General features: G+C 60.3%; 57 protein-coding genes (1 of these 57 only partly in view). 11 read left to right on the forward strand and 46 right to left on the reverse strand.

Features of this window, described 5'->3' with window-relative positions:
* Window positions 1-36: 36 nt before the first annotated feature.
* The 7 genes from WA904_RS03610 to WA904_RS03640 all read right to left on the reverse strand — a co-directional run bounded on the left by WA904_RS03610 (window position 37) and on the right by WA904_RS03640 (window position 4,060).
* Entirely contained in the window at window positions 37-411 is a 375-nt protein-coding gene (locus WA904_RS03610) for a histidine triad nucleotide-binding protein (protein WP_425195755.1), read from the reverse strand.
* 25 nt (window positions 412-436) lie between these two features.
* Window positions 437-808 (reverse strand): DUF4870 family protein, encoded by a 372-nt coding sequence (locus tag WA904_RS03615; RefSeq protein WP_425195756.1) that lies wholly within the window; start codon window positions 806-808, stop codon window positions 437-439.
* A 22-nt stretch (window positions 809-830) separates the two neighbouring features.
* A complete protein-coding gene (locus WA904_RS03620; RefSeq protein ID WP_425195757.1) occupies window positions 831-1,199 on the reverse strand; it encodes a phosphoribosyl-ATP diphosphatase in 369 nt (122 codons plus the stop codon).
* Window positions 1,200-1,202: 3 nt separating this feature from the next.
* Window positions 1,203-1,592: a phosphoribosyl-AMP cyclohydrolase gene (hisI, locus tag WA904_RS03625; protein ID WP_425195758.1), complete on the reverse strand. Its 390-nt coding sequence runs from the start codon at window positions 1,590-1,592 to the stop codon at window positions 1,203-1,205.
* Window positions 1,593-1,792: 200 nt separating this feature from the next.
* Window positions 1,793-2,572, reverse strand: coding sequence for an imidazole glycerol phosphate synthase subunit HisF (gene hisF / locus WA904_RS03630; RefSeq protein ID WP_425195759.1), 780 nt, complete (start codon window positions 2,570-2,572; stop codon window positions 1,793-1,795).
* 236 nt (window positions 2,573-2,808) lie between these two features.
* Complete coding sequence (locus tag WA904_RS03635; protein ID WP_425195760.1) at window positions 2,809-3,396, reverse strand: NADPH-dependent F420 reductase; 588 nt, start codon at window positions 3,394-3,396, stop codon at window positions 2,809-2,811.
* A 55-nt stretch (window positions 3,397-3,451) separates the two neighbouring features.
* Complete coding sequence (locus WA904_RS03640) at window positions 3,452-4,060, reverse strand: FMN-dependent NADH-azoreductase (RefSeq protein WP_425195844.1); 609 nt, start codon at window positions 4,058-4,060, stop codon at window positions 3,452-3,454.
* Window positions 4,061-4,139: 79 nt separating this feature from the next.
* Between WA904_RS03640 and WA904_RS03645 the strand changes: the two genes are divergently transcribed.
* Window positions 4,140-5,102: a LysR family transcriptional regulator gene (locus tag WA904_RS03645; RefSeq protein WP_425195761.1), complete on the forward strand. Its 963-nt coding sequence runs from the start codon at window positions 4,140-4,142 to the stop codon at window positions 5,100-5,102.
* 141 nt (window positions 5,103-5,243) lie between these two features.
* Here WA904_RS03645 and hisA read toward each other — a convergent pair whose 3' ends face one another.
* The 29 genes from hisA to WA904_RS03790 form a co-directional block, all read right to left on the reverse strand.
* Window positions 5,244-5,984: a 1-(5-phosphoribosyl)-5-[(5-phosphoribosylamino)methylideneamino]imidazole-4-carboxamide isomerase gene (hisA, locus tag WA904_RS03650; protein ID WP_425195762.1), complete on the reverse strand. Its 741-nt coding sequence runs from the start codon at window positions 5,982-5,984 to the stop codon at window positions 5,244-5,246.
* A gap of 84 nt (window positions 5,985-6,068) precedes the next feature.
* A complete protein-coding gene (hisH, locus tag WA904_RS03655; RefSeq protein WP_425195763.1) occupies window positions 6,069-6,758 on the reverse strand; it encodes an imidazole glycerol phosphate synthase subunit HisH in 690 nt (229 codons plus the stop codon).
* An 83-nt stretch (window positions 6,759-6,841) separates the two neighbouring features.
* Window positions 6,842-7,453, reverse strand: a complete 612-nt coding sequence (gene hisB, locus WA904_RS03660) for an imidazoleglycerol-phosphate dehydratase HisB (protein ID WP_425195764.1) — start codon at window positions 7,451-7,453, stop codon at window positions 6,842-6,844.
* Window positions 7,450-8,526, reverse strand: coding sequence for a histidinol-phosphate transaminase (gene hisC, locus WA904_RS03665; protein WP_425195765.1), 1,077 nt, complete (start codon window positions 8,524-8,526; stop codon window positions 7,450-7,452). The genes hisB and hisC overlap by 4 nt, the downstream gene beginning before the upstream one ends.
* Window positions 8,523-9,893, reverse strand: a complete 1,371-nt coding sequence (gene hisD, locus WA904_RS03670) for a histidinol dehydrogenase (protein ID WP_425195766.1) — start codon at window positions 9,891-9,893, stop codon at window positions 8,523-8,525. The genes hisC and hisD overlap by 4 nt, the downstream gene beginning before the upstream one ends.
* A 7-nt stretch (window positions 9,894-9,900) precedes the next feature.
* Entirely contained in the window at window positions 9,901-10,548 is a 648-nt protein-coding gene (gene hisG / locus WA904_RS03675) for an ATP phosphoribosyltransferase (protein WP_425195767.1), read from the reverse strand.
* Window positions 10,545-11,819, reverse strand: a complete 1,275-nt coding sequence (murA, locus tag WA904_RS03680; protein WP_425195768.1) for a UDP-N-acetylglucosamine 1-carboxyvinyltransferase — start codon at window positions 11,817-11,819, stop codon at window positions 10,545-10,547. The genes hisG and murA overlap by 4 nt, the downstream gene beginning before the upstream one ends.
* A gap of 8 nt (window positions 11,820-11,827) precedes the next feature.
* Window positions 11,828-12,076: a BolA family protein gene (locus WA904_RS03685; RefSeq protein WP_425195769.1), complete on the reverse strand. Its 249-nt coding sequence runs from the start codon at window positions 12,074-12,076 to the stop codon at window positions 11,828-11,830.
* A gap of 148 nt (window positions 12,077-12,224) precedes the next feature.
* On the reverse strand, window positions 12,225-12,980 hold the full coding sequence (locus WA904_RS03690; protein WP_425195770.1) for an ABC transporter permease: 756 nt from the start codon (window positions 12,978-12,980) through the stop codon (window positions 12,225-12,227).
* A gap of 121 nt (window positions 12,981-13,101) precedes the next feature.
* The gene (locus WA904_RS03695) at window positions 13,102-14,031 is read right to left on the reverse strand and encodes an ABC transporter ATP-binding protein (protein WP_425195771.1); all 930 of its coding nucleotides are present in this window, start codon (window positions 14,029-14,031) and stop codon (window positions 13,102-13,104) included.
* A gap of 97 nt (window positions 14,032-14,128) precedes the next feature.
* Window positions 14,129-14,404, reverse strand: coding sequence for an STAS domain-containing protein (locus tag WA904_RS03700; RefSeq protein WP_425195845.1), 276 nt, complete (start codon window positions 14,402-14,404; stop codon window positions 14,129-14,131).
* A gap of 15 nt (window positions 14,405-14,419) precedes the next feature.
* Window positions 14,420-15,055, reverse strand: coding sequence for an MlaC/ttg2D family ABC transporter substrate-binding protein (locus WA904_RS03705; RefSeq protein WP_425195772.1), 636 nt, complete (start codon window positions 15,053-15,055; stop codon window positions 14,420-14,422).
* A gap of 149 nt (window positions 15,056-15,204) precedes the next feature.
* Window positions 15,205-15,948: an MlaA family lipoprotein gene (locus WA904_RS03710; protein WP_425195773.1), complete on the reverse strand. Its 744-nt coding sequence runs from the start codon at window positions 15,946-15,948 to the stop codon at window positions 15,205-15,207.
* Window positions 15,945-16,451: an outer membrane lipid asymmetry maintenance protein MlaD gene (gene mlaD, locus WA904_RS03715; RefSeq protein ID WP_425195774.1), complete on the reverse strand. Its 507-nt coding sequence runs from the start codon at window positions 16,449-16,451 to the stop codon at window positions 15,945-15,947. The genes WA904_RS03710 and mlaD overlap by 4 nt, the downstream gene beginning before the upstream one ends.
* 97 nt (window positions 16,452-16,548) lie before the next feature.
* Entirely contained in the window at window positions 16,549-17,343 is a 795-nt protein-coding gene (gene mlaE, locus WA904_RS03720) for a lipid asymmetry maintenance ABC transporter permease subunit MlaE (RefSeq protein WP_425195775.1), read from the reverse strand.
* The gene (locus WA904_RS03725) at window positions 17,340-18,185 is read right to left on the reverse strand and encodes an ABC transporter ATP-binding protein (protein ID WP_425195776.1); all 846 of its coding nucleotides are present in this window, start codon (window positions 18,183-18,185) and stop codon (window positions 17,340-17,342) included. The genes mlaE and WA904_RS03725 overlap by 4 nt, the downstream gene beginning before the upstream one ends.
* A 322-nt stretch (window positions 18,186-18,507) precedes the next feature.
* Window positions 18,508-19,986 (reverse strand): glutamate synthase subunit beta, encoded by a 1,479-nt coding sequence (locus WA904_RS03730; RefSeq protein ID WP_425195777.1) that lies wholly within the window; start codon window positions 19,984-19,986, stop codon window positions 18,508-18,510.
* A gap of 27 nt (window positions 19,987-20,013) precedes the next feature.
* The gene (locus WA904_RS03735) at window positions 20,014-24,810 is read right to left on the reverse strand and encodes a glutamate synthase-related protein (protein ID WP_425195778.1); all 4,797 of its coding nucleotides are present in this window, start codon (window positions 24,808-24,810) and stop codon (window positions 20,014-20,016) included.
* 232 nt (window positions 24,811-25,042) lie between these two features.
* Window positions 25,043-25,741, reverse strand: a complete 699-nt coding sequence (locus WA904_RS03740; protein WP_425195779.1) for an REP-associated tyrosine transposase — start codon at window positions 25,739-25,741, stop codon at window positions 25,043-25,045.
* Window positions 25,742-25,809: 68 nt separating this feature from the next.
* Entirely contained in the window at window positions 25,810-26,961 is a 1,152-nt protein-coding gene (locus WA904_RS03745) for an ABC transporter substrate-binding protein (protein ID WP_425195780.1), read from the reverse strand.
* A 246-nt stretch (window positions 26,962-27,207) separates the two neighbouring features.
* Window positions 27,208-28,374 (reverse strand): CynX/NimT family MFS transporter, encoded by a 1,167-nt coding sequence (locus WA904_RS03750; protein WP_425195846.1) that lies wholly within the window; start codon window positions 28,372-28,374, stop codon window positions 27,208-27,210.
* Window positions 28,375-28,424: 50 nt separating this feature from the next.
* Window positions 28,425-29,633, reverse strand: a complete 1,209-nt coding sequence (locus WA904_RS03755; RefSeq protein ID WP_425195781.1) for a deoxyguanosinetriphosphate triphosphohydrolase — start codon at window positions 29,631-29,633, stop codon at window positions 28,425-28,427.
* 89 nt (window positions 29,634-29,722) lie between these two features.
* Window positions 29,723-30,841 (reverse strand): 3-dehydroquinate synthase, encoded by a 1,119-nt coding sequence (gene aroB, locus WA904_RS03760; RefSeq protein WP_425195782.1) that lies wholly within the window; start codon window positions 30,839-30,841, stop codon window positions 29,723-29,725.
* A gap of 110 nt (window positions 30,842-30,951) precedes the next feature.
* Window positions 30,952-31,494, reverse strand: coding sequence for a shikimate kinase (locus tag WA904_RS03765; protein ID WP_425195783.1), 543 nt, complete (start codon window positions 31,492-31,494; stop codon window positions 30,952-30,954).
* A gap of 176 nt (window positions 31,495-31,670) precedes the next feature.
* Window positions 31,671-33,788: a type IV pilus secretin PilQ gene (pilQ, locus tag WA904_RS03770; protein ID WP_425195784.1), complete on the reverse strand. Its 2,118-nt coding sequence runs from the start codon at window positions 33,786-33,788 to the stop codon at window positions 31,671-31,673.
* The gene (locus WA904_RS03775) at window positions 33,785-34,345 is read right to left on the reverse strand and encodes a pilus assembly protein PilP (RefSeq protein ID WP_425195785.1); all 561 of its coding nucleotides are present in this window, start codon (window positions 34,343-34,345) and stop codon (window positions 33,785-33,787) included. Before WA904_RS03775 ends, pilQ begins: the two co-directional genes overlap by 4 nt.
* Window positions 34,342-35,013 (reverse strand): type 4a pilus biogenesis protein PilO, encoded by a 672-nt coding sequence (locus tag WA904_RS03780; protein WP_425195786.1) that lies wholly within the window; start codon window positions 35,011-35,013, stop codon window positions 34,342-34,344. Before WA904_RS03780 ends, WA904_RS03775 begins: the two co-directional genes overlap by 4 nt.
* A gap of 27 nt (window positions 35,014-35,040) precedes the next feature.
* A complete protein-coding gene (locus WA904_RS03785) occupies window positions 35,041-35,694 on the reverse strand; it encodes a PilN domain-containing protein (protein WP_425195787.1) in 654 nt (217 codons plus the stop codon).
* Window positions 35,691-36,770 (reverse strand): pilus assembly protein PilM, encoded by a 1,080-nt coding sequence (locus WA904_RS03790; protein WP_425195788.1) that lies wholly within the window; start codon window positions 36,768-36,770, stop codon window positions 35,691-35,693. The genes WA904_RS03785 and WA904_RS03790 overlap by 4 nt, the downstream gene beginning before the upstream one ends.
* A gap of 99 nt (window positions 36,771-36,869) precedes the next feature.
* Between WA904_RS03790 and WA904_RS03795 the strand changes: the two genes are divergently transcribed.
* Both WA904_RS03795 and WA904_RS03800 read left to right on the forward strand, forming a co-directional pair.
* Window positions 36,870-37,064, forward strand: a complete 195-nt coding sequence (locus tag WA904_RS03795; RefSeq protein ID WP_425195789.1) for a hypothetical protein — start codon at window positions 36,870-36,872, stop codon at window positions 37,062-37,064.
* The gene (locus WA904_RS03800; protein ID WP_425195790.1) at window positions 37,039-39,471 is read left to right on the forward strand and encodes a penicillin-binding protein 1A; all 2,433 of its coding nucleotides are present in this window, start codon (window positions 37,039-37,041) and stop codon (window positions 39,469-39,471) included. Before WA904_RS03795 ends, WA904_RS03800 begins: the two co-directional genes overlap by 26 nt.
* Here the strand turns inward: WA904_RS03800 and cyaY are convergent.
* Window positions 39,468-39,815, reverse strand: a complete 348-nt coding sequence (cyaY, locus tag WA904_RS03805; protein WP_425195791.1) for an iron donor protein CyaY — start codon at window positions 39,813-39,815, stop codon at window positions 39,468-39,470. The two genes, WA904_RS03800 and cyaY, sit on opposite strands and share 4 nt — an antisense overlap.
* Window positions 39,816-39,827: 12 nt before the next feature.
* On the opposite strand from cyaY, the gene lptM reads away from it, so the two are divergent.
* The 3 genes from lptM (at window position 39,828) to WA904_RS03820 (ending at window position 42,335) form a co-directional block, all read left to right on the forward strand.
* Window positions 39,828-40,118 (forward strand): LPS translocon maturation chaperone LptM, encoded by a 291-nt coding sequence (gene lptM, locus WA904_RS03810; RefSeq protein WP_425195792.1) that lies wholly within the window; start codon window positions 39,828-39,830, stop codon window positions 40,116-40,118.
* Window positions 40,115-41,419, forward strand: coding sequence for a diaminopimelate decarboxylase (gene lysA / locus WA904_RS03815; RefSeq protein WP_425195793.1), 1,305 nt, complete (start codon window positions 40,115-40,117; stop codon window positions 41,417-41,419). Before lptM ends, lysA begins: the two co-directional genes overlap by 4 nt.
* Before the next feature lie 88 nt (window positions 41,420-41,507).
* Complete coding sequence (locus tag WA904_RS03820; RefSeq protein ID WP_425195794.1) at window positions 41,508-42,335, forward strand: MBL fold metallo-hydrolase; 828 nt, start codon at window positions 41,508-41,510, stop codon at window positions 42,333-42,335.
* A 77-nt stretch (window positions 42,336-42,412) separates the two neighbouring features.
* Here WA904_RS03820 and WA904_RS03825 read toward each other — a convergent pair whose 3' ends face one another.
* From WA904_RS03825 to WA904_RS03845, 5 genes are all read right to left on the reverse strand, one after another.
* On the reverse strand, window positions 42,413-43,048 hold the full coding sequence (locus WA904_RS03825) for a sulfite oxidase heme-binding subunit YedZ (RefSeq protein ID WP_425195795.1): 636 nt from the start codon (window positions 43,046-43,048) through the stop codon (window positions 42,413-42,415).
* Between the two features lie 64 nt (window positions 43,049-43,112).
* Window positions 43,113-44,111 carry a protein-methionine-sulfoxide reductase catalytic subunit MsrP gene (gene msrP, locus WA904_RS03830; RefSeq protein WP_425195796.1) on the reverse strand — a complete coding sequence of 333 codons (999 nt, stop codon included), beginning with the start codon at window positions 44,109-44,111 and terminating at the stop codon, window positions 43,113-43,115.
* 77 nt (window positions 44,112-44,188) lie between these two features.
* Window positions 44,189-45,535, reverse strand: a complete 1,347-nt coding sequence (ccsB, locus tag WA904_RS03835) for a c-type cytochrome biogenesis protein CcsB (protein ID WP_425195797.1) — start codon at window positions 45,533-45,535, stop codon at window positions 44,189-44,191.
* Window positions 45,532-47,742 carry a cytochrome c biogenesis protein ResB gene (locus WA904_RS03840; protein WP_425195798.1) on the reverse strand — a complete coding sequence of 737 codons (2,211 nt, stop codon included), beginning with the start codon at window positions 47,740-47,742 and terminating at the stop codon, window positions 45,532-45,534. The genes ccsB and WA904_RS03840 overlap by 4 nt, the downstream gene beginning before the upstream one ends.
* 175 nt (window positions 47,743-47,917) lie before the next feature.
* Window positions 47,918-48,562 (reverse strand): c-type cytochrome, encoded by a 645-nt coding sequence (locus WA904_RS03845; RefSeq protein ID WP_425195799.1) that lies wholly within the window; start codon window positions 48,560-48,562, stop codon window positions 47,918-47,920.
* 222 nt (window positions 48,563-48,784) lie between these two features.
* Here WA904_RS03845 and yihA point away from each other — a divergent pair, with 222 nt between their 5' ends.
* Together yihA and WA904_RS03855 are read left to right on the forward strand one after the other, a co-directional pair.
* Complete coding sequence (yihA, locus tag WA904_RS03850) at window positions 48,785-49,510, forward strand: ribosome biogenesis GTP-binding protein YihA/YsxC (RefSeq protein WP_425195800.1); 726 nt, start codon at window positions 48,785-48,787, stop codon at window positions 49,508-49,510.
* A 108-nt stretch (window positions 49,511-49,618) separates the two neighbouring features.
* A complete protein-coding gene (locus WA904_RS03855) occupies window positions 49,619-50,650 on the forward strand; it encodes an alpha/beta fold hydrolase (protein ID WP_425195847.1) in 1,032 nt (343 codons plus the stop codon).
* 79 nt (window positions 50,651-50,729) lie between these two features.
* On the opposite strand, the gene WA904_RS03860 is transcribed toward WA904_RS03855, so the two are convergent.
* Window positions 50,730-51,626 (reverse strand): lysophospholipid acyltransferase family protein, encoded by an 897-nt coding sequence (locus WA904_RS03860; protein WP_425195801.1) that lies wholly within the window; start codon window positions 51,624-51,626, stop codon window positions 50,730-50,732.
* Window positions 51,623-52,498 (reverse strand): lysophospholipid acyltransferase family protein, encoded by an 876-nt coding sequence (locus tag WA904_RS03865; RefSeq protein ID WP_425195848.1) that lies wholly within the window; start codon window positions 52,496-52,498, stop codon window positions 51,623-51,625. Before WA904_RS03865 ends, WA904_RS03860 begins: the two co-directional genes overlap by 4 nt.
* 149 nt (window positions 52,499-52,647) lie before the next feature.
* Here WA904_RS03865 and metK point away from each other — a divergent pair, with 149 nt between their 5' ends.
* Window positions 52,648-53,832: a methionine adenosyltransferase gene (gene metK / locus WA904_RS03870; RefSeq protein WP_425195802.1), complete on the forward strand. Its 1,185-nt coding sequence runs from the start codon at window positions 52,648-52,650 to the stop codon at window positions 53,830-53,832.
* A 106-nt stretch (window positions 53,833-53,938) separates the two neighbouring features.
* Here the strand turns inward: metK and WA904_RS03875 are convergent, their stop codons facing one another.
* Window positions 53,939-54,136 (reverse strand): hypothetical protein, encoded by a 198-nt coding sequence (locus WA904_RS03875; RefSeq protein ID WP_425195803.1) that lies wholly within the window; start codon window positions 54,134-54,136, stop codon window positions 53,939-53,941.
* A gap of 27 nt (window positions 54,137-54,163) precedes the next feature.
* Window positions 54,164-54,364, reverse strand: coding sequence for a hypothetical protein (locus tag WA904_RS03880; RefSeq protein WP_425195804.1), 201 nt, complete (start codon window positions 54,362-54,364; stop codon window positions 54,164-54,166).
* A gap of 348 nt (window positions 54,365-54,712) precedes the next feature.
* On the opposite strand from WA904_RS03880, the gene groES reads away from it, so the two are divergent.
* Window positions 54,713-55,003, forward strand: a complete 291-nt coding sequence (gene groES, locus WA904_RS03885) for a co-chaperone GroES (RefSeq protein WP_114968917.1) — start codon at window positions 54,713-54,715, stop codon at window positions 55,001-55,003.
* A 51-nt stretch (window positions 55,004-55,054) separates the two neighbouring features.
* Window positions 55,055-56,178, forward strand: the 5' portion of a protein-coding gene (gene groL, locus WA904_RS03890) for a chaperonin GroEL (protein ID WP_077594067.1). Its footprint extends 529 nt past the window's final position; only the first 1,124 of its 1,653 coding nucleotides appear in the window; it begins with the start codon at window positions 55,055-55,057; the stop codon falls past the right edge of the window.

Genomic DNA, 56,178 nt, shown 5'->3' on the forward strand with positions numbered 1-56,178 from the left:
GGGGGCAGCGACCCGCGCAGCGGCGGAGCGTGGGGGCTAACCCTTCAGCCAGGGCCGGGGGCCGCCCATCACATGGATGTGCAGGTGGTGCACTTCCTGCCCGCCTTCGGCACCGCTGTTGACCACCATGCGGAAACCGCCTTCGGGGTAGGGGTTGCAGCCCTGTTCAGCGGCCAACCGGGGCGCCAGCACCATCATGCGGCCCAGCAACGCCGCGTGTTCAGGCCCCACCTGCGCCATCGACGGGATATGCACTTTGGGGATCATCAGAAAATGCACCGGCGCCCAGGGGTGGATGTCGTCGAACACAAAGATCTCTTCGTCTTCATACACCTTGCGGCTGGGAATCTGGCCGGCAGCGATCTTGCAGAAAATGCAGTTGCCGGGGGCATGAACAGGGGGCTGGCTCATGGGATGCTCTTGCAAAAAAAAGGGGTCAGACGAGTGGAACGCTGCGCGCAGGGCGGTTGCTGTTAAAACGTGTCCAGCCGCGCACGCAGCGGTACAGGTACCAGAGCCAGACGATGCAATAGGCAATGGCGCCCGGCACAAACAGCAGCAGCCAAAGCGGGGACAGCAGCACCAGCCACATCAGCGTCCACCAGAAGGTCTGGATCATGTAGTTGTGGTGGTCGATGTAGAGTGCGTCGGACTCTTCGGCGCGCCGCACATAGTTCACGATCAGCGCGACCACCGCGAACACACCGCCGCTGAACCAGGCCAGCGTGTGCAGGCCGTAAAGCACATGCATGACGATGCGGTCGTTGGGGTTTTTGGAGTCGAATTCAGCCAGGTCGGTCTCGCTCATGGGTTCCCTTTCTTGCTTCGTGTTATTTTTCACTCGCCTCGCGGTCCTGCGCCTTGCGCAGGGCCTTTTCCTCGATGCCGCTGGTGCCTTCACGGCGCTCCAGCTCGGCAATCACGTCGGCCGGTGACAGGCCATAGTGCGCCAATGCGATCAGGCTGTGAAACCACAGGTCGGCCACCTCGCCGACCAGTTTGGCGGGGTCACCGCCATGGTCCAGGTCCTTTGCCGCCATCACGGTTTCGGTGGCTTCCTCGCCGATTTTTTTCAGAAAAGCGTCGGGGCCCTTGTGCAGCAAGCGCGCCACATAGCTGGTGTCAGGGTCGCCGCCACGGGCCGGTTTGCGGCTTTCAATGATTTGCGCAAGGCGCTGGAGGGAGTCGTTGGAAGTCATGGTCTACTTGTAAATGCTTGTCGGGTCCTTGAGGACCGGATCGGTCACCACCCATTGCCCGTCCTTGTAAAGGCTGAAAAAGCAGCTGTGGCGCCCGGTGTGGCAGGCAATGCCCGGCTCGTGGCCCAACTGCGTCACTTTCAGCAAAATCACATCGTTGTCGCAGTCCAGCCGGATTTCGTGCACCGTCTGCAGGTGGCCGGACTCTTCGCCCTTGTGCCACAGGCGGCCGCGCGAACGGCTGTAATAGACCGCTTGGCCGAGCTCGGCGGTTTTTTGCAGCGCCTCGCGGTTCATCCAGGCGAACATCAGCACGTCGCCGCTGGTGGCTTCCTGCGCAATGACAGGGATCAGGCCCTTGTCGTCCCAGCTGACTTCATCTAACCAGTTCATGAAAGTATTATCGCCCCCACGTTCGCTCGCTGGGCGTAGCTCTTTGCCCCCCGAGGGGGCGCTGCGCCTGCGGGCCGGCGGAGCCGGACCCGCGGCCCCGGCTGGAATGGGAGACAGTCCCCTGCGCGCGCGTGTTCACTATTAAATTTATAGCTGCTTGCGCACGCCAGACATGGGCTGGAGGCCAATAAGGTTTGAGACTAGAGGCGAACCGGAATGCCGCGTGCGGCCATGTGCTGCTTGGCCTGCTGCACCGTGTATTCGCCGTAATGGAAGATGCTCGCGGCCAATACAGCGTCGGCGCCGCCGATCTGGATGCCGTCGGCCAGGTGGTCCAGGTTGCCGACGCCGCCGGAGGCGATGACCGGCACGCTGACCGCGTCGCTGACGGCGCGGGTCAGCGCAAGGTCAAAGCCGGACTTGGTACCATCGCGGTCCATGCTGGTCAGCAGGATCTCGCCGGCGCCGCGCCGTGTCATCTCGGTGGCCCAGGCAACGGCGTCCAGCCCGGTATTCTTGCGCCCGCCATGGCTATAGACATCCCAGCCCGGCCCGCGGGTGAGCACTTCCTCGTCCGAGCGGCGCTTGGCGTCGATGGCTACCACAATGCACTGCGCACCGTATTTGGCCGAGGCGTCTTCAATCACCTGCGGGTTGGCCAGCGCGGCGGAGTTGAAGCTGGTCTTGTCGGCCCCGGCGTTGAGCAGACGCCGCACATCCTCGACGGTACGCACCCCGCCGCCGACCGTCAGCGGAATGAAGACCTGTGAGGCCACCGCCTCGATGATGTGCAGGATCAGATCGCGGCCGTCGCTGGTGGCCGTGATGTCCAGGAAAGTCAGCTCGTCGGCGCCCTGTTCGTTGTAACGGGCAGCAATCTCGACCGGGTCCCCGGCGTCGCGCAGCTCGACAAAGTTGACACCCTTGACGACACGGCCGCCGGTCACATCAAGACAGGGAATGATTCGTTTGGCGAGCATTTAGAGTTCAGTGAAGCTGGCTATGGTTAAAAGGGCTCGAAAGGTCCCTGAAAATTCGACCATCGGGATGCAGGGCGACGCGCACGGCACAGAAACCGGACGCGACCAAGGGCATGAGGATTCCGGGCACCGCCGAACGCCGCCGGCTCCTTCACACTCGTGCCACCATGCGCCCAAAAATCGGATTTGAGGGAGCGTTTAGTGTAGTGCGCCGAGTTGCTCTGCGCTCGCGCGGTTCACCCCAGCTTGATGAGGTTCTGAAGAACCAGCGGCCCGCTCCGATCCAGCAAGGCTCCGCCTTCACTGATCTTTCCGAGTTCGATGGGCGCAAATCCGAGATCCCCTACCAGCGTGGTGATCAAAGTGGAGGCGGCTTTGTCATTGCTGGAGACGAACATGACACGGCGCCCACCGCCTTCGGCGGGGTTCATCGCCAGCAGCTTCGCAGGCAACTGGTTGAGTGTCTTGACCAGTTTCGCGCCGGGGAATGCAACTGCCACCAGGTCGCTGGACGCTTGGCCTTTCAGCTCCTCTGGCGCCACGCCATAGGTGTTCATGGCATCGACAATGATCTTGCCGGCCCAGTCACGCGCCGCGCCCGCCACCGCCGTGTGGGCGCGAAACGGCACCGCCAGAATTATGACGTCGGCCTTGAGCGCATCCTCCAAGGTCATAGCCGCCACTTTGCCGCCAAGCTCTTCGGCCAATGCTGTGATGGAGTCTCGGCCGCGGGAGTTGGCGACGCCCACTGAGATGCCGCTGCGGGCGAACTGGCGGGCCAGGGCGGTACCGACGTTGCCGGAGCCAATGATGGAATAGGTCATGGTGAACTCTTTCGATGGTTTGGTTGATGGGTGAAGATGGGATGGAATGCAACGCTCAGGCCGCAATCGCTGCGATATCCTCAAGCGCGCGTGCCACAGCGGCCTCTTTGGCCTCGGGGCCCAACGCCATGCCTTCAGCGCGTACAACGGTCACATCCGTCACGCCCAGGAAGGCCAGCAGGCCGATCAGGTAGCTTTCCTGGTGTTCCAGCGCCGCAGCAGGGCTGCCCGCCGAATACACGCCGCCGCGCGTCGAAGCGATGAATGCCTTTTTGTTTTTCAGCAGGCCTTCAGGGCCCCCAGCGGTGTAGCGGAAGGTCTGGCCGGCCACCGCAATGCGGTCGATCCACGCCTTGAGCGGCGTCGGTATCGACAGGTTGTACATCGGCGCGCCGATGACCAGAATGTCTGCGGCGAAAAGTTCGTACATGTAAGCGTTGCCTTTGACCAGGTCCGCGTTGATCAGCGCGTCCTCGCTGGCGCTGCCCTGGAAAGCAGCCAGATGTGCGCCGGACAGATGCAGGGCCGGGTCGGCGGCCAAGTCGCGGGAAATCACCTCGATGCCCGGATGCAAGGCCTGGTGGCGCAGGACGATTTCGGATGTCAGGCGGCGGCTAACCGAGGCGGCGCCGAGCACGCTGGAGTCAAGATGCAGGAGTTTCATGATGAGACCTTTCAAGTCGTTTTGGATGAAGACCTGATGGTGTTCTTTAACAATCAATCTGAATAGACGGTATATTGAGATGCGATCCATCGTTTTTTGGGATAGGATGGTCTTTATGCTCGACGGCGTTTCACTCGACCAACTCAGAACCTTCATTGCGGCGGTCGATGAAGGCAGTTTTTCGGCGGCGGCCCGCAAGCTCAACCGCGTGCAGTCAGCTGTGAGCGGCTGGGTGAGCAGCCTAGAGGGGCAAATTGGCGTGGTGCTGTTCGACCGCACCGGGAGATTCCCCAAGCTCACCCCCGAGGGAGTGCTGCTTCTGGCCGACGCCCGCACCATCGTGTCTGGCGTCAACACCCTGAAAGCACGTGCCAAACTCATGTCGTCCGGGCTGGAAGCCGAGCTGTCGGTCGTGGTCGATGTGTTTTTCCCGACGGCCGCTATCGCCGAAGCGGCGAAGGCGTTTGCAAACCGGTTCCCGCTGACGCCGCTGCGGCTTTTTGTCGAAGGACTGGGCGCGAGCTACCAGCCAGTGCTGGATGGCCGTTGCAGCCTCGGCATTCTGGCGGCACTGCCGGTCGCGTTTCCCTCATTGGTCAGCGAACGGCTGGGCGAGATTCCCCTGGTGTCGGTCGCCGCCGCAGACCACCCGCTGGCGGCTTTCAAACACCGCATCCCGAGACGTGAACTGGCCAAACATGTGCAGCTTGTGCTCACCGACCGTTCAGCGCTGATGAAAGGCCAGGACTATGGTGTGTTGTCGCCACTCACATGGCGGCTGGCGGACCTGTCGACCAAGCACGCATTTTTGAAAGACAGCGTCGGCTGGGGCAGCATGCCGCTGCACATGGTGGCGCAAGACCTTGCATCGGGCACGCTGGTCATTCTGGACGTGGATGACATGCCCCGCAGCGGTTTCATGCTCACGATCTCCGCATTTCATCCGGCGTCAGCGCCGCCGGGGCCTGCGGGCCGGTGGTTCGTTGATCACTTGATGACGGCTTGGGCTGGAAACAGTTTTGAACGCGGCGCGCAGGACTAGCTCATGCTGCGTTTTTAATTGAAACCCCCGCAGCTATGCAAGTGAGCCCGGGCGAACTCAGGCGATTCACTGTATTGCTTTCTGGCGCTTTGCGGCCCAAACCACACCCACCAGAATCTCGCCAGAGTTTACAGTGGTTCTCTAGCCGTTAAGCTCGTCGGCCCTGGCCTGCGCCGCGGCAAAGTCCAGGTCGCCGCTGTAAATCGAGCGGCCGCAGATCACACCCTCCACACCCTCGTCTTCCACCGCACACAGCGCGTCGATGTCGGCCATATTTGACAGTCCGCCCGAGGCAATCACCGGGATGGTCAGCGCCTTGGCGAGCTTGACCGTGGCTTCGATGTTGATGCCGCTGAGCATGCCGTCGCGGCCGATGTCGGTGTAGATGATGGACTCGACGCCGTAATCCTGGAACTTCTTGCCCAAGTCGACCACCTCGTGCCCGGTCATCTTGCTCCAGCCATCGGTAGCGACCTTGCCGTCCTTGGCGTCCAGGCCGACGATGATGTGGCCGCCGAAAGCGGTGCAGGCGTCCTGCAAGAAGCCAGGATTCTTCACCGCCGCCGTGCCGATGATGACGTAGCGCAGGCCGGAGTCCAGGTAACGCTCGATGGTGTCCAGGTCGCGGATACCGCCGCCCAGTTGCACGTCGATTTCGCTGCCCACTTCGGCCAGGATCTTGCGGATGGCCGCCTCGTTTTTAGGCTTGCCGGCAAACGCGCCGTTCAGGTCCACCAGGTGCAGGCGGCGCGCGCCTTTGTCGACCCAGCTGCGCGCCATGGCGGCCGGGTCTTCGCTGAAGATGGTGGACTGGTCCATGTCGCCCTGTTTGAGGCGCACGCAATGGCCGTCTTTCAAGTCAATCGCAGGGATGAGTAGCATGGGCAATGAGGCAAGGGTGGTTGGGAAGTGAGGAGAGCAGGGGCGCAGGCGTGGGCAGGAACAGGTGACTCATGTCCTTGGGAATCAGGGGTTCCAGTGCAGGAAGTTGCGGTACAGGGCCAGTCCGTGGTCTGCGCTTTTTTCGGGGTGAAACTGCGTGGCAAAAATATTATCGCGTGCCAGCGCCGCCGTAAAGCGCGCACCATAGTCGGCAAAACCCGCGGTGTGGCGCGCATCCGACGGGCATGCATAGAAGCTGTGCACAAAATAAAAGTAGGCGCCGTCCGGCACACCGGCCCACACGGGGTGGTTTTTTCCGCTGTCGGCGCCTGCCTGGTACACCTGGTTCCAGCCCATCTGCGGCACCTTGTAGCGGCTGCCGTCGGGCTGGATCTGGCCGGCCAGGTCGAACTTGTGCACCTCGCCGGGGATCAGGTTCAGGCCAGCAGTGCCGGCACCGCCATCGCCGGGCTGGCCTTCGTCGCTGTGGGTCAGCAGCATCTGCATGCCGACGCAGACGCCGAACAGCGGCTTGTGCGCAGCAGCGTGCAACACAGCCTCCTGCATGCCGGACTCGGCCAGTTCACGCACGCAGTCGGCAATCGCGCCCTGCCCCGGCAAAACCACACGTTCCGCGGCCATCACGTCTTCGGCGCGGGATGTCACCACCACCTCGAAGCCGCTTCCCAGCGCCACATGCTGGACCGCTTGCGATACCGAACGCAGGTTGCCCATGCCGTAGTCAACCACCGCGATTTTCTTGAGCTTCGCCATCAGATTTGAGAAATGCTACGGTTTTTATAGCTGCTTGCGCCCGAACAGCAAGGGCTGGAGGGCAAAAACATGTAAAAGTCTGCCTACAGCGAGCCTTTGGTCGAGGGAATCACGCCCGCCGCCCGCGGGTCGATCTCCAGCGCCATGCGCAAAGCGCGGGCAAAGGCCTTGAACACGGTTTCGGCCTGGTGGTGCGCGTTGTCACCCTTGAGGTTGTCGATGTGCAGGGTCACAAAGGCATGATTCACAAAGCCCTGGAAGAATTCGTAGGCCAGCTGGCTGTCGAAGGTGCCGATCATGCCGCTCTTGAAAGGCACGTGCATGTCGAGGCCGGGCCGGCCCGAGAAGTCGACCACCACGCGCGACAGCGCTTCGTCCAGCGGCACGTAGGCGTGGCCGTAGCGGCGCAGGCCTTTCTTGTCGCCGACGGCCTGGGCCACCGCCTGCCCGAAGGTGATGCCGACGTCTTCCACCGTGTGGTGGCCGTCAATGTGCAGGTCGCCCTTGGCCTGGATGTCCAGATCAATCAGGCCGTGCCGGGCAATCTGGTCCAACATGTGGTCAAAAAAACCGATGCCCGTGGACAGGCTGGCCTTGCCCGTGCCGTCGAGGTTGAGCTTGACGGTGATCTGGGTCTCGGCAGTGTTGCGCGAAACTTCGGCGGTGCGTGGGGCCTGCGTGGTGGGGGTGGTCATAGTGATTCTTTGAGGGCAGCCAGCATCTGTGCATTCTCGTCAGCGGTGCCGACAGTCAGGCGCAGGCAGCTGGCCAGCAATGCATGCATTTTAGAAACGTTTTTGACCAGCACCTTGCGCGCCCGCATGCCTTCGAAGGTTTTGGCCGCGTCGGGCACCCGCACAAGGATCATGTTGGCCTCGCTTTTCCAGGTTTTTATTCCCGGAATGCCCTGCAGTGCTTCAAAAAGTATAGCGCGCTGCTCCCGTATCTCCTGGGCTTGCGCCGCAAACACCTCGGCATGTTCGAGCGCAAACAGCGCACACTCGTAATTCAGCACGCTGATGTTGTAAGGCGGGCGCACCTTGTCGATCTCGGCAATCAACGCTTTTGGACCCACCATGTAGCCCAGACGGACGCCGGCCAGGCCGAACTTGCTCATCGTGCGCATCAGCAGCACATGGCTGTGGCCGGCGATGCGGCCCATGTAGCTTTTGCTGGCAAAGGGCTGGTAAGCCTCGTCGAACACCACCAGGCCGGGCGCCGCCGCAATGATTTTGTCGATCACTGCGTCGTCCCACAGGTTGGCGGTCGGGTTGTTCGGGTAGGCGATGTAGATGATGGACGGCTGGTGTTCCTTGATCGCAGCCAGCATGGTGGCCTCGTCCAGCTCGAAGTCGGGCGTCAGGGGCACACCGATGAACTTCAGGCCCTGCAGCTGCGCGCTCATGCCGTACATCACAAAACCGGGCAGCGGAGCGAGGATGGAGGCACCCGGCACATCGCAAGCCATGGCGAGCAGCGAAATCAGCTCGTCCGAGCCATTGCCCAGCGTGATGTCGAAGCCTTCGGGCATCTGCGCGTAGTCGGCCAGCGCCTTGCGCAGATCGTTGACACGGGCATCCGGATAGCGGTTCAGCGCCAGTGCCCCCAGACGCTGGCCCAGGTGCGCCTGCAACGCCGGCGGCAGGCGATGCGGGTTTTCCATCGCATCGAGCTTGACCATGCCGGCCGAATCCTGGATGGCATAAGCGTGCATGGACTGCACGTCTTGTCTGATCAGTTTTTTCAGTCCGGGCGCGACATCGTTCATTTTTTCAATCTCATTTCGGCGGCACGCGCATGTGCCTGCAGCCCCTCGCCATAGGCCAGTTCGGCGGCAATTTTCCCCAGGGTCTGCGCACCGGCTTCGCTGACCTCGATGATGCTGGAGCGTTTCTGGAAGTCGTACACGCCCAGCGGGCTTGAAAACCGCGCGGTTCCGCTGGTCGGCAGCACGTGATTCGGGCCGGCACAGTAGTCACCCAGCGATTCGCTGGTGTACGCACCCAGGAAGATGGCACCGGCATGCTTGAGCAGCGGTTCCCACTTGTGCGGGTCGCGGCTGGAGACTTCCAGGTGTTCGGGCGCAATGCGGTTGCTGATGGCGCAGGCCTCTTCCATGCTGCGGGTGTGAATCAAGGCGCCGCGGCCGGTGAGGGACTTGGCGATGATTTCGGCGCGCGGCATGCCGGGCAGGAGGCGGTTGATGGCCTCCTGAACGGCATCGATATAGGCCGCATCCGGGCACAGCAGAATGCTTTGCGCAAGCTCGTCATGCTCGGCCTGGCTGAACAGGTCCATGGCCACCCAGTCGGCCGGTGTGCTGCCGTCGGCCAACACCAGGATTTCACTGGGGCCGGCGATCATGTCGATGCCCACCGAGCCAAAAACGCGTTTCTTGGCGCTGGCCACATAGGCGTTGCCGGGGCCGGTGATCTTGTCGACCTTGGGCACGGTTTGTGTGCCGTAGGCAAGGGCGGCCACGGCTTGTGCGCCACCGATGGTGAAGGCACGCGTGACACCGGCCACATAAGCAGCGGCCAGCACCAGTTCATTGCGCTCGCCTTTGCTGGAAGCGGCCTGGTTGCCGGAGCCGCCCGTGGCCACGCTGCCGCGCACGGGCGTGGGCACCACCATGATGATCTCCTGCACCCCTGCCACGTGGGCTGGGATGGCGTTCATCAGCAAGCTGGACGGGTAGGCCGCCTTGCCGCCGGGAACGTAAATGCCCACGCGGTCCAGCGGCGTGACCTTCTGGCCCAGCAGCGTACCGTCCTCGTCACGGTAGCTCCAGCTCTCGCCCGATGCCTTCTTCTGTGCCTCGTGGTAGCTGCGCACCCGGGCAGCGGCGGCCTGCAGGGCCTCGCGCTGGGCAGCGGGAATGGCATCAAACGCGGCTTTGAAATCCGCCTGCGTCAGTTCCAACCCGGCCACTGACCCGGCCGACAGGCCATCAAACCGCGCGGTGTATTCCAGCACAGCAGCATCGCCGCGTTTTTGCACGTCGGCCAGAATGTCGGCCACGCGCTGCTCGATCGCCGCGTCGGTGTCGGCCGCCCAATGCAGGCGTGCCTGAAATTGAGCCTCAAAAGTGCTGTTGGCCGTTGAAATACGGGCGGGAGTAGCTATAAAACTCATAGCGCTTTCAGGCGGAAGGTTTGCCGATGGCCGAGGCGAAAGCATCGATGATGCTACGCAGGGGCGCCTGCTTGAGCTTGAGCGCCACCTGATTGACCACCAGGTGCGAACTGATGTCCATGATGCGCTCGACCTCGACCAGGTGGTTCGCCTTGAGCGTGTTGCCGCTGCTGACCAGGTCGACAATCGCATCGGCCAGGCCGGTCAGGGGCGCCAGCTCCATGCTGCCATAAAGCTTGATCAGGTCCACGTGCACACCCTTGGTCGCGAAAAAATCGCGTGCAATGCTGACGAACTTGGTTGCCACCTTCAGGCGCGAGCCCTGCTTCACGGCGGCTTCATAGTCAAAACCGGCGCGCACGGCCACGCTCATGCGGCATTTGGCAATCTGCAGGTCCAGCGGCTGGTACAGGCCCTGGCCGCCGTGTTCGATCAAGGTGTCCTTGCCGGTCACGCCGATGTCGGCGCCGCCATATTGCACGTAGGTCGGCACGTCGGTGGCACGCACCAGCACCACACGCACGTCAGGCCGGTTGGTCGCCAGGATCAGCTTGCGCGATTTTTCCGGATCTTCCAGAACCTTGATGCCGGCCGCTTCAAGCAGCGGCAGGGTTTCATCGAAGATGCGGCCTTTGGACAGAGCGAGCGTGATCATGATTTGATTCTCTCGATGTCCGCACCAATCCCGCGCAGCTTGGCTTCCATCTGGTCGTAGCCGCGGTCCAGGTGATAGATGCGGTCCACCAGGGTTTCGCCCTCGGCCACCAGGCCGGCAATCACCAGGCTGGCAGAGGCACGCAAGTCGGTGGCCATCACAGTGGCGCCGGAGAGTTTTTCGACCCCGTCGATGACCGCGAACTTGCCGTCGATCTCGATCTTGGCGCCCAGGCGCACCATCTCGTTGACGTGCATGAAGCGGTTTTCAAAAATCGTTTCCGTCACCTTGCTCGAGCCTTCGGCGATGGCATTGAGCGCCATGAACTGCGCCTGCATATCGGTCGGGAAACCCGGGTATTCGGTGGTGCGGAAGGACTGCGCCTGCATCCGCCCCGAAGCCTGGACCCGGATGAAACCATCGCCAGCAGTGATGACCGCACCGGCTTCGCGCAACTTGTCGATCACGGCTTCGAGATGGTCGGCCCGGCCATGACGCAGCACCACATCGCCGCCCGCCGCCGCAACCGCACACAGGAAAGTGCCTGTTTCGATGCGGTCGGCCACGACCTGGTGCGTACAGCCATGCAGGCGCTCGACGCCTTGAATGCGGATGCGGCTGGTTCCATGGCCCTCGATCTTTGCGCCCATCTTGATCAGCATCTCGGCCAAGTCGCCAATCTCGGGCTCTTGCGCCGCGTTTTCAAGAATGGTTTCGCCCTCGGCCAGGCTGGCAGCCATCAGGAAGTTTTCAGTCCCGGTCACGGTCACCATGTCGGTCGTAATGTTGCTGCCCTTGAGCCGCTTTTGTCCGGCTGGCAGCTTGGCAATCATGTAGCCGTGTTCGACCACGATGTCGGCACCCATGGCCTGCATGCCCTTGATGTGCTGGTCCACCGGCCGCGAGCCGATGGCGCAGCCGCCGGGGAGCGAGACGGTGGCTTCGCCGAAACGGGCCAGCAAGGGGCCCAGTGCGAGCACCGAGGCTCGCATGGTTTTCACCAGTTCGTAAGGCGCTTCGGGAGAACTCAACCCACCTGCATTGATGACGACGGTGCCGGGTGTGCTGTCGTTTCGCTCGGCGCTCACGCCCATGTTGCGGATCAACTTGAGCATGGTGGCCACGTCCTGCAGGCAAGGCACGTTCTCAAGTGTGACGGTGTCTGCAGTCAGCAGCGCCGCGCACAGCTCGGGCAGCGCGGCATTCTTGGCACCGGAAATGTCGACAGTCCCGGCGAGCGATTTACCGCCCCTGATGAGTAATTTGTCCATGTGTTTGTCTATTCTTGTGCGTTGCTGGCGGCCCACTCGGCCGGGGTGTAGGTTTTCATGGACAGGGCATGCACTTCATCGCTCTGCATGCGCCCGCCCAGCGTCTTGTAGACGCGCTGGTGGCGCTGGATCAGGCGCTGGCCTTCAAAAGCAGCGGACACGATGGTGGCATACCAGTGCCTGCCATCGCCGGACAGTTCGATGTGCTCGCATGGCAGGCCTGCGGCAATGATGGTTTGGAGTTCTTCGCTGGTCATGTTGTGTTTGTCAGGCTGGTAATTACTGTTGTTCCGCTGAAACGGCATTTTTCAGCCAGGGCCGCGGATCCGGCTTGGCCGGTCCGCAGGCGCAGCGCCCCCTCGGGGGGCAGAGAGCGACACGCAGTGCGCGAACGTGGGGCCATATCTAGTGCCGTATTTTGTAGCCAATACGCAGCAAATTCACCGCGACGCCGCTGATGACCAGCAAGGCAGCGCCGACTATGGCCAGACTCAGCAAGGGCGACACATCGCTGACGCCGAAAAAGCCGTAGCGGAAACCGTCGATCATGTAGAAAAACGGGTTCAGGTGGCTGACGGTCTGCCAGAACGGGGGCAGCGAGTGGATGGAGTAAAAAACCCCGCTCAGGAAAGTCATGGGCATGATGACGAAATTCTGGAAAGCCGCCATCTGGTCGAACTTCTCCGACCACAAACCGGCAATCAGGCCCAACGCGCCCAGCAGCGCCGCACCGAGCACTGCGAACACCACGATCCACAAGGGTGCGACAAAGCTGGGCTGGCCAAAATAAACCGTGACCACAAACACACCCAGGCCGACCGCCAGCCCCCGCACAATCGACGAGCCGACATAAGCAAAAAACCAGTGCCAGTGCGACAACGGCGTCAGCAGCACAAACACCAGGCTGCCCATGATCTTGCTCTGGATCAGCGAGGAAGAGCTGTTGGCAAACGAGTTCTGCAACACGCTCATCATGACCAGCCCGGGCACCAGGAAGGCCGTGTAGCTGACGGTGCCGTAGACCTTGACCTGGTCCTGCAGTACATGGCCAAAAATCAGCATGTACATGACGGCGGTGAGAATGGGCGCGCCCACGGTCTGGAAACCAACTTTCCAGAACCGCAGCACTTCCTTGTAGAACAGGGTTTGCCAGCCGGTCATAGAGCCCCCACGCTTGTCACTTCGTGCACTGCGCTGCCCCCCCCCGAGGGGGCGCTGCGCCTGCGGCCCGGCAAAGCCGGATCCGCGGCCCCTGCTTGTACAACCGGAGTTCGCGCGCCGTTCATGCCATCACCCCGATTTTTTCCGCCATGACTTCAAGAAACACGTCTTCCAGGTCGGCCTTGCGGATCTCCACATCTTCCGCCACCAGCCCGGCCTCGCGGATGGCGCTGAGGTATTGCTCGATCTCGTGCGCGTTATGGGCAGGCAACTGGACAATGCGTCCGGTGATGCGGGCCTGGTCTGCCAGCGCTTTGGGGAGCTCGCTGTCGATCTTGAAACGCAGCACATTCGACGAAGCCGCCTTGAGCAGTTCAGAGGTGGAGGCCAGCGCGACCACGCGCCCCTGCTTGAGCATGGCGATGCGGCTGCACAGGGCTTCGGCCTCTTCGAGGTAATGCGTGGTCAGCAGCACCGTGCTGCCCTGCTTGTTGAGCCTGGCGATGAATTGCCACAGCGTCTGGCGCAACTCCACATCGACGCCGGCGGTAGGCTCGTCGAGCACAATGACCTGCGGCTGGTGAACCAGCGCCTGCGCCACCAGCACACGGCGCTTCATGCCGCCCGACAGCTGGCGCATGTTGGCATCGGCCTTGTCGCTCAGGCCAAGGCTGGCCAGCAGTTCGTCAATCCAGTCGTCGTTGTTCCTGACGCCAAAATAACCGGACTGGATGCGAAGCGCCTCGCGCACGGTGAAAAAGGGGTCGAACACCAATTCCTGCGGCACGATGCCAAGCTTGCGCCTGGCATTGGCGTAATCGGTGACCACATCACTGCCATGCACCAGCACCCGGCCACTGCTGGCCCGCGAAAGGCCGGCCAGAATGCTGATCAGGGAAGTTTTTCCGGCACCATTGGGCCCCAGCAAGCCAAAAAACTCGCCCTGCTGAATGTCAAAGCTCACATTGTCCAGTGCCTGGACACCGGGACCGGTCTGGCTTCGAGTCGATGGATAGGATTTTGAGACGGACTGGAATGAGATGGCTGGCATGAGCCCGCTATTTTAAGGGCTGACGCCTGTTTCATCCGGCCTGGCAGCCCAATGTCCCGCGCTTGGCCGAGGCCCTGTTCCCCGTCGCCCTGCGGGTTCAGGCCGTGGCAGCGGATGGAATCAGCTCGGCCACCCCATACAGCTCGGCCAGTTCCCGCAAGCGTGCGGGGGCGCCATGTACCGAAAATCTCTTGCCCGCTGCCAATGCCCGGCGCCGGCATTCCAGCAGGACGGCCAGCGCGGACGAATCAAACTGCTGCAAGGCAGCAGCATCTGCCACCACCTCCCCCGGGTCGGCAAACAGTCCGGGCGTGAGGCTTCGGACAAAGCCCGGCGCTACCGCATGGGTCAGGACCGCAGGAAGTGTCAACACGTCAGCGGGCTTCACTCAGGATTTCTGTGCACCTGCGTTGGACTTGTTGCGCTGGGCCAGCGCAGCGATCAGGCCGTCCACCCCTTTGGCTGAAATTTCCTGCGCAAACTGGGTGCGGTAGGTTTCCACCATCCACACCCCCAGGACATTGAGGTCATAGATTTTCCAGCCACCGGCGGCTTTTTCCATGCGGTAATCCAGCTGGATCGGTTCACTGCGGCCTATCACCTCGGTCCGCACGACCACTTCCGTGTCTGCCGGTGCGGCACGCAGGGGCTTGACGTTGATGGTCTCATCCTTGACCTGGGACAGTGCCCCGGAATAGGTGCGCACCAGCAGGATCTTGAACTCGTCCTGCAGGCGCTTTTGCTGCTCAGGCGTGGCCTGGCGCCAGTTACGTCCCACGGTAGCCGCCGTCATGCGCGTGAAATTCACATGCGGCATGATCTTGGCATCGACCAGCGCAATGATCTTCTTCGTATCGCCGGACTGGATGGCCTTGTCGGACTTGATGGTGTCCAGCACTTCGGTGGAGGCGCGCCTGATCAGGACATCGGGCGCCTCGTCGGCAGCAAACACGGCCGGGCCAGCGGCCAGCAGGCCTGCGGCAAAGCAGGCACCCAGGGCATGGCTAAAAATTCGACGGTTCATGGTTTTCCTTCAGTTCGAGGCAAATGCCTGCCGGGCCGGACGGGATATCCGCCATGGGCCTGTTGCAGGCAAGTGTTTGATTTGACAGCGTTTTTCGGGCTTTGGTTCAGCTTGCTCAGTGAAGTTCCGGCACCACGTGTAAGCGTTCTTTACTTTGCACGCGCCGGTGGAGGGGTCTCCGGGAGGTCATAACGCTCTTCGTCCCCATTGGGCTCCACGGCCGCGCCACGACGCTGCAGGTAGGCATCACGTGTGAAGCTGTATTTATCGAGTGCAGCGCCGTCCAGTACTTCCCCGGCACGTAACAGGCTGGCGCGAAGGTCCACCGCGCGCAACACATAAAGGGAATTGCGCGTGGGCACATGATCGACCTGCATGACCAGGTCGCCTTTGGTGTCAACCACCAGCGCCGCCGTGTCACGCACTGTAGAAGGGCCCAGAACCGGCAATACCAGGTAAGGACCGGTCGCCACACCCCAGCGCCCCAGAGTCTTGCCGAAATCCTCGCGGTGTCGCTCTATGCCCATGGGAGTGGCCCAATCAAGTACGCCGCCCAGGCCGATCAGCGTGTTGACGCTGACACGCATAAAGCTGTCAGCTGCCGCTTGCGGTTTGGCCTGGAGCACGTTGTTGACAAAGGACCAGACATCCGAGAGATTGCCGAAGAAGTTGTTGACACCGGTACGCACTGGCGAAGGCACCACACCCTGGTAGGCCTGAGCCACAGGCTTGACGATGGCTTCGTCAAGGCCATCATTAAAGCGGGTGACGCTGCGGTTGAAAGGTTCAAAAGGATCGCGCGGGTTGGGGCCGGTCGCACAGCCCTGCAACAGTGCAAGGGCCAGAAGGCCGGCCCACAGGCCGGGCCGTTTCATCATGGTTCGTGTTTTCATTTTTTATCGTTATTCCCTGCTGGCGGTGCAGTCGCTGGACCGGAACTGCTGTCCGCCGCCTTGCTGTACAAAAATTGGCTGATCAGGCTTTCCAGCACCACGGCCGACTGTGTCTGTTTGATCACATCGCCCGCGGCCAGGTTTTTCTCGTCAGCACCCGCTTCCACACCGATGTATTGCTCCCCCAACAGACCACTGGTCAGAATCTTCAGCGAACTGTCTTTGGGGAACACATAACGGCTTTCCAAGGCCAGACTAACACTGGCTTGATAGTATTTGTCATCAAATGTAATATTTTCGACGCGACCGACAATTACGCCCGCACTTTTGACCGGTGCGCGTGGTTTTAAACCACCGATGTTGTCGAACTTGGCCACCACGGAGTAGGAAGTGTCGAAATTCAGCGTCAGCAGGTTGGCCGACTTCAGCGCCAAAAACAGGATGGCAGCAGCACCGGCCAGCACAAACAGGCCGACCCACAGGTCATTTTTCGAGCGTTGCATCTTGGTTCCTGGAATTGCACAGGCCGCGGCGTTCGCCGGGGCACAAAAGGAGAGTTGATTTTCGCACTGGACGGGACAATTTCTGAGGTGACATAAATCACACGCTGAACATCAGCGCCGTGAGGACAAAGTCAAGGCCGAGCACCGCGAGCGAGGCCAGCACCACAGTACGGGTGGTAGCCCGCGCAACGCCTTCAGGCGTCGCCTGTGCCTCGAACCCCTGAAACAACGCGATGAAAGTGACGGTCACACCGAAGACGAAACTCTTGACAACGCCGTTGCCGACATCGCGCCAGACGTCCACACCCGATTGCATCTGGCTCCAGAAAGCGCCGGCGTCCACACCGATCATTAGCACGCCAACCACCCAGCCGCCCAAGATGCCGACGGCACTGAAAACAGCCGCCAGCAACGGCATGGCAATCACACCGCCCCAGAACCGCGGTGCCAGAATCCGGCGCACCGGATCCACCGCCATCATTTCCATGGCCGACAATTGCTCACCGGCTTTCATCAGGCCGATTTCAGCCGTCAGTGCCGTACCGGCCCGTCCGGCAAACAGCAGGGCCGTTACCACCGGGCCCAGCTCGCGCACCAGGCTCAAGGCCACCAGCAAGCCGAGCGCTTCGGACGAGCCATAACGCTGCAGCGCGTAATAACTTTGCAACCCCAGCACAAAACCAACAAACAGCCCCGACACCGTGATGATGGCCAGCGAGTAGTTGCCCAGAAAGAAGATCTGGTCGCGGATCAGGCCAAAACGCGCGAACGCCGGCCCGGTCAACGCAAGAAGCCGCGCCATCATGCGGGCGCCATAACCCAGCTCAACCAGCTTGCTGCGCGTGGCAAAACCCAAGTCGGCCACCAAGTTGACGAGCAGGGACCGGCTCACGAACGCCGTCCTTTTCCTGCCGCAGACTGAAGGCCGAAATCGTCGGCCACGTTCGGGCCCGGGTAGTGGAACTGCACCGGCCCTTCGGCCAGTGCATTGACGAACTGGTGCACCAGCGGGTCGCTGGAATGACGAACTTCATCGGGCGTGCCCTGGGCGGCAATACCGCCGTTGGCCAGGATGATGACCTTGTCGGCAATCCGGAAGGTTTCTTCCAGGTCATGCGACACCACGATGCTGGTGATGCCGAGGCTGTCGTTGAGCTGGCGTATCAGCTGCGCGGCCGTGCCGAGCGAAATCGGGTCCAGGCCGGCGAAGGGTTCGTCGTACATGATGAGTTCCGGGTCCAGCACAATTGCGCGGGCCAGTGCCACACGCCTGGCCATGCCGCCCGAAATTTCACTGGGCATCAGCGCGCGCGCGCCACGCAGCCCGACTGCATTGAGCTTCATCAGGACGATGTCGCGAATCAGCGCCTCATCGAGGGCCGTGTGTTCACGCAGCGGAAAAGCCACGTTGTCAAAGACGCTCAAGTCGGTGAACAAGGCACCGAACTGGAACAGCATGCCCATGCGCCGCCGCGCAGCGTACAGCTCGGCCTGATTCAGGCTGGAAATGTTCTGGCCGTCAAACAGGACCTCACCGCTACCCGCTTTCTGCTGGCCGCCGACCAGGCGCAACACCGTGGTTTTGCCGCCGCCGGAGGCGCCCATCAGTGCCGTGACCTTGCCGCGCGGCACCGACAGCGTGACGTCGTTCAGGATCACACGATCCCCTGTTGCGCCCGGGTAGGCAAAGGTCACATGCTTGAATTCAACAAGGGAAGGCGCGCTGTCGGACATGGGAGGGGAAGAAAAGCCGACGAAAGGAGAGCCGGCTTCGATTGCAATGGCTCAATGATAAAGGGTTTGCCCTGAGCAGGTTGCGCAAAGCGAGGACATACCCCTTCAAATTCACCCCATGAACATGGGGCCGGCACGTGCGAAGTGCCAGCACCGAACCAGGCCCTGAAAAAGCATCACAGCCTTTTCTCCACGTCAAATCGGGCTCCAGCCCTTTTAGGGCGGGCGTCGGCAGCTATTCTTCCAATAGCAAACTACGCATGCAGCCCCCTGCACCTCTGGCGGCGGTCCCCACGGGGCGATTTGCAGGTGCTGGAGGATTTCAGCGCGGCAGGTCGCTGTAACCCATCAGGAACTCATCGACCGAACGCGCGGCCTGGCGACCCTCGCGAATCGCCCAGACCACCAGGCTCTGGCCGCGGCGCATGTCGCCCGCCGCGAAAACCCTGGGCACATTGGTCGCATAACCGCCGGTGAAATCCGTCGTCGCCTTGGCGTTGCCGCGTCCATCCCTTTCGATGCCGAAGGCATCGAGCACGGCCGCCACAGGAGCTACAAAACCCATGGCCAGCAACACGAGGTCGGCCTTGAGCGTCTGCTCGGAACCCGCCACTTCCTGCATTTTTCCGTCTTTCCATTCGACCCGCACGGTTGTCAGGCCGGTGACTTTGCCTTTGTCGCCGATGAAGGCTTTGGTAGAGATCGCGAACTCGCGCTCGCAACCCTCTTCGTGGGAAGAAGAGGTGCGCAATTTGATCGGCCAGTAGGGCCAGGTCAGTGGCCGGTTTTCTTCTTCGGGTGGCTGTGGCATCAGTTCAAACTGCGTCACGCTGGCCGCTCCATGGCGATTGCTGGTGCCGACACAGTCGGAGCCGGTATCACCACCGCCAATGACGATGACGTGTTTGCCGTCGGCGCGCAACTGGTCCTTGACCTTGTCACCCGCATTAATCTTGTTTTGCTGCGGCAAGAACTCCATCGCGAAATGGATTCCGGCCAGGTCGCGGCCTGGTACCGGCAAGTCGCGGGACTGCTCGGCCCCGCCAGTCAGCAAGACCGCGTCGAAGTCCTTTTGCAGTTGCTCGGGCGTGATGGTTTCCTTGGCCCAGTTGGTGACCTTCGAATCCTTGCCAAGCGGGTCTTTGGCCTTGCCCACCATGACGCTAGTGCGAAAGGTCACGCCTTCTGCCTGCATTTGCTGCACGCGGCGGTCGATATGGCTTTTCTCCATCTTGAAGTCGGGGATGCCATAACGCAGCAGGCCTCCGATGCGATCGTTTTTCTCGAACAAGGTCACGTCATGGCCGGCGCGCGCCAGTTGCTGGGCAGCGGCCATGCCGGCCGGCCCCGAGCCCACCACCGCAACCTTTTTGCCGGTTTTATGGGAGGGCAATTGCGGCTGGACCCAGCCTTCCGCCCAGGCCCGGTCGATGATGGCATGTTCGATGGACTTGATGCCCACCGCGTCGTCATTGACATTGAGCGTGCAAGCCGCTTCGCAGGGAGCGGGGCAAATGCGGCCGGTGAACTCCGGGAAATTGTTGGTGCTGTGCAGCGTTACGATCGCACTGTTCCAGTCGGCCCGGAACACCATGTCGTTGAAATCGGGAATGATGTTGTTGACCGGGCAGCCGCTGTTGCAGAACGGTGTGCCGCAATCCATGCAGCGCGCGGCCTGCTTGTTGGCCTGCGCATCATCGAGCCCGATCACGAACTCCTTGTAATTTTTCAGGCGCTCGGGCACAGGCTTGTAGCCCTCCTCGACGCGCTCGTATTCCATGAAACCGGTGACTTTTCCCATGTAGCTACTCCAGATACTTCTTGTTGTTCAGGCTGCGGCGATGGCTGTTTTCGCAAGTGCGGCCTTGCCTGCCGCTTTGGCAGGCGCAGCGGCGGCCAGTTGCCTGGCGGCCATCTCGCCGAGTGCGCGCTTGTATTCCAGCGGGAACACCTTGATGAACTTGCCGCGTGCTTCGGCCCAGTTGTCCAGCAATTCACGGGCACGCTTGCTGCCGGTCCAGCGATTGTGGTCTTCGAGGAGTTTTTTCAGTTGCGCTTCATCGGTCTTGCCGCCGTGCCAGACCGCGTGGTCCGTGCCGGCTTCCTGCTGGGCAGCAGGCTGCACTTTTTCCAGCGACACCATGGCTGTATTGCAGCGTTTGGCAAACTGGCCGTCCTCGTCGTAGACATAGGCCACGCCACCGCTCATGCCAGCCGCAAAGTTGCGTCCGGTCTTGCCGAGCACAGCCACCGTGCCGCCGGTCATGTATTCGCAGCCATGGTCGCCCGTGCCTTCAACCACCGCAGTGGCGCCCGACAGCCGTACCGCAAAACGTTCCCCGGCCACACCGCTGAAGAAGGCCTCGCCGGTCGTCGCGCCGTACAGCACGGTGTTCCCGACGATGGTGTTCTTGACCGCGTCGCCGCGGAAGTCAATGCTGGGACGCACCACGATGCGTCCACCCGACAGGCCTTTACCGGTGTAGTCGTTGGCGTCGCCAATCAAATACATGGTGATGCCCTTGGCCAGGAAGGCGCCGAAGGACTGGCCGCCAGTACCTTCCAGCTGGATGCGCAGCGTGTCGTCCGGCAGGCCTTCCGGATGACGCCGGGTCAGCTCACCCGACAGCATGGCACCGACAGTGCGGTTGACGTTGCGTGCCACTTCGATGAACTGGACTTTTTCGCCCTTTTCGAGTGCTGCTTTTGATTTTTCGATCAGGCGCACATCCAGTGCACGCTCCAGCGCATGGTCCTGCTCCATGACATGTTTGCGCGGCACATCGGCGGGCACATTCGGCTGGTAGAACAGCCGCGAAAAATCCAGGCCATCGGCCTTCCAGTGTTCAATGCCCTTCTGGGTATCGAGCAGGTCAGCGCGGCCTATCAGCTCGTCGAACTTGCGCACGCCGAGCTGGGCCATCAACTGGCGCGCCTCTTCGGCGACGAAGAAGAAGTAGTTGACGACGTGTTCAGGTTTGCCGCTGAATTTTTTCCGAAGAACCGGGTCCTGGGTGGCCACGCCGACCGGGCAGGTGTTCAGGTGACATTTGCGCATCATGATGCAGCCCTCGACCACCAGCGGTGCCGTGGCAAAACCGAACTCATCGGCCCCCAACAGGGCGCCGATCACCACGTCGCGGCCCGTCTTCATCTGGCCGTCGGCCTGCACCCGGATGCGTCCGCGCAAGCGGTTCAGTACCAGTGTCTGCTGGGTTTCGGCCAGGCCGATTTCCCAGGGTGAACCGGCATGCTTGATCGACGACCACGGTGACGCTCCCGTGCCCCCATCGTGGCCGGCAATCACCACGTGGTCGGATTTGGCTTTGGCCACACCGGCCGCAATCGTGCCAACGCCCACTTCACTGACCAGTTTGACGCTGATGCTAGCACGCGGGTTGACGTTTTTCAGGTCGTGGATCAGCTGTGCCAGATCCTCGATCGAGTAAATGTCGTGGTGCGGCGGCGGCGAAATCAGGCCGACACCGGGCACCGAATAACGCAGCTGGCCGATGTACTCGCTGACCTTGCCGCCGGGCAGCTGGCCGCCCTCGCCGGGCTTGGCGCCTTGTGCCATCTTGATCTGGATCTGGTCCGCCGATACCAGGTATTCCGCGGTCACCCCGAAACGACCCGAAGCCACCTGTTTGATGCGCGAACGCAGCGAATCGCCGTCCTGCAGAGGCAGGTCGACCTCGACCACGCTCTCACCGATCACGCTCTTGAGCGTTTCGCCCTTTTTGATCGGGATACCTTTGAGTTCCTGGCGATAGCGGTTGGGGTCTTCGCCGCCTTCACCGGTGTTGCTCTTGCCGCCGATGCGGTTCATGGCCACGGCCAGCGTGGCATGCGCTTCGGTACTGATGGAGCCGAGCGACATGGCACCGGTGGCGAAACGTTTGACGATCTCCTTGGCCGGTTCGACTTCATCAATCGGAATGGCCTTCGAAGGATCGATCCTGAACTCGAACAGGCCGCGCAGCGTCATGTGGCGGCGGTTCTGGTCGTTGATCAGCTGGGCATACTCCTTGTACGTGTTCCAGTTGTTGGCACGCGTTGCATGCTGCAACTTGGCGATGGCATCCGGCGACCACATGTGGTCTTCGCCGCGCACGCGCCAGGCGTATTCGCCGCCGGCGTCGAGCATGTTGGCCAGCACCGGGTCATTGCCGAACGCCGCCTTGTGCATGCGCAGCGCCTCTTCGGCGATTTCGAACACCCCCATGCCCTCGACCTGACTGGCCGTACCGGTGAAAAACTTGTCAATAGTGGCGCGGTTCAGGCCGATGGCTTCGAACAGCTGGGCACCGCAATAACTCATGTAGGTGGACACACCCATCTTGGACATGATCTTGGACAGGCCTTTTCCGATGGCCTTGGTGTAATTGTAGATTGCCTTGTCGGCGCTGAGGTCCCCGGGCAGATCTCGGGCCAGTTCGGTCAGCGTTTCCATCGCCAGGTAGGGATGGACGGCTTCTGCGCCATAACCGGCCAGCACCGCAAAATGGTGAACCTCGCGCGCAGAACCGGTTTCCACCACCAGGCCTGCGGTCGTGCGCAGACCTTCCTTGACCAGGTGTTGGTGAATGGCCGACAGCGCCAGCACGGCCGGGATGGCGACCTGCACCGAGCTGATGCCGCGGTCGCTGATGATCAGGATGTTTTTGCCGCTCTTGATCGCGTCAACAGCTTCGGCACACAGCGAGGCAAGCTTGGCCTCCACCCCTTCGTGGCCCCAGGCCAGCGGATAGGTGATGTCCAGGGTGTAGCTCCTGAATTTGCCCTGTGTGTGCGCTTCGATATCGCGCAGCTTCTGCATGTCAGCGCTATTGAGCACCGGCTGGCTGACCTCCAGCCGCATCGGGGGATTGACCTGGTTGATATCGAGCAGGTTGGGCTTGGGCCCTACAAACGATACCAGCGACATCACGATCGCTTCACGGATCGGATCGATAGGTGGATTCGTCACCTGCGCAAACAGCTGTTTGAAGTAGTTGTAGAGCGGCTTGTTCTTGTTGGACAACACAGCCAGCGGGCTGTCGTTGCCCATGGAACCCGTGCCCTCTTCGCCGTTGACAGCCATGGGCGACATCAGGAACTTGATGTCTTCCTGGGTGTAGCCAAAGGCCTGCTGACGATCCAGCAAAGCGTGGGATTCGGTCATGCCGGAGCTCGATGCCGAAGTAGCGCTCGCTTCGTCAGCGCCCATTTTCATCCCGTCCGTGGGAGCAGGCACTGCTGTCGCCTGCACATCATCGAGGCGGATGCGCAGGTTTTCTATCCACTGCTTGTAGGGCTTGCTGTGGGCCAGCGTCGCCTTGATCTCTTCGTCGTCGACCATGCGGCCCTGCTCCAGATCGATCAGGAACATCTTGCCGGGCTGCAGACGCCACTTGCGCACGATCTTGTTTTCGGGAATCGGCAGCACGCCGGATTCGGAGGCCATGATGACCAGGTCATCATCGGTGACACAGTAGCGCGAAGGCCGCAGGCCGTTGCGGTCCAGCGTGGCGCCAATCTGGCGTCCATCGGTGAACACGATGGACGCCGGGCCGTCCCACGGCTCCAGCATGGCGGCGTGGTATTCATAAAAGGCCTTGCGGCGCTCGTCCATGGTGGTGTGCTGCTCCCAGGGCTCGGGGATCATCATCATCACGGCCTGGCTGATCGGGTAGCCGGCCATGGTCAGCAACTCGAGGCAGTTGTCGAAGGTTGCGGTGTCGGACTGGTCGGCAAAGCTGATCGGGTAGAGCTTCTGCAGGTCGGCACCGAGCACCGGCGAAGACATCACACCTTCGCGGGCCTTCATCCAGTTGTAGTTACCCTTGACGGTGTTGATCTCGCCGTTGTGGGCCACATAGCGGTAGGGATGGGCCAGCGGCCACTCGGGAAAGGTGTTGGTGGAAAAGCGCTGGTGCACCAGACCGAGCGCCGAAATGCAACGCGGGTCCTGCAGGTCCAGGTAATAGGTGCCTACCTGGTCAGCGAGCAGCAGGCCCTTGTAAACCACGGTGCGGCTGGACATGCTGGGGACGTAATACTCTTTGCTGTGCGTGAGCTTGAGCCGCTGGATGGCCGCGCTGGCAGTCTTGCGGATCACATACAGCTTGCGCTCCAGGGCGTCCTGCACAATGACGTCGTTGCCGCGGCCGATGAAAATCTGCCGCAGGATGGGTTCTTTCTTGCGCACTGTCGGCGACATCGGCATATCGCGGTTAACCGGCACATCGCGCCATCCCAGCAAAACCTGGCCTTCCACGCGCACCGCACGCTCGAGCGCCTGCTCACAAGCCAGGCGGGAAGCATGCTCTTTCGGCAGGAACACCATGCCCACGCCATATTCGCCGGGCGGCGGCAGGCTCACGCCCTGTTTGGCCATTTCTTCACGGTAAAGCGCATCGGGCAGCTGGATGAGAATGCCGGCGCCGTCACCCATCAATTTGTCGGCACCGACCGCACCCCGGTGATCGAGGTTTTCGAGAATCTTCAGGCCCTGCTGCACGATGGCGTGGCTTTTATGACCCTTGATGTGTGCAACAAAACCAACGCCGCACGCGTCATGCTCGTTCGCCGGGCTGTACAGGCCGTTTTGTTCAAAATGTTTGATTTCAGCAGCCGTGGTCATGGCGCACTCCTGGTCAAGTGGGCAGGACAATTTTTGACGCGCAAACCGCGCTCAAGGCTGTCCTGCCGAGTTTTCGTAATATTTCGCGGGAAAGACAGCATAGTGCAGTGCAACAACAATGCCAAGGAGAAAAATTGGGGTCAGGTTTTAATTAAGTATAACATTACGAATAGCCAGTTAAATTAGGGACACATCAAGAATCAACACACTCCCGCTGACGATGGCACCGGAATCAGATACCCGCGGGCTTTCGGGGAGGGCGTCCAACCTGTGTCTTGACAACTCTGCGCTCTATGCGCTTCTGAAGTTCCGCTACAAAAGCGGCATCACCCAAAGCCCACCCACCCAACGTTGACTCGGTCAGCGCGGCTTGCTGTTCGGCGGGCACTCCGGCGCGTACGATGTCTGCATAGATTGCTTCACGGGCAAAAGGTGTATTGCCGAGCCCCCAGAACAGGGGGTGCGGCGTCACCAGCTTGTCGTTTCGCAATCCGGCATAGTGGCCGTGGCTGGACCAGGGGTAGTCACGCGCCTCGGAGACCAGACCGGCACGTACCGGATTGAGGTCCATGTAGGCCATACAGGCCAGCAGGTATGTCTCAGCCTGAATCAGCGTCGAGCGGTAACGGCCCTCCCACAAAGTGCCCGAACGCCCGTGGCTGTCGTTGAAGCAGCGTACATATCGCCTGCCCACCGCCTGCATCATCCGGGGCAACGAATCCGCGGTTTCCGGCGTGACCAGCAAATGAAAGTGGTTAACCATCAGCACATAGGCATGAATGGCAACGCCGGATTTTTTTGCACTCTCCTCGATCAGATCCAACAGGGTCTGATAGTCGGCAGGCGACGAAAAAATGGCTTGCCGGTTGTTGCCGCGCTGGATGACGTGGTGCGGATAACCGGGAAGACTCAGACGGGGAAGACGTGCCATGACATAGGTGCGCTGTGGTTCAGCGCATCATAGGGGACTCCGACCCCCATTGGTTTGTCTGATTAGCGTTAACGAACTACCTTGCCATCTGGTGTGATGGTGACCAGATCGACAAGGCGAACCGATTCGTATTTTTTGGCGCGGAGATTCACGCGAAAACCGCCCACATCGTAGTCAGTCATGGATTCGAAGGCTTTCTGGAGCCCGGCACGATCAGGTTTTCCGCTGCCGGCCGCACTGCGCCGCACGCCCTCCGCAAAGGTGCGCGCCGCAATATACCCTTCAACACTTTCGTAACTGGGGATCTGGTCCGTCAGGTTCAGCACGTCCAGGTATTCCTTGACGATGGGGGTCCCGGCGCTGCGCGGCGAGGGCACCACCTGCGAAATAATCACGCCGCCGATTTCCTTGCCCAACGCCGTGAACAGTGGATCAATTCCGACCACCGAAAAGTTCAGGAACTGACCTGCAAACCCTGTTTTTCGCATGGCACGGATGAATGCAGCCGAGGTGTTGAACAGGCTGACCTGAATGATGGCTTGAGGTTGGGCTTTGGCCAGTTGCGCCACCGCAGACTCGACCTTGTCGCTGTTGACCGGCGCGAAGGCGTTCGCTACCAGGGGCGGGAGTTTCAGGTCCACCAGCGCCTGCTTGACAGCGGCCAGTCCGGCGCGGCCCATGGCATCGTCTTCTGCGAAGACCGCGATGCGGTCCTGGCTCAATGTGGCGCAGTGGCGCGCGATTTTGTAGGCTTCGTCAGCCAATGCCGGACGAACGTGAAATGCATTGCTCAGGGTTGTGTCACGCAACCCATCCGACGCTGCGAAGGGTGCAAAAAACAGGGTGTTGGCCGGCTTGGCCACGGCGAAAGCCGCATCGCAGCTGGCTGTTCCGACAAAACCGAACAAGGCATCGACCCCCTCGTCAATCAGTTGCCTGGCGTTCGCCGCAGCTTTGACCGGGTTGTAGCCATCGTCCAGTGTCTTGACTTCGATCTTGTAGCCCGCTGCACCGTTTTTGGCGTTGATCGCATCAAAGTAGAGCTTGGCCCCATTGAGATAAGCCAGACCAATCTGGTCGGCCGCCCCGGTCAGGGGCACCGATTGTCCAATCACGAGTTTGCGGGCACCCTTGCCCGCCTGCGACCGGGCCAAAGGACTGAAGGCAGCCACACCAGCTGAAATTCCGCCCACAACGAGCGCACGTCGATTTAGTTTCATGCCATACCTTTGAAATGCCGATACCACCAAGCACGATGGATGCCCGGGTGCAGAAAGATTCAGCCTTTGTCACGCATCTTGTAACAAATTGCACGCTTCCTGCAGGTTAGTCGGTCAGGCTGCTAAAAGGAAGGCCTGCGGATGCCAACACGTCATAAGGCTATGCGCAGCGTCCCATGGGGCATTTCCCAAGGATCCGCAAGGATCATTGACCGTTGCGGTTAGTCGGGCAGGCATGACACCAGGCTAGTGATCGCGGCTCAACAGACTCTGGAGTTTCCAGGCCAGCAGAATGCCAGCCAGCGAACAGGCACCCGTGACCGCCCAGGTCAGTTGCCAGTGCCCCATTTGCGCAGCAACCCAGGCCACAAGCGGTGGCCCGCAAAACTGGCCAAAGGCAGACCATTGCTGCATCCAGCCCACCGTGGCGGGTACGGTGGCAGCACTTGGCGCTAACCGAACGGCCAGACTGAACAGCGTTGCCGGGATCAAGCCACCCACCATCGAAAATGCCAGCACCGCCAGATACCGGAGCCAGGAATTGCTATCCCCCCCAAAAGCCAGTACGGCACCCCCACCCATCGCGGCAAACCCCGCTACCAGCAAGGCCAGCGGGGCTGCTCCCCAGTGCAGCAGGCGGCCTGCCGCCAGGTTGCCGATGATGTTGACAGCTGCCACTAGCGCCGTAAGCCAAGCCGTGTTACCAGCAGTCAGCCCGGCCTGGGCGTAGATCGAAGGCAGAAATCCCACAACGGCCAGCCATTGGCCCGAATACATGGCAAAGCACACGGCGACCAGCCAGACCCCGCGTGATTTCAGTGTCAGCCTCAAGAGACCAAGCACCTCAGGAGAGGACACCCCTGCCACGGGCAAGACGGACGATCCTCCCAACGCGAGCGCGGTCCGATCGGCGGGGACACCGCGAAAAACCAGCGCTGCCAGCAAGGCAGCCAATGCCGACAAGGCCCACCACCAGATACGCCAGCCCCACGTTGGCTCAACCTGCATCATCACCCAGGGCCCCAGCAGCATGGCCAACGCTGCGCCCAAAGGCATGTAGGCGCCCCACGAACCCAGCGCGCGGCTCAGACGCTCGGGCGCCACCATCCCCCGCAGCAAGCCTGGCGCAGGCAGGACCACGCACAGAAAGCCCAGCCCCTCCAGCACACGGCTGACAAGCAAGCCCGGCGCACCTTGGGCCGCGCCACCCAGCGCACTGGCCAGGCTGAGCACCAGCAAACCGGCAAGCATGCTGCGTCGCGGTCCGTGGCGCTGGATCAGCAGCCCGGCAGGCAGACCCAGCGTCATCCCTGCGAGCTGAACCAGCGCCAGCAAAAAGCCGGCCTGCACCAGTGACACGCCCAGCACCTGCTGGAGTGCGGGCAAGGCCGGCGGCAGCTTGCCTACATGCATCGCAGCCACCACGCCAGCAGCGATCACCAGGCCGGCGGAGTGGGCGGCCTTCAAGCAGGAAAAACCACGCGGCCGTTCAGGCGTTCGTGCTCCCTGGCCGCAAACCGATCTGTCATGCCGGCAATGTAATCGGCGACCACCCGCTCGGGCTTGGCCGAACGGTGTGCATCGGCGGGCGCACTGCTTTCCAGCTGGTCAAACCGGTCACTGTGTTCCTGTGGCATTTGCGCCGGATCGGCCATATAAGCAGCGAACAGGTCACGCACGACCTGCTGCGCGGTTTGGGTGGTTTCGACCACCTGCGGATGTCGATATAAATTTTGTAGCAGAAAACGCTTGAGAGATGAGGACTTCAAGGCCATTTCATCACTGAAGCAGACCAGCGGCGGGTGCTGGCGCACGGCCTGGACACTGTCCGGGGCTGCGTTTTCCAGGACCGCGCGTGTTGCATCGATCACGTCGTAGACCTGCGCACTGAGCATGCGGCGTATGGTTTCAAACAGCAGGCGGCGCCCCTGCAAAGCCGGATGTCTGGACAGGGTTTCGCGGCTGTATTGGTCGAACAACTCGACTTCCCTGAGCTGCTCCAGTCCTAGCAGGCCGGAACGCACACCGTCGTCGATATCATGGGCGTTGTAGGCAATCTCATCAGCAAGATTGGCGAGCTGGGCCTCGAGGCCAGGTTGGCGGGCGTGCGGAGCAGTACCGGACGATTCCAGGAAGCGATGCGCAACGCCCCCCGGCTCGTGTGCTTCAATCTGCCTGGCGTTGCGGCGCGAGCAATGTTTGAGGATGCCTTCCCGGGTTTCAAACGACAGATTCAGGCCGTCATAGTCCGGGTACCGCTCTTCCAGGGTGTCCACCACACGCAGGCTTTGCAGGTTGTGCTCAAAACCGGCACTGTCCGGGTTGTGGTTTTTCAGACAGCTGTTCAATGCGTCCTGCCCGGCATGGCCGAAAGGCGTATGACCCAGGTCATGGGCCAAGGCGATGGCTTCGACCAGATCTTCGTTCAGACGCAACGTGCGGGCGATGGAACGGCCGAGTTGTGCGACTTCGAGGGAGTGGGTCAGGCGGGTGCGAAACAGATCTCCTTCATGGTTCAGAAACACCTGGGTCTTGTACACCAGCCGCCGAAACGCGGTGGAATGAACGATGCGGTCACGGTCCCGCTGGAAAGCCGAGCGGGTCGGCGCGGCCGGCTCCGGGTAACGGCGGCCGCGCGAAGCATCAGGGTCGCAGGCGTAGGGCGCCAACATGGTCATACCTTGGACGTCAAATTGGGCCTCTGCCCTTTAAATTCGGGCGCAGCATGCTATCTTTAGCGTAGCAAATTTCGAACAAAAGATCATGCACTGCAGCAGGCTTCAATCACTTCGCGTACCAGCGCATCCGGGGCGCCTCGCACGGCCGCACGGCCAGGGCCGTCGATCACCACGAACCGGACCTCCCCCGCTTCCGCCTTTTTGTCCACCCGCATCAGCTCCAGATAGCGCCCTGCATTGTCAGCCGCAGACAGCCTGGGACCGACGACCGGCAGCCCGGCGCGCAGGACAAGCGTGCGCAAGCGATCGACGAAAGCCTTGTCGATGAGGCCCAGCCTTTGCGACAGCCGGGCCGCCATCACCATGCCGCAACCCACGCCTTCGCCATGCAGCCACTGCCCATAACCCAGTCCTGACTCGATGGCGTGGCCGAAGGTATGTCCAAAATTCAGAATGGCACGAAGCCCGGTTTCGCGTTCGTCCTGACCCACCACGGCGGCCTTGATCTCGCAGCTGCGCTGGATGGCGTGTGCCAGCGCCGCCGGCTCCCGTGCGAGCAGCGCCTCGATGTTCGCTTCGATCCAGTCCAGAAAAGCCATGTCGGCAATCGGCCCGTACTTGATAATTTCCGCGAGTCCGGCGCTCAGCTCGCGGAGCGGCAGGCTCTGAAGCACGTCGAGGTCGCAGATCACGCGTTCAGGCTGGTAAAACGCACCCACCATGTTCTTGCCCAAGGGGTGATTAATGGCTGTTTTTCCACCGACCGAGGAGTCCACCTGCGCAAGCAAGGTCGTGGGCACCTGTACAAAAGGCACACCACGCATGTAACACGCTGCTGCAAAGCCCGTCATGTCACCGACCACGCCTCCGCCCAACGCAAAAAGCACGGTCTTGCGGTCACAGCCGTTGGCCAGCAAGGCGTCGAAAATGAGTTGCAGGGTAGGCCAGTCCTTGTGGACCTCGCCGTCGGGCAGGGCCACCTGCAGCACCCTGCTGTAGTGGCACTGCAGCGCACGCTGCAACAACTGTGCATAAAGGGGTGCCACCGTGTCGTTCGACACAATCAGCGCTGTATTTGAAGCTGGCAGATCCTCGTAGGTCGCAGGGTCGCCCAGCAGACCGGCGCCAATGAAGATGGGATAGCTGCGCTCGCCCAGGTCGATGACAACCTGTTGTATAGCCGGAGAAGAATCAGTGTGCATGAATGCAAGTGTAGAGGCTCTGGAAGTCCAGGCGGGCTCCAACGAATGCTGGGTTGTCACGCCCTGACGACGTGCGGCGCCCCGGGACGGCTGCCCTGGCACGGCACGCGTCAGACTCCGGAGGCAGGTAAAACTCCGGCCAGTTCAAGCTGCATCGCGATGGTGTTGACCAGCGCAGCCACCGAAGGCTTTCCGGTTTCCACGACAAAGCGGGCGCTTTCGCGGTACAGCGGGTCACGCAAGGTGTACAGCCCGCACAAACGCGCCAGCGGGTCATCCACCTGGAGCAGCGGCCGGTTCCGGTCATGACGCAAGCGGCGAAAGACTTCTTCGGGCGCGGAATGCAGGTATACCGCCTGGGTGCGCTGCTTCAGGTGCTGGCGATTAAGCGGTCGCAATACCGCCCCGCCACCCGTCGACAGGACACAGGATTCGCCCTGGGTCAGTTCGTCAATGACATCTTGCTCAAGGTCCCGAAAAGGTTCCTCGCCCTCCCGCTCAAAGAACTCGCGGATAGACAGACCAACCCGCGCTTCAATGACCTGGTCGGTATCAAGAAATTGACGACCCAGACGGCGGGCGAGCTGACGGCCGATTGTGGATTTCCCGGAGCCGGGAAGGCCGACCAGGGCCACGTAAGACGGCTTGGTCAACAACATCTCCTGTCGAATAAGGCAGGAAAAAGAAACAAAGCCTGTTTAAGCAGCATCTCAGAAAGCCCGCGCAAGCAGAACGCTTCGGCGCCTCACTCATCCCTGGATTTGCGAGCCGAAAAAAGAGCCAGCTCAGGTAAGTGTATGACTGCGCGCTCTACACAGCCATACATACTTCAGCGTAATGCCGCGCCGTTAGAGATCATTCTGGGCGAGATGAAGACCAGCAACTCCGATTTGTTTGCCGTCCGCGTTCTGGTCTTGAATAAATTACCCACTCCAGGAATATCCCCCAAAAGCGGCACCTTGGTCACATCATCTCGCTCGTTCTGCTCAAAGATACCGCCTATCACTACGGTGCCGCCATTCTCAACCAGCACTTGGGTCTGGACATGTTTCGTATCGATCGCAAATCCGTTGGTTGTAGATCGACCCACGCTGTCTTTATTCACGTCCACATTCAAAATGATGTTTCCTTCAGGCGTGATTTGCGGCGTTACTTCCAACTTCAAATTGGCTTTGCGAAAGGCAATGGAAGTCGCTCCGCTGGAGGTAGCTTGCTGGTAGGGCAACTCGGTACCCTGCTCAATCAAGGCCTTGACCTGATCAGCCGTCACGATACGCGGGCTCGACACAATTTTGCCCTTGCCGTCTGCTTCCATGGCTGAAATTTCCAGATTGATGAATCGAGTCAAGCTGGATTCGAATAAGGAAATGGCAAAAGTCCCGGCTTGAAAGCCATTCTGACCAACACCAGGAAGATTGATAAAGTCACCAGCCGTTGTGCCGGTTGCCCCAGTGGTATATGTAGAGCCAAATGAAGTGTTTTGATTCCCGTTCAAGGTGAATGGCCGTCCCCCAAGCCGGACGCCCAATGATTTTCCAAAGGTGTCGGAAGCTTCCACAATACGCGCTTCAATCAAGACCTGACGCACAGGAATGTCTATTTTCGCGATAAAGTTTTGAACTTGTTCGAGCTTGGAAGGAATATCCGTGACAAACAGCTGGTTTGTTCTGGCTTCGGCAATCGCGCTACCGCGGTTGGATAAAATCCTCGCGCTGTTCGGGCCAGTACCTCCGGCCGTAATTTGAGCACCGATGTCAGCAGCCTTCGCATAATTGATCTGGAAAGCCTGGGTACGCACCGACTCCAGGGTCTGAATCGCATTGCGCGACTCCAGGTCGAGTTTGTCCTTGGCAGCCAGTTCATCCTTGGGAGCAATCAGCAGGACATTGCCTGTTTTCCGCATGCCCAAGCCTTTAGCCTGAAGAATGATGTCCAGCGCCTGATCCCAAGGCACATCTTTCAGGCGCAGGGTAACAGCACCCGATACGCTATCGGAAGTGACGATGTTGAAATTGGTGAAATCGGCAATGACCTGCAGCAATGAACGGGTCTCAATGTTCTGAAAGTTCAAGGAAAGCTTTTCACCGGTATAACCAGGGCCCTGCGACAGCTTGGACTCGTCCACTTTCTGCTGGCGAACTTCCAGCACAAACTGGTTGTCGCTCTGATAGGCGCTGTGTTCCCATGACCCTTTGGGCTCCACCACCATACGTACCTTGTCGCCCAATTGCGAAGTGGTCACGCTCTGGACCGGTGTACCGAAGTCGGATACATCCAGCCGGCGGCGCAATCCTTCGGGCAAAGCGGTCTTCAGGAATTCCACCACCAGGGTCTGCCCCTGCTGGCGGATGTCAACGCCCACCTGATTGTTGGCCAGATCAACCACTATCCGGCCCGAAGCGTCGGTTCCCCTGCGAAAATCAATATCTTTCAGTGGCAAGGTATCGCGGTTCCGATTCTCTGCAAAAACAGGTGCAGCGACGGGCGATGGCGCAGCAACGGACAAAGGCTCGAGCGTGATCAGCAGGGATTTCCCCTGGATTTGCGCCGTGTAGGCTGTCGATGCCTTGAGATTGAGGACGACGCGCGTGCGCTCTCCCGCCTGAACCACGTTGGCGGATCGCAAGTTACCGAGGTTCAAGTCAACTGCGGAGCGTCCCATCGAGTTGCCGACACCAGGAAAATCAAGCGCAATCCGGGCTGGTGTTTGAATCGTGAACCCGGTCGGAACGACAGTCAAAGCTTCCGTCAAGTCGATGCGAATGACCTCTGCGCCTCCCTGAACGGAGCCCGAGACCGCCTCGATCGCATTGGATGCTAGCGCCCAAACAGGCGCTGTCAACGAAGCCAGCAGCAACACTGCATGGACGGCAAAGCGACCTGATATCCGCGACCATGTGCCCTGCTGCTGCAGGACGGCATGCATCGTCGATGCATTTTTGTTCATTTTGACCCCTCTTGAAGCTGTAAAGTCGCTGTCCGCTCTATCCATTCGCCTGCAGCATCCTGCACAATTTCTCGCAGGCCAACCTCAGTCTCGGAAATTTTCGTGATGCGTCCATAGTTTTGACCCAAATAGTTGCCCACCCGCACCTGATAAAGAAGGTTGTCTACCCGCACCAGCGCCACCGGCTGTCCCAGCTTAATCAAACTGCCAACCATGGCCACCGCATCGAGAGGCATCGCTTCCAATGGTTCCTTGCGTCGGCTAAGTTCGGGCGCAATAAGGGCGGCATTGGAGGTCGCCTGGTTGGAATCCCGATTCAACGCCTGCGTCAGTTTCTGGCTGCTGAAAGGTTCGATAGCGCCTTCTTGGGTATAGGCCTGAGGCGCAAATTTGGTGGGCTCCGGCAACGGTTCGATCTTGGGTTTCGTCAGATTGCGTTGCTCGGTCATCCACTGCTGAAGCTCTGCCTGTTCGGAAGAGCCGCAGGCTGTCAGGCCCAAGCACACCATCAAGGCGAACGGCAGGATCAGGGCCTTTTGAATACCGGCTCGCTTCATTTGGCACCTTTCGCGGGTGCCGTTTTACGTTGCAGGGCGACTTCCTCGGGATCCAGATAGCGGAAGGTCTTGGCTGTGCTGTCCATGCTCATCATCCCGTCCTTGAGCGGCAAAATCGTCATGTTGTTGAGGGTCACGATTCGTGACAGATTGGCAATATCAGCCGCAAAAGCCCCAATGTCGTGATACCGCCCCGACACCTTGATTGCAATCGGCAGCTCCGCATAATATTCTTTGACACTGACCTGCCCAGGCCGAAACAGCTCAAACTGCAAACTGCGCCCCAAGCCCGCCTGATTAATATCTGACAACAGGGCATCCATTTCCGCCTTGCTTGGCAGTTGTTTTTCCAGTTGCGTCACATACTGCTGCACCTGCTCGCGCTGCTTTTTCAAAGCCTCCAGATTGACGGCTTGGGCCAACTTCTTTTTGAAGTCTTCCCGTAACTGCACTTCCTTGGCCTGTTCTGCCTGAAGCTCTTCATCGGAAGCACTGAGCCATGCAAACCAAAGCGCAACAACCACGACAATCGTCACAAACACATATAAAAGATACCGTGGCAATGCCGGCCAGGAAGGCGGGTCATTCGGATTAAGACCAACAAATTGCGCCTTTAGGCCATCCTGGAGCGCGGCAAAATTCACATTCAATTTCGGGGTCGTTGCCATAGTCAGTGCCTGTTCCAGACCGGGTTATCAGATCTTGGCCGCAGCAGGGCCGGGCTGAGCAGGTTTGGGAACAGCTGCGGCCGAAGCTGCCGCTGACGCAGCAGCAGCCTTCTGCACATCAGTTGCCCGCCTGAGCCCTACTCGCATGGAAAAATTCGCCACACGGCGCTGATCACGCGCGCCCAAAGTGATCGACTTTCCCGTAATCTCAATGAGTTCGGGACGGGTCAACCAAGGACTGTTGTTGCCGAGATTGCGCAGCAGCTCGGAAACCCGCTCGTTGGACTGAGCCACTCCGCTCAGCAACACCACCTGGTTATCCTGCTTCATGCTGGTGATGTACACACCGTCTGGCAGTTGCTTGACCAGTTCGTCAAGCAGGTAAACCGGAAGGTTGCGGTTGCCTTGCAGATCTTCCACCGCCATTTGCCTGGCACGCAGGGCAGCAATTTCCTGCTGCAGACCGGCAATTTCCTTGATCTGGTTCTCGAGACGGGTGATTTCCGTTTTCAGGAAAGCATTTTTCCCCTGCTGCGCCGAGATTTGGGCTTGGTACCAGGAATACACCGCACCACAGAGCAGTCCCCCCATCAGGGCTGCAATGCCAAGGGCAACAAAAAAGGCCTCGCGTCGATGCTTGCGCGCCGCCTCGCGGTGGGGGAGCAAATTGACCAGAATCACTGGAAAAACCTCCGCAAAGCCAAACCGCAGGAGGTCAGGTAAGACGCCGCCTCACGCTTCATCTTCTTCTCCCGAACGTTGCTGCCCAGAGTCATGCCCTCAAAGGGATTGGCCACCATGCAGGCAAATGAAGTTTGCTGGGTCACCGCATCGGTCAACCCCGGCAAGGCCGAAGATCCCCCCGCCAGCATCACGTAATCCACCTTGTTGTGCGGCGTGCTGGTGAAAAAGAACTGGAGAGCACGGCCGATTTCCTGTGCCATGCTGTCTACAAAGGGCTTGAGCACGCTCGCGTCGTAATCGTCAGGCAGTTCGCCGCTGCGTTTCTTGCTTTCCGCTTCCTCAGGCGAGAAACCATACTGGCGGACAATCAGCTGGGTGAGCTGCGCGCCACCAAAAGCCTGATCCCGCTCATAAAGAACCTCGTCGTTCTTGATGACCTGCATGCTGGTCGTCAGGGCACCTACTTCAAACAAAGCAACCAGGGTGTCCACGCCATTGTTTGGCAGGTTCTCGATCAGCCGTGCAGTGGCCAGGCGCGAAGCATACGACTCCACATCCACCACAACCGGCTTGAGTCCTGCTGCCTCGGCCAATCCCTGCCGGTCGTTGACTTTTTCCTTGCGGGATGCAGCGATCAGCACCTCTACATCGCCTGCTGAACTGGCACTGGGACCAACCACACAAAAATCAAGGCTGACCTCATCCAGCGAAAAGGGAATGTACTGGTTCGCCTCGGCTTCCACCTGGATTTCCAGCTCCTGCTCGCTCATCCCACCGGGCAGAATGATCTTCTTAGTGATCACCGCCGAAGCTGGCAAGGCCATGGCCACATTTTTGGTGCGGGTGCCGCTTTTTTTGACAAGACGGCGCACCGCCTCGGCCACTTCATCGAATTTTTCCACATTACCGTCAGTGATCCAGCCTCTTTCCAGAGGCTCAATGGCACAACGGTCAAGCACCAGATTGCCCGCCTTGTCGCGGCTCAGCTCAACCAGCTTGACACTGGAGGAACTGATGTCCAAGCCCAGAAGGGCAGACGATTGACGGTTGAATAACGATCCCAAAGAGATCAAGACGGTCCCCAGATGACGGCTAATGTGTAGCCCTGCAAACTTAAGAAATCACTTGAATGCTATCAGTAAGATCCTTGTACAACAAAGGATTTTCCGGTTTTGGCTTACCATCACCGTTGTCAAAAGCCGACGCTTTTAACGCTCTGGCCGGATAAAGACCAGGTCGGTGATCAGTCAATAATTGCAAAAGATGAAATCCCCGGCCAGCTGAAAAATCTTCCTGAACGGGCGATTTTTATAATGCTGGTGCGAACTTACGCTCAACCTCATGCCGTCAAACTCTTCGACTTCTGAATCCCGCTCCTCCCCCGCCAGCCAATTCAAGTGGTTACCAGGGCTGCTCAAGGTTTTTGCCTGGACGGCGGGAGTTGCACTCGCCGGGTTGGTGTCGCTGCTGATGATCATTGCTGTCGCGCTGGCAGTGGCCTATCCCAACCTGCCCGATGTGTCCGATCTGCTGGACTATCGCCCCAAGCTGCCTCTGCGGGTTTATTCGGCGGATGCCATGCTGATTGGAGAGTTCGGGGAAGAACGGCGCAACCTCACGCCAATCGGCGAGATTCCCAAGGTGATGAAAGACGCGGTGCTGGCGATTGAAGACGCGCGGTTTTTCTCCCACGGCGGCGTCGATTACATCGGAGTGATCCGTGCCGGCCTCGCCAACGTGGGGCGCGCCAAAAGCCAGGGCGCCTCCACCATCACCATGCAGGTTGCCCGCAATGTCTACCTGTCCACGGAAAAAAGTTATACCCGCAAGATTTATGAGATTCTTCTGACCTTCAAGCTGGAGCACCTTCTGAGCAAGGACCAGATCCTGGAGATCTATATGAACCAGATCTTTCTCGGGCAACGGGCCTATGGCTTTGCGGCGGCATCCGAAACCTACTTCGGCAAATCCCTGAAGGACATCAATATTGCTGAGGCAGCCATGCTCGCAGGTCTGCCCAAGGCTCCTTCAGCCTACAACCCGATCAGCAATCCCAGACGGGCCAAGGCACGCCAACTCTACATCATTGAACGGATGGAAGAAAATGGCTTTATCACGCCAGAGCAGGCCGTGGCAGCCAAAAACCAGGAACTCAAAGTCAGATCAGGGCCCGATGCAGGACGGGTGCATGCCGAATTTGTGGCCGAAACGGTACGCCAGCTGGTTTACAGCCAATATGGTGACGAAACCTACACGCGCGGCCTGAATGTATTTACGACCTTGCGTGCTGCAGACCAGGCAATGGCTTACAAGGCCCTGCGCAAAGGCATCATGGACTATGAAAGGCGGCAGATTTATCGCGGCCCGGAGAAATTCATCGCCTTGCCCAAAGACCCCCAGGAGGTTGAAGAGGCCATTGACGATGCATTGGTCGAGAGTCCGGACAACGACGACGTGATGTCGGCGGTGGTACTGGAAGCCGGACCCAAAAAAATCGTGGCGGTTCGCCAAAACAGCGAAACCATCGAAATCACTGGTGAAGGGCTCAGGCCTGCCCAATCGGGCTTGTCCGAGAAGGCAGCACCCAACATCAGAATCCGTCCCGGCGCCTTGATCCGCGTAGCCAGAACGCCCAAAAACACCTGGGAAATTACACAGTTGCCTGAGGTCGAAGGAGCTTTTATTGCGCTGGACCCGCGCAACGGAGCAGTCCGGGCGATGGTCGGCGGATTTGACTACGAAAAGAACAAGTTCAACCATGTGACGCAAGCCTGGCGGCAACCCGGCTCCAGCTTCAAGCCCTTTATCTATTCCGCGGCACTTGAAAAGGGATTCACGCCAGCCACAGTCGTGAACGATGCCCCCCTGTTTTTTGATGCTGGTGTCACCGGCGGCCAACCGTGGGAGCCCAAGAACTACGATGGCACCTTCGACGGCCCGATGAGCCTGCGCCGCGGTCTGGCCAAATCAAAAAACATGATTTCCATCCGGATACTGCAAGCGATAGGCCCCAAATATGCCCAGGAGTGGATCACCCGTTTTGGTTTTGACGCCGACAAGCACCCGGCTTACCTGACGATGGCACTCGGCGCCGGTTCGGTCACACCATTGCAAATGGCCATCGGGTACTCGGTGTTTGCCAATGGGGGTTACCGCATCAACCCCTATCTGATCACCAAGATCACCGATCAGAAAGGCAAGGTGGTGGTAGAAAGCCCAGCACCGGTTCTTGATGACTCCGTGCGCGGCATCGAGGCACGAAACGCTTTCATCATGTCCAGCTTGTTGCAGGAAGTCGCCCGCTCAGGCACCGCTGCCCGAGCCCAGGCCACCTTGAAGCGGCCAGATCTTTATGGCAAGACAGGTACAACCAACGATTCGATTGACACCTGGTTTGTCGGCTTCCAGCCAACGCTCACGGCAGCGGTGTGGATGGGTTATGACAACCCGAAAAAACTCGGCGACCGGGAAACCGGGGGAGGATTGAGTCTGCCGGTCTGGATCAATTTCATGGAATATGCGCTCAAAGGGGTGCCCGTCACCGAATTTTCAGCACCTCAGGGCGTGGTCAATATCGGTGGCGAATGGTTTTATGACGAATACGCCAAAGGCTCGGGCGTCAGCAGCGTGGGGCTGGGTGACAGACCCGCTGCAGGTTCGGGTGCAGGTCCAGACGTTCCAGTCACCGGCCAGCCCGTTCCACCCGGAGCCGCCATTCAGACTCCGCCCCCGAGTGACGAACGGCGGCGGATACTGGACCTGTTCAAAAACTAGTGGCGAGCAACGGGTGGAGCGTTGAACACCAGCGCCTCACCGGCCTGCTCACTGGCGTAGCGCGACAAGCCCGCAAACAGTTCGCTACCATCTTTGGTGTCAGTCCACTGGCCCTGATTGAACCTGTAGTGAAAACCGCCGGCGCGCGCAGCCATCCATATTTCCTGCAGCGGTTTTTGCAGGTTGATCACAATCTGGCTGCGGTTGGCAAAAGTCAGCGTGATCATGCCTCCCGTCCTCTGGTTGTCGATGTCGGCATCCGTTTCATCGTTGATGCGGTCACACGCTACTTCGATTGCCTTGAGTGCAGCCTCGGCATGGTCAAGATAGTCAAGGTCGGTCATTACAATCCCATCATGTTCGCAAGATCTCAAATTCGTTTTCAAATTTTAGGCCTCAGCGCCCTTGCCTCCTGGGCTCATGGCCTTTGGAAAACCGCATTGACAGCAACCGGCGCAGTTTGCCTCGTGGCTTGCGGCCAGAAAGGCCCGCTGTTCATGCCACCTCCGCCGAAGGCGTTCCCGGCTAGCGTTTCTCCGTCCACGGCGCCCGCGCCAGCCGCTTCTGCCAGTTCCCCGGCAGGCACTGCAACCGACCTTCCCGCCGCACCACCTGCATCCGGCCCCGCAGTCCTGCCCTCGCGATGAAAATAACTTCCCCATCCGTCGCATCGTCAGACGTCCTTCCGGGTGCGCCGCAACTGGCCTACCGGCAGGACGGCCTGTACATGGAAGACGTCCGCCTGGACGCACTCGCCAGCCAGCATGGAACCCCTGTGTTCGTGTATTCCAGGGCAGCCATGCTGGCCGCGCTGGCCGCCTACCAACGGGGCTTTGCCGGCCGCAACGCGCAAATTTGTTATGCCATGAAAGCCAACTCTTCGCTGGGCGTACTGCAGGTTTTCGCCCGCGCCGGCTGCGGCTTTGACATCGTCTCTGGCGGCGAACTTGAACGTGTGCAGGCAGCCGGCGGAGATATGCGCAAGGTCATTTTCTCCGGTGTCGGCAAAACGCGCCCCGAAATGAAGCAGGCGCTGGAGGCGGGCATTGGCTGCTTCAACGTCGAAAGCGAGGCCGAACTGGATGTGCTGTCCGGCGTAGCGCTGGCCATGCACCGCATCGCCCCGGTCAGCATTCGCGTGAACCCCAATGTCGATCCCAAAACCCACCCTTACATCTCGACAGGCCTCAAGGGCAACAAGTTCGGTGTGGCCCACGAAGACGCGCTGCAGATTTACCGGCATGCAGCCTCGCTCAAGGGACTGCAGGTGGTCGGCATCGACTGCCATATCGGCTCGCAGATTACCGAGGCCACACCTTATCTGGATGCGATGGACCGGGTGCTGGATCTGGTCCAAAGCATAGAAGCGGCGGGAATCCCGATTGAGCACATCGATTTTGGCGGCGGCCTCGGTATCAACTACAACCAGGATTCACCGCCCGCGGCGGATGCGCTTTGGCAGGAATTGCTCGGCAAGCTCGACGCACGCGGTTATGGCAGCAAAAAGCTGATGGTCGAACCGGGCCGTTCATTGGTAGGCAACGCCGGTGTCTGCCTGACCGAGGTGCTTTACCTCAAACCCGGCGAAGAGAAAAATTTCTGCATCATTGACGCCGCGATGAACGACCTGCCGCGGCCGGCCATGTACCAGGCTTTTCACGCCATCGTGCCTGTGGTGCCGCGTCGTGGCACATCAACTACTGTCTACGATGTGGTTGGCCCGGTATGCGAAAGCGGCGACTGGATCGGCCGGGACCGTGCGTTGACCGTTGCCGCCGGCGATCGCCTCGCGGTGCTGTCGGCAGGCGCGTACTGCATGAGCATGGCCAGCAACTACAACACCCGTGGCCGTGCCGCCGAGATTCTGGTTGATGGTACCCAGGCACACCTCATACGTGCCCGTGAAACAGCCGCCGACACCTTCCGCGGTGAAAAATTGCTGCCCTGAAGCCATTAGCCCTTGATGTTCATCAAGGGCTGCCTGCGGGGGCCGGCCTACAGTCGGGCTTTCAGCAATGCAACGGCAGGCCATCACCATGTCCCTGGAACTTTACCGCGACAAAAATCACATCTGCCTGATGTTCACCGACCTCATCGACGAAGACGGGCAGGCCGTTCAGGCCAACCAGTTCCTCATCGTTGACAACGGCACCGGTGCCATCATCGATCCCGGCGGCAACCTTGCGTACAACGAGCTCTTCATGGGCATGACGCAGCACTTCCCACCGCACAAGCTGTCCTATGTGATTGCTTCGCACGCTGATCCCGACATCATCGCCTCGCTGGACCGCTGGATGAGCAGTACCCAGGCACTGCTGGTGATTTCGCGGGTTTGGGAGCGTTTTGTACCGCATTTCACCAAGGTCGGCAAAACCGACAAGCGCGTGATTGGCGTCCCCGATGCTGGCGGGCGCCTGCCCTTGGGAAACAATGAACTCTGGCTCATACCAGCCCATTTCATGCATTCCGAAGGCAATTTCCATTTCTATGACCCGGTGAGCCGCATCCTGTTCACAGGCGACTTGGGCGTATCCATGATGTCCGGCGCCCAGGCACGCCAACCTGTCACCAGCCTCAAGCCCCACATTCCCCTGATGGAAGGTTTTCACCGGCGCTATATGGTGTCCAACAAAATCCTGCGGCTTTGGGTCAGCATGGTGCGTCCGCTGGACATTGCCATGCTGGTGCCGCAACATGGCGCACCCATTGTGGGCAAACAGGCCGTGAACGAGTTCTTCGACTGGATTGAAAACCTGATGTGCGGCATCGACCTGTTTGATGATCGTGCTTATCAGTTGCCCACGGCCAGCATTGATCCGATCGCCCGCCAGACCCGCCCGGCGCTGCGTGCGGTGAACGGTTGACATCAAGAAAAACAGGCTTCAGCCCTTATGGGCTGTGCGCATACAGCTCCTGATTTAATAGCACTCCCACTCTCTCACTACGGGGTGGCCGTGTTTTGTGGCGTAGCACGGTGCTGGCGCCGCCCCCACCTCTGCCAGAGGCGCCACCCCAACAGGGCGGCGATGATCCCGGCATAAATAAAGACCTCGGCAAAGTCGTTCTTTCCTGAGCGCATCCAGAAAAAATGCAGGAGGCCCAGGCCCGCGATCAGGTACACCAGCTTGTGCAACATCTGCCAGCGCTTCGCGCCCAGTTTGCGTATGGCGGCGTTGAAAGACGTCGCCGCCAGCGGTGTCAGCAGCAGGAAAGCGCTAAACCCCACCAGAATGAAGGGGCGCTTGATGATGTCTTTCACGATATCCGCAAGGTCAAAGCCCATGTCAAACCAGCTGTAGCTGAGCAGGTGGACCACCACATAAAAATAAACGAAAAGTCCCAGCATGCGGCGAAAGCGCGCCAGTGCCGGCGTGTTGCTGATGACACGCATGGGTGTGATGGCCAGCACAATACAGAGGAAACGCAGTGTCCAGTCTCCCGTTGCACGTATCAGTGCTTCCGCAGGGTTAGCGCCCAGCTGGTTGGTCAGCGCGCTGTAAAACAGCCAGGCAAAAGGCAGCAAACAGGCAATAAATACAGCCGGCTTGGCAACAGGATGGAGAAGGAGTCTTTTCATGGCTACAGCCCGGCAGATCCGCCAGACACAAGGCGATACCTTGTAACCTGGCCGTCACCGAGCATCAATAAAACTTCTTCAGGTCCATGCCCGCATACAACTGGCCCACCTGGGCCTCGTAGCCGTTGAACATCAGGGTTTTGCGTTTTTTGGCAAACAGGCCGTCCTCGCCAATGCGGCGCTCGGTTGCCTGGCTCCAGCGCGGATGGTCCACAGACGGGTTCACATTCGAATAAAACCCGTATTCGTTGGCCGCGGCCTTGTTCCAGGCGGTGCGCGGCTCCTTGTCGGTGAAGCGGATCTTGACGATGCTCTTCCCGCTCTTGAAGCCGTATTTCCAGGGCACCACCAGGCGCACCGGCGCACCGCTCTGGTTGGGCAGCACTTCGCCGTACATGCCGAAGCTCAGCAGGGTCAGCGGGTGCATGGCCTCGTCCATGCGCAGTGCCTCGACATAGGGCCAGTCGAGCACACGCGAACCGACAAAGGGCATGGTTTTGGGATCGGCCTGGGTGATGAACTCGACATACTTGGCGTTGCCCAGCGGCTCGACCTTCTTGATCAGCTCCGCCAGCGAATAACCGACCCAGGGAATCACCATGGACCAGCCCTCGACGCAGCGCAGCCGGTAGATGCGTTCTTCCTGGGCGCTGAGTTTGATCAGGTCTTCGATGGCATACGTCCTCGGCTGCTTGACCAGACCTTCGATGGCCACCGTCCAGGGTTTGGTCACCAGGGTGTGGGCGTTTTTGGCCGGGTCCGACTTGTCGGTACCGAACTCGTAGAAGTTGTTGTAACTCGTCACGTCCTTGTAGTCCGTGACTTTTTCCATGGTCACTGCGCCGGCGACCCCCGATTTGGCGCCGGGCAAAGCGGCCAGCTTGCCTGGCTTGGTGACCGCCTGAGCCAGTGCTTCCCGACCGGCCCAGGAGGCGATGGTGGCACCGGCTGCGCCGGTGGCCATCAGCTTGATCAGGTTGCGCCGCTGCTGGTAGACGCCCGGGGGCGTGATGTCGCTGGGAACGGTGTGGTCGAAGCCACTGTGGTCTGTCTTGATCAGCATCGTATGTCCTTGTTGTCGTGGATGGCTGGGAGTTAGTCTTGGTATGCAGCCGCTTCTTACAAGGATTCAAACCCCGGCTACAAGGTTCCGTAACTGTGCAGGCCCGACAGGAACATGTTCACCCCCAGAAAGGCAAAGGTGGTGACGGCCAGCCCCACCAGGGCCCACCAGGCGGCCACGGTACCGCGCAGGCCCTTCATCAGCCGCATGTGCAGCCAGGCCGCGTAGTTGAGCCAGACGATCAATGCCCAGGTTTCTTTCGGGTCCCAACTCCAGTAGCCGCCCCAGGCCTCGGCCGCCCACAAGGCGCCAAGCACGGTGGCGATGGTGAAAAACGCAAAACCAACGGCAATGGCCTTGTACATCACGTCGTCGAGCACTTCAGCACTCGGCAGGCGTGCCGCAATACGCTGGCGGCCCAGCAAAATGGCGGCGGCAATCAGGCCGGAAACCAGCAGATAACCGAGCCAGTAATTGGTACCCCCGATTTCGGTTGATTTGCGAAACACAATCGGCACAAAACACAGGACCACGCCCAGCAACCACAGCGGCGTCAACTTGTACCAGCGGGTTTCCAGCGCCTGTTGCTTGATGAGGTAAGCCAGCGACACCATGGCCGCCAGCGAAAACATGCCGTAACCAATGAAGTTGGCGGGCACATGCAGCTTCATCCACCAGCTTTTGAGGGCCGGCACCAGCGGCTGGATTTCATGCGCCTCGCGGACCACGGTGTACCAGAGCAGAAAACCCACCGCGGCACTAACCACCAGCATCACAAACGCGCCCATGGTGCGGGTCTTGTACTGCGCTTCGAAGTAAAGGTAGAACGCCGCGGTCATCCAGCTGAACAGCACGAACACCTCGTACAGATTGCTGACCGGAATGTGGCCAACGTCGGCACCAATGAGGTAACTTTCATACCAGCGCACCATGGTGCCCACCAGCGCCATGCCGACAGCCACCCAGGCGATCCGAGAGCCCAGCGACTCCATCGTGCCGCTCTGCCCCCGGGCAAACATGCCAAGCCAGTAAAACGCAGTACTCATGAAAAACAGCACACTCATCCACAGGATGGCCGACTGGCTGGACAGGAAATACTTCAGCCAGAAAACCTGTTCCGAGCGCGCCAGATCTCCCTGGTAAGAAACAATGCCAAGCAACGAGAACCCTGCCACCAGCAGCATCAGGACGCGCAGCGGACGCCAGAACCAGCCCATGGCAATGGCTGCAGGAATCGCTCCCAGCAGGATGCCCTTTTCGTACACGTCCATGAAAACGTTGTAGCGGGCAAAGGCATACAGCCCGCCGGCCAGCGCGACAGCCGCAAAAATCCAGTCCAGTACATTGCGCTTGGCGAAATAACCTTGCTGCAGGCTGATGGTGTTCGCGTCCGTGGTGCGCGAGCTCAGGGTGGTGGTGTTCATCGTGGCACCTGTAAAAGTTTTGTCTTCAGCATTTCAAATTCCTTGCCACCGTCCATGGTCTGGCGGTTGGTCGACATGGCCATGGTGGCCTGGCTGCCTGCATCTGATTCTGGCCCTTTTCCGGGCGCTGTGGAGTCCAGGCTTTCTCCAGCCGGCGCCAGCCAGACCCAGAGGCGGCGCTCGCGTACATACAGCATGGCGAAAATACCGAGGATCAGCAGCGCACAACCCAGGTAAACAATGTTTTTGCCGGGCGTACGCGCCACCTGGAAAACACTGGCCTGCAATTGCGTGAAGTCTTTCAGTGCAAATGCCATCGGCGCCGGATAGTGGTGCGCATCACTGAGGGACAACACAGCCTGGGCCATGAAAGCCTGGGTTTTTTCATCCAGCGGCAAAGGCTTCTGGTCATTTTGCTCACGCGTGGATTGAAGCAATTCAAACAGCACACCATTGAGAATGCGTACCAGCACCTCGCCCGCCCGGTTGCGCTCAGCCTCCGGCACATTGGTTTCCATGAAGTCGGAAATGGCCTGCAAGCCAGCTATCGGTTTGGTCGCGCCATCCTCCTGGTCGGGCCCGGCAAACAGGGCCAGTGCACGTGATGCCGAAGCAGCAAGCTGCTGCGCCAGTTCAGGCCGGTCAGCCGGAGTGGCCAGGCGCACGTAACGCTGCACGGCACGCTCGCGCTGGGCCGGGTCGGCCAGGGCACGGCGCATACGCAAAAAGCCCTCCATGCTGCCCTGTTCGTCAGCCGGAATGCGCAGGTACTGGAAGGGTTCGGCGGGCGTTTCGCGTACACCCAGCAGGAACAGCGCCGGGCTGGACTCGCCGGCATCCATCTTGACCGGCAGCATGTAATTGTGGAATTCCCTGGCCTGGCCCGCCGCGTCGCGCAGTTTGTAGGTCACGCTGGGACCGACATTGCGCAACTCCTTGTTTTCACGTGTTTTGTTGGCCGCCCCCAGGCGCGAATCAATGGCATGGCGCAGATCAACCTTGCGCACATCCGCGCCGGAAGTCGCACCCATGCTGCCCGAGCTGCCGAAGTTCTCGACATTGATGACGCGCAGCGCGGTGTACTCCAGCGTCATTTTTTCCGCTCCATTGGTCAGGCTGCTGGAGCCGCCAATCGTGCCCTGGATTTCAAAAACCTTGCTTGAGGCCTGGCGGCCGGTGGCCAGCGGCACTGCCTGGAGCGTGACACTCGAACCACCATCGTCAAAGCTGGACTGGTAAATCTCTATGCCCTTGTGGCGGGCCGGGTGGTTCACCTCGACGCGGGCCGGGATTTTTTCGCCGGTTTCCTTGTCATGGATCACGATCTCGCTGGCGAACAGTTTGGGCATGCCGGTCGAGTAGTACTCGACAATGAATTTTTTCAGCTCCACTGCAAAAGGCAGGTCCTGCAGCAACACACCACCAGGCTGGTTGAGGATCGCTGTACTCGACTGCGTGCCCTCGGCAACCAGCAGATTGGCACGAAAAGTAGGGTTGCGCTCACCCAGGCGGTGCTGGGCCGGCACATCCGCAATCAGTCCGCCGCCGGTATAGGTGGTCTTGTTGTTCAACCACATCTGCGCCCGCACAATCAGGTCGCCATCGAGCAGGCCACCCACGCACACCAGCACGATGGCGCTGTGCGCCGCAATGTAGCCGAACTTGTTGGCAGCGCCTGCCTTGGCCGCAACCATCCAGCCTTCGCCGTCGGGTGTGGTCCGCTGCTGCAGCTTGACCTTCCAGCCACCCTGCACCAGCGTTTGCCCGATGCGCCGCGCTGCCGCTTCAGGCCCCTCGCCCAGCACCGCTTCAGCGCGGTGACCGAAAGCTTTCAGGCTTTGTGTACGGATGTTTTCCTTCAGCTGGTTCAGGTCGGCGAAGATTTTTGGCGTGTTGCGGGTGATGCACAGTGAGGTGGACACCACGAGGAAGGCCAGAATCAGGATAAACCACCACGCGCTGTACACCGTGTACAGGCTGGCGGCACCAAACACCTGGGCCCAGAACGGGCCGAACTGATTCACGTAATTGCCAAGCGGCTCCTGCTGCTTAAGCACCGTGCCTATGACCGAGGCGATGCAGATCACCGTGAGCAGCGAGATCGAAAACCGCATAGACGACAGCAGCTCTACCGTCGAGCGCAAGGCATGCGAGCCGGACCTGAGCCTCAGGCCGTGTGTGGAAACTGCGTGGCTGGAAACGGTCATGCGTGATGCTTGGTGGGGCGGCAATAAAAAAGGCGGGTCTTCTGCAAAAGACCCGCCTGGTATGGAGTGCTTATTCCGGCTGGGGTTCAATACAAAGCGGGTAGACCGCCGTATTTTCCCAAGAAAGAGGCTTCCCCGCCCGGAAACTCACGGACTTGGCGGGTTTTCGGTTGATTTAACGCAAACCGGCAATGTAGTCCGCCACCGCACGGATTTCCTTGTCGTTCAATTTGGCGGCCACCTGCGTCATCTGCAGGCTGTTGCTGCGCACGCCATCGCGGAAGGCCGTCAACTGGGACGCGGTGTATTCGGCATGCTGGCCACCCAGGCGCGGGTACTGCGAGGGAATGCCAGCACCGTTGGGGCTGTGGCAACCGGCGCAAGCCGGCACCTGGCGGTCGGAAATGCCGCCGCGGTAAATGCGTTCGCCCAGGGTGACCAGTTCCTTGTCCTTGGCGAAACCGAATTTGGCCTTTTTGGTCGTCACCCAACCAGCAATGTTTTTCATGTCGTCATCGGAAAGCGCGGCGGCAAAGCCCTGCATGACGGCATTTTTGCGTTTTCCTGCCTTGAATTCCTGCAATTGCTTGACCAGGTACTCCGGGTGCTGCTGCGCCAGCTTTGGATTTGCGGCAATTGCAGAATTGCCGTCGGCCGCATGACATGCCACGCAGACCGCGGCAAAGGTCTTTTCCCCCTGAACCAGGTCAGGCTTGGCCACTTTGGCTGGAGCAGCCTCGCCGGCCGCTTGGGCAACCAGGGGCGCAGCCAGCAGGGCGGCAAATAAACAGGCAATCAACGAAGTGGAAACAAGCTTCATATCGGGGGATTTAATAGTTGACTCTAAAAGGAGGGTTGCTGTCTGGCGCACAGCCTCGGCTCAAATTAATAAGCTTCAGCACGCCAACTTAACGCAAAAGTCCGTGATTTTACAATGGCTTGGGGGACAATCCCAAATATGAGCATATCCCCGCGATCCACCCCCGTTAAAACGCAGAAGCCCACGGCCAAGAGGGCCCCACCCAAAGTGGCAGCGGCCAAAATGGCTGCGACCCTGGCAGCCCAGCCACCGCAATCGGCCGAAGCGAAGATCGCCATGGGCTGGCTGCACACGGCCAAGTTCCTGACCACGGCGCCCGAACTCAAACACCTGCCGATGTATGAGTTTCCCGAGATTGCCTTTGTCGGCCGCTCCAATGCGGGCAAGTCCACCTGCATCAACACGCTGACGCAGATCAACCGCCTGGCTTTTGCCTCCAAGACCCCGGGCCGCACGCAGAGCATCAATTTGTTCTCGCTCGGCAAACAGGGGGTGACCGATGCGGTGCTGGCCGATCTGCCGGGTTACGGCTACGCAGCCGTGCCCAAGGCCGCCAAATACCGCTGGCAGCAGGTCATGGGCAATTACCTGCAGACGCGCGACAACCTCAAGGGCGTGGTGCTGCTGTGCGATCCGCGCCTGGGACTGACCGAGCTCGATGAAATCCTGCTGGACGTGATCCGCCCGCGGGTCGAGGAAGGCCTGAAGTTTCTGGTGCTACTGACCAAGTCCGACAAGCTCAACAAAACCGAGGCGGCCAAGGCGCTGTCCATTGTGCGACTGCAGGCCGGCGGCGGCGATGTCAAACTGTTTTCTGCGCTCAAGCGGCAAGGCGTGGAAGAAGTGGCCCAGCACCTGTGGCAGTGGGCTCATCCGCCGGTCAAGGCTGACAAGGCCGCCAAGGCGGTGACAACCCCGCCGCAGGAAGAAGAGTCCGGCGACGCGTGAGTCCCGGCCGGCTGGCAGGGCCGGATCTGCCGCTTGTGCATTTTTCAAGCCAAAACTGCCCGGAGCCCATGCAGTACGGGCGTAGACAGCTACTGAATGCATAGCATGATGATAGAAACCCGACTGATTCCCCTGCCCCACGGCATCAGCCTGTCCTGCCGTATGGCGGGTGACCCGGGGCGGCCCGTCCTGATGTTCCTCCACGGTTTTCCGGAAGGCGCGTTTGTCTGGGACACCCTGCTGGCGCACTTTGCCAGGCCGGAAAACGGCGCTTACTTCTGCATCGCACCCAACCTGCGCGGCTTCGAGAAGTCGAGTGCACCGCCCGCGGTGGACGCCTACCGGCCCAAACACCTGATGCAGGACATTGCCGCACTGATCGCAGCGGTGTGCGACGAAGAGAGCGGGGGATCCCTCCCTGCCAGCCGGGGCCGCGGAACCGGCTTTGCCGGGCCGCAGGCGCAGCGCCCCCTCGGGGGGCAGCGCAGTACACGCAGTGACAAGCGTGGGGGCCAGTTGGCATGCCTGGTGGCCCACGACTGGGGCGGTGCCGTCGCCTGGAACCTGGCTGCTGCCATGCCGCAGCTGATGAAAAAACTCGCCATCATCAATTCGCCACACCCCGGCACGTTTTTGCGCGAGCTGCAGCACTCGCCGGCCCAGCAGGCCGCCAGCGCCTACATGAATTTCCTGATTCGCCCGGACGCCGAGGCGCTGCTGGCCGGGGACGACTTCCGTCGCCTGTGGCAGTTTCTGACCAACGGCAGCGGCCACCAGCCGGCTTGGCTCACGGACAGCGTCAGGGACCAGTACCGCGAGGTCTGGCGCGCCGGGCTCACCGGCGGCTGCAACCTGTACCGCGCATCGCCACTGCGCCCGTCCCGGCCCGGGCCACCCCACAATGATCCGGCTGCCGCCGCCGTCACGCTGGCACGCGAACGGTTGATGGTCCTATTGCCAACGCTGGTGATCTGGGCGCTCGACGACATCGCCTTGCCGCCGGCCCTGATCGAGGGCCTGGCCGACTACGTGCCGGACATGCAGTTGCAGCAGGTGCCGGGCGCCTCCCACTGGATCGTGCATGAACAGCCCGAACGGGTGGCCAGCTATCTGCAGGACTTTCTGGGCCAGGCCCGCTAGCTACTTTTTTTATAGCCGACTGCGCTTGCCCCACAAGGGCTGGAGCCCGAAAATACCTGTCAGTCCGGGCGAATTCGGCCTAGTAGAGCGAGGGCTGTTCTTCCGGCCGGGTCTTGAACCGTTTGTGCACCCAGTAGTACTGCGCCGGCATGGTGTCGATGTAGGCCTGCAACTGGGTATTCATGAAGGCGGTATCCGCCACCGGATCCTCCGACGGAAAGTGGGTCCAGGCCGGCAGAACCTCCACCTCGTAGCCCCAGGGCGTGAGGCGCGGCACCAGCGGCACCACCTTGGCACGGCCCAGGCGGGCGAAGCGGGAAAGCGAAGGCACGGTCGCCGTCGGCAAACCGTAAAACGGCACAAACACGGAATCGTCGGGACCGAAGTCCATGTCGGGCAGCAGGTACAGCGGCTGCCCTTCGCGCAAGGCCGTCACGATGGGCTTGACGCCGTCGGCCCGTCCGAACAGGCGCAGGTGGCCAAAACGCTGCCGGCCGCGCAGTATCCAGCGGTCCACCAGCTTGTTCGACTGGTCGGTGTAAATGGTGGTCGACTGGCGCGGCGAATGCAGGGCGGCGGCGGCCCAGGCCGCATCGAGGCCGACAAAATGCGGCAGGAAGATCACCGTGGGGTCGCCGCCGGCGAGTTCGTGCACCGCGCCGGTCAACCGCACGCGCCGCTGCACCCAGGCCTGCGGCGCGTGCCACAGCCAGGCGCGATCCAGCCAGGCCTGCGCAAAATACACAAAGGTCTGCTGGGTCAGCCTGCGCCGTTCGGCCTCGCCGAGTGAGGGAAAACACAGCTGCAGATTCGTTTGCACGACGCGCCGGCGCGCCCCGACCAGGCCATACAACACCCAACCCAGGGCCACACCGAGCGCCCGCGCCAGGGGCAACGGAAATAACGCCAGCACCTGCATCAGGCGGATGCCGGTTCGGGTGACCAGGCGGCCAAGCCATTGGCGCGGCGTCCTCAAACCACGCCCTCATCATTGGGCTGCTGGCGCGGCTGCTTGTAGCGCGCATAGGCCCACAGGTACTGGCCCGGCTGGCTCAGCACGATGGCTTCGATCGCCTCGTTGATGACCGTCACCGCCGGCAGCATGTCGGACTTGGACAGGCTGTCCAGTACCGTCAGCGGTGGCCAGATCTTGAGGAAATAACCCCGGCCGCGCGCCAGGCGTTCGCAACTGACCGGCAATACGGCCGCGCCACTTTGCAGGGCCAGCCGCGCAGCCAGCGTCATGGTGTAAGCGGGTTTGCCGAAGAAGGGAGCCCACACGCCCTGGCCTTCAGGCGGTACCTGATCGGTCAGCAACGCCACGGCCTGGTTGCTTTTCAGGGTTTTCAGCATCAGGCGTATGCCGCTCAAGCTGGCCGGCACCACGCTCAGGTTCAGGCGGTTGCGGGCGATCTGCTCCAGCCTGGCCAACCAGGCCTTGCGGGCCGGCCGGTAAATCGCGGTGATCGGCCCATACAGCTCAGCCAACGCCTGCGGACCGAGCTCGAAGCTTCCGCAATGCGGCCCGAAAAAAATAACCCCCCTGCCGCGGGCAAACGCCGCCTCAGCGTGGGCTTGGCCTTCGACCTGCACGTTGCCCAGACAGGATACCGTGGGCGGCCGCATCCACAGCTTGGGCAGTTCGGCGACAAAACGGCCGGCTTCGGCAATCGCCGGCCGGGCCGCCTCAAATGTTATGCCGGCCTGCGCCACGTTGGCTCGGAACTGCCTGCGGTACGCCGGACTCAGCAGCCAGACCAGTCGACCCAGGGCCGCGCCCAGCGCATGCAGGGCGCGCAAGGGCCAATGAGAGAAAAAACGAAACAGCAGGATCATGACAAGGCTGATGCTGCCCACCGACGGGGCAACACGATATAATGGGCACTGTCGCCGAGTTACTGAACAACTTGCAGGGCGACATTAAACCAAACTGCTAAAGCGTTCGCCGAAGCACCCCAAGCCGGCAACGCGCCGACTAACTTCATGGAGTGTACGCAATGGCGAACGATTTTCTCTTTACTTCCGAATCCGTCTCCGAAGGCCATCCCGACAAGGTCGCTGACCAGATCTCCGATGCCATCCTCGATGCCATCTTCAAACAGGACCCGCTTTCGCGCGTGGCCGCCGAGACCCTGACCAACACCGGTCTGGTGGTGCTGGCCGGTGAAATCACCACCAATGCGCATGTGGACTACATCCAGATCGCACGCGACACCATCAAGCGCATCGGCTACGACAACACCGAATACGGCATCGACTACAAGGGTTGCGCGGTGCTGGTTGCCTACGACAAGCAGAGCAACGACATCGCCCAGGGCGTGGACCATGCGTCCGACGACCACCTGAACACCGGCGCCGGCGACCAGGGCCTGATGTTCGGCTACGCCTGCGACGAAACGCCGGAGCTGATGCCAGCGCCGATTTATTACGCCCACCGCCTGGTGGAGCGCCAGGCCCAGTTGCGAAAGGATGGCCGTCTGCCCTTCCTGCGTCCGGACGCAAAAAGCCAGGTCACCATGCGCTACGTGGACGGCAAGCCGCACAGCATCGACACCGTTGTGCTCTCCTCCCAGCACAGCCCCGACCAGAGTGAAACACCGCACAAGATGAAGGCCTCGTTCATCGAAGCCATCATTGAAGAAATCATCAAGCCGGTGCTACCCAAGGAATGGCTCAAGGACACCAAGTACCTGATCAATCCCACCGGCCGCTTCGTCATCGGCGGCCCGCAGGGCGACTGTGGCCTGACCGGCCGCAAGATCATTGTGGACACCTATGGCGGCGCCTGCCCGCACGGTGGCGGTGCATTCTCAGGCAAGGACCCCTCGAAAGTGGACCGCTCGGCCGCTTACGCCGCCCGTTATGTGGCCAAAAACATAGTGGCTGCCGGCCTGGCGCGCCAGTGCCAGATCCAGGTAGCCTACGCGATCGGCGTGGCACGCCCGATGAACGTCACGGTGTACACCGAAGGCACGGGCGTGATGTCCGACGAAAAACTCTCGGCCTTGGTCAACGAGCACTTTGACCTGCGTCCGAAAGGCATCATCCAGATGCTGGACCTGCTGCGACCCATCTATGAAAAGACTGCTGCTTACGGCCACTTCGGTCGTGACGAGCCGGAATTTACATGGGAAAAGACGGACAAGACTGCCACCTTGCGGGCAGCTGCAGGGCTCAAATAAGCCAGACAAAGACATAACGGGCCGCGGCGGCGGCGTCACGGTTTCCCAACGCCAAGCGGGAAAAAAGCCACCGTCACGGTGGCTTTTTTGTGCCCCCCACCCCCGACTAACGACGGGTAAAAGGAGAAGGTTCTATATGTTTGCCGCCACTCGGTACATCCGAGGGTTTGGCATGCGGGTTCGGCTTGGGCTGGGTTTTGTTTGTACCCTCTTCGCCGAAGGTCTTGTTCAGGGTCCGGTCTTTCTGGACCTCGTTTTCATTGTCGTCGCGGCCGTCGGCCTGTCCTACGCTGACGTCATGCATGATGTTTGCCCTGTATGAAACCGGATCTCAACTGACGAATCCTGAACAGGTATCCGTGTTGCCCGTTTCAGCGGGCTCAGGTTTACGCTGGGCCTTGACCAGAAATGGCCAGGCTGAACGGACCACGCCCATGGGTGATCCTGCGCTCCTGATTTTGTCGCCCGTCCCAAGCCGGCTGTCCATCCGGAGCGCGGGGTGACTGGCCAGATCCATGCTGAATTGATTCATCGCTTTTCCTTGGAGGGGTCCCGCTTCATGGCGGTATTGAAACTGCAAGCCTAAGCACCCCGAGCAAGACCCTGTGTCAGATTTGGACGAAAGCTTTGTAGGACAGTCAGGGAGGCGCTACACACTCACCACCGCCAAGTCTCAGCAAAAGGCTCAGGGAACCTCCTTTTGCTCTTCCGGGACTGTTTTGCCTCGGGCCGCTTGAAACTACCCTGAAACGGCCTTATGATTAGCACTCGATGGTATTGAGTGCTAACAATAGTCACCTCACGCCAGCCAGTTCACAGGTACCGCGCTTCACGCGGTGCTTTTTGATCCTAAAACCATTGTTTTAAAACAGGAGCTCTCATGAAACTTCGTCCCCTGCACGACCGCGTGATCGTCAAACGCGTTGAAAACGAAACCAAAACCGCCTCCGGCATTGTCATTCCTGACAGCGCCGCAGAAAAGCCTGATCAGGGCGAAGTGCTGGCCGTCGGCCCCGGCAAGAAAAACGACAAGGGCGAACTCAGCGCCATGGCCGTCAAGGTCGGCGACCGCGTTCTGTTCGGCAAATACAGCGGCCAGACCGTCAAGGTCGATGGCGACGAACTGCTGGTCATGAAAGAAGACGACCTGTTCGCAGTAGTTGAGAAGTAAGTTCTCGCATACCTACCGCAACCCTAATTAACTGAATCTGGAGAAATAAACATGGCAGCAAAAGACGTCATTTTCGGCGGCGAAGCCCGCGCACGCATGGTCGAGGGTGTGAACATCCTGGCCAACGCAGTCAAGGTTACCCTGGGCCCCAAAGGCCGTAACGTGGTGCTCGAGCGCTCTTTCGGCGCCCCCACCGTGACCAAGGACGGTGTGTCCGTCGCGAAAGAAATCGAACTCAAGGACAAGCTGCAGAACATGGGCGCGCAGATGGTCAAGGAAGTGGCTTCCAAGACCTCCGACATCGCTGGTGACGGCACCACAACCGCTACCGTTCTGGCACAAGCCATCGTCCGCGAAGGCATGAAATATGTCGCCGCCGGCATGAACCCGATGGACCTGAAGCGCGGCATCGACAAGGCTGTGACAGCCCTGGTCGAAGAGCTGAAAAAAGCGTCCAAGCCCACCACCACCAGCAAGGAAATTGCCCAGGTCGGCACCATTTCCGCCAACAGCGACGAAGAAGTCGGCAAGATCATCGCTGAAGCGATGGACAAGGTCGGCAAAGAAGGCGTTATTACCGTTGAAGACGGCAAGTCGCTGAACAGCGAACTCGACGTGGTTGAAGGCATGCAGTTTGACCGCGGCTACCTGTCGCCCTACTTCATCAACAACCCGGAAAAGCAGTCCGCGATCCTGGACAACCCGTTTGTGCTGCTCTACGACAAGAAAATCAGCAACATCCGCGACCTGCTGCCTACGCTTGAGCAAGTTGCCAAGTCCAGCCGTCCGCTGCTGATCATCTCGGAAGACGTCGAAGGCGAGGCCCTGGCCACGCTGGTGGTCAACACCATCCGCGGCATCCTGAAGGTTGTGGCTGTCAAGGCCCCTGGTTTCGGCGACCGCCGCAAAGCCATGCTGGAAGACATCGCCACCCTGACCGGCGGCAAGGTGATTGCTGAAGAAGTCGGCCTGACCCTCGAAAAAGTGACGCTGGCCGACCTCGGCCAGGCCAAACGCATCGAAGTGGGCAAGGAAAACACCATCATCATCGACGGCGCCGGCGCAGCTGCTGACATCGAAGCCCGCGTCAAGCAGGTCCGTGTCCAGATCGAAGAAGCGACCAGCGACTATGACCGCGAAAAACTGCAAGAGCGCGTGGCCAAGCTGGCCGGCGG

This window comes from Polaromonas sp. (genome assembly GCF_049790275.1).
GTDB lineage: Bacteria > Pseudomonadota > Gammaproteobacteria > Burkholderiales > Burkholderiaceae_C > Polaromonas.

Bases quoted from the DNA above. Each gene is read 5' to 3' on its own strand.
- WA904_RS03610 (WP_425195755.1), bottom strand. From the start codon at position 411: ATGAGCCAGCCCCCTGTTCATGCCCCCGGCAACTGCATTTTCTGCAAG.
- WA904_RS03615 (WP_425195756.1), bottom strand. From the start codon at position 808: ATGAGCGAGACCGACCTGGCTGAATTCGACTCCAAAAACCCCAACGAC.
- WA904_RS03620 (WP_425195757.1), bottom strand. From the start codon at position 1,199: ATGACTTCCAACGACTCCCTCCAGCGCCTTGCGCAAATCATTGAAAGC.
- hisI (WP_425195758.1), bottom strand. From the start codon at position 1,592: ATGAACTGGTTAGATGAAGTCAGCTGGGACGACAAGGGCCTGATCCCT.
- hisF (WP_425195759.1), bottom strand. From the start codon at position 2,572: ATGCTCGCCAAACGAATCATTCCCTGTCTTGATGTGACCGGCGGCCGT.
- WA904_RS03635 (WP_425195760.1), bottom strand. From the start codon at position 3,396: ATGACCTATTCCATCATTGGCTCCGGCAACGTCGGTACCGCCCTGGCC.
- WA904_RS03640 (WP_425195844.1), bottom strand. From the start codon at position 4,060: ATGAAACTCCTGCATCTTGACTCCAGCGTGCTCGGCGCCGCCTCGGTT.
- WA904_RS03645 (WP_425195761.1), top strand. From the start codon at position 4,140: ATGCGATCCATCGTTTTTTGGGATAGGATGGTCTTTATGCTCGACGGC.
- hisA (WP_425195762.1), bottom strand. From the start codon at position 5,984: ATGCTACTCATCCCTGCGATTGACTTGAAAGACGGCCATTGCGTGCGC.
- hisH (WP_425195763.1), bottom strand. From the start codon at position 6,758: ATGGCGAAGCTCAAGAAAATCGCGGTGGTTGACTACGGCATGGGCAAC.
- hisB (WP_425195764.1), bottom strand. From the start codon at position 7,453: ATGACCACCCCCACCACGCAGGCCCCACGCACCGCCGAAGTTTCGCGC.
- hisC (WP_425195765.1), bottom strand. From the start codon at position 8,526: ATGAACGATGTCGCGCCCGGACTGAAAAAACTGATCAGACAAGACGTG.
- hisD (WP_425195766.1), bottom strand. From the start codon at position 9,893: ATGAGTTTTATAGCTACTCCCGCCCGTATTTCAACGGCCAACAGCACT.
- hisG (WP_425195767.1), bottom strand. From the start codon at position 10,548: ATGATCACGCTCGCTCTGTCCAAAGGCCGCATCTTCGATGAAACCCTG.
- murA (WP_425195768.1), bottom strand. From the start codon at position 11,819: ATGGACAAATTACTCATCAGGGGCGGTAAATCGCTCGCCGGGACTGTC.
- WA904_RS03685 (WP_425195769.1), bottom strand. From the start codon at position 12,076: ATGACCAGCGAAGAACTCCAAACCATCATTGCCGCAGGCCTGCCATGC.
- WA904_RS03690 (WP_425195770.1), bottom strand. From the start codon at position 12,980: ATGACCGGCTGGCAAACCCTGTTCTACAAGGAAGTGCTGCGGTTCTGG.
- WA904_RS03695 (WP_425195771.1), bottom strand. From the start codon at position 14,031: ATGCCAGCCATCTCATTCCAGTCCGTCTCAAAATCCTATCCATCGACT.
- WA904_RS03705 (WP_425195772.1), bottom strand. From the start codon at position 15,055: ATGAACCGTCGAATTTTTAGCCATGCCCTGGGTGCCTGCTTTGCCGCA.
- WA904_RS03710 (WP_425195773.1), bottom strand. From the start codon at position 15,948: ATGAAAACACGAACCATGATGAAACGGCCCGGCCTGTGGGCCGGCCTT.
- mlaD (WP_425195774.1), bottom strand. From the start codon at position 16,451: ATGCAACGCTCGAAAAATGACCTGTGGGTCGGCCTGTTTGTGCTGGCC.
- WA904_RS03725 (WP_425195776.1), bottom strand. From the start codon at position 18,185: ATGTCCGACAGCGCGCCTTCCCTTGTTGAATTCAAGCATGTGACCTTT.
- WA904_RS03730 (WP_425195777.1), bottom strand. From the start codon at position 19,986: ATGGGAAAAGTCACCGGTTTCATGGAATACGAGCGCGTCGAGGAGGGC.
- WA904_RS03735 (WP_425195778.1), bottom strand. From the start codon at position 24,810: ATGACCACGGCTGCTGAAATCAAACATTTTGAACAAAACGGCCTGTAC.
- WA904_RS03740 (WP_425195779.1), bottom strand. From the start codon at position 25,741: ATGGCACGTCTTCCCCGTCTGAGTCTTCCCGGTTATCCGCACCACGTC.
- WA904_RS03745 (WP_425195780.1), bottom strand. From the start codon at position 26,961: ATGAAACTAAATCGACGTGCGCTCGTTGTGGGCGGAATTTCAGCTGGT.
- WA904_RS03750 (WP_425195846.1), bottom strand. From the start codon at position 28,374: ATGCATGTAGGCAAGCTGCCGCCGGCCTTGCCCGCACTCCAGCAGGTG.
- WA904_RS03755 (WP_425195781.1), bottom strand. From the start codon at position 29,633: ATGTTGGCGCCCTACGCCTGCGACCCTGATGCTTCGCGCGGCCGCCGT.
- aroB (WP_425195782.1), bottom strand. From the start codon at position 30,841: ATGCACACTGATTCTTCTCCGGCTATACAACAGGTTGTCATCGACCTG.
- pilQ (WP_425195784.1), bottom strand. From the start codon at position 33,788: ATGAACAAAAATGCATCGACGATGCATGCCGTCCTGCAGCAGCAGGGC.
- WA904_RS03775 (WP_425195785.1), bottom strand. From the start codon at position 34,345: ATGAAGCGAGCCGGTATTCAAAAGGCCCTGATCCTGCCGTTCGCCTTG.
- WA904_RS03780 (WP_425195786.1), bottom strand. From the start codon at position 35,013: ATGGCAACGACCCCGAAATTGAATGTGAATTTTGCCGCGCTCCAGGAT.
- WA904_RS03800 (WP_425195790.1), top strand. From the start codon at position 37,039: ATGCCGTCAAACTCTTCGACTTCTGAATCCCGCTCCTCCCCCGCCAGC.
- cyaY (WP_425195791.1), bottom strand. From the start codon at position 39,815: ATGACCGACCTTGACTATCTTGACCATGCCGAGGCTGCACTCAAGGCA.
- lptM (WP_425195792.1), top strand. From the start codon at position 39,828: ATGTTCGCAAGATCTCAAATTCGTTTTCAAATTTTAGGCCTCAGCGCC.
- lysA (WP_425195793.1), top strand. From the start codon at position 40,115: ATGAAAATAACTTCCCCATCCGTCGCATCGTCAGACGTCCTTCCGGGT.
- WA904_RS03820 (WP_425195794.1), top strand. From the start codon at position 41,508: ATGTCCCTGGAACTTTACCGCGACAAAAATCACATCTGCCTGATGTTC.
- WA904_RS03825 (WP_425195795.1), bottom strand. From the start codon at position 43,048: ATGAAAAGACTCCTTCTCCATCCTGTTGCCAAGCCGGCTGTATTTATT.
- msrP (WP_425195796.1), bottom strand. From the start codon at position 44,111: ATGCTGATCAAGACAGACCACAGTGGCTTCGACCACACCGTTCCCAGC.
- ccsB (WP_425195797.1), bottom strand. From the start codon at position 45,535: ATGAACACCACCACCCTGAGCTCGCGCACCACGGACGCGAACACCATC.
- WA904_RS03840 (WP_425195798.1), bottom strand. From the start codon at position 47,742: ATGACCGTTTCCAGCCACGCAGTTTCCACACACGGCCTGAGGCTCAGG.
- WA904_RS03845 (WP_425195799.1), bottom strand. From the start codon at position 48,562: ATGAAGCTTGTTTCCACTTCGTTGATTGCCTGTTTATTTGCCGCCCTG.
- yihA (WP_425195800.1), top strand. From the start codon at position 48,785: ATGGCTGCGACCCTGGCAGCCCAGCCACCGCAATCGGCCGAAGCGAAG.
- WA904_RS03855 (WP_425195847.1), top strand. From the start codon at position 49,619: ATGATAGAAACCCGACTGATTCCCCTGCCCCACGGCATCAGCCTGTCC.
- metK (WP_425195802.1), top strand. From the start codon at position 52,648: ATGGCGAACGATTTTCTCTTTACTTCCGAATCCGTCTCCGAAGGCCAT.
- WA904_RS03875 (WP_425195803.1), bottom strand. From the start codon at position 54,136: ATGCATGACGTCAGCGTAGGACAGGCCGACGGCCGCGACGACAATGAA.
- WA904_RS03880 (WP_425195804.1), bottom strand. From the start codon at position 54,364: ATGAATCAATTCAGCATGGATCTGGCCAGTCACCCCGCGCTCCGGATG.
- groES (WP_114968917.1), top strand. From the start codon at position 54,713: ATGAAACTTCGTCCCCTGCACGACCGCGTGATCGTCAAACGCGTTGAA.